Source organism: Agrobacterium sp. O3.4, assembly GCF_041414895.1.
In the GTDB taxonomy this organism is placed as follows: domain Bacteria; phylum Pseudomonadota; class Alphaproteobacteria; order Rhizobiales; family Rhizobiaceae; genus Agrobacterium; species Agrobacterium cucumeris.
Map to the genome: position 1 here is coordinate 173,015 of NZ_JALPZP010000005.1, position 57,671 is coordinate 230,685.

The window sequence follows — 57,671 nt, forward strand, 5'->3', positions numbered from 1 at the left end:
TTCTCGCTGACCCAGTCGGGTTCGCTATAGCTCGGCAGCGCCTTGAATTCGAGGATCGAGTCGCGCGCGACATAATTGATCTTGCCTTCGGCCGGAAATTGCGGCGGCTCGGGCGGCGTGGTGGTTTCGAAGGCATTCGCATTGAGTGCGATCATCGAAACACCAAGTCCCAGTGCCGAGATGATACCGATCCTGCGTTGAAGTAACATCGTCATTCCTCCCAAATGGCAGCTCTTCGAGCGCCCACCCTCTGTGATCGTTACGACCGGACGGCGAACTCCCTTTCGCCGCCGGCCTGTTCCCATGCTTTTCCTCAAACAGCCTTTTTCAGCGCCGATTTTTCGGCCCGCAATTCCTCGATGGAACGCACGTTGCGGCGCGCAGCCCCCGCCCAGTCGCGGGTCTTGACGCTGGATTTGGCAAGCCGCTCCTTCGCCGCCGGCACGGCATCGGCATATTGCGGCAGCCAGCGCGCCTGCGCGACGACCATCTCGTCCACCATCTGCCAGACCTCTTCCGGCGTGGCGACGGCACCGACCAGTGGGTCATGCAGCACGGCAAGCTTCAGCAGATCGATATCGCCGCTCACCGCCGCATGCACAGACATGCGCTGGACATTTATGGAGGCCATGCAGGTGGCAGCGCAGGCTTCCGGCAGCGTGATGCCGGACACCATGTTGATGCCGAAACGGTCGACGAAGCCGGGCGACTCTATAATGGCATCGGCGGGCAGATTGCTGATGACGCCGTTATTCTTGACGTTGAAATGGCCGCGATAGACACGTCCCGTCTCCAGCGCCTCGAGAATATGGCTCGCATGTTCGTTGGAGCGCTTTGCCGGATCGATCGGCTTGGCGGCCGAGGCGAGAAACTGCGGGAATTCGGTTTCGAACCAGTTGCGCGTTTCGGTGGAGTGGCGGAGATAGCCGCCGGTTTCACCGTGGATCCAGTCGGACATGTCGATCCAGCGGGCGATTTCCTCCGGCCGCTTGCGATACCACGGCAGATATTCCGAGAGATGACCGTTGCTTTCGGTCGAATAAACACCGAAGCGCTTCAGCACGTCGATGCGCAGCTTCTCCTGCTGTGAGAAGACCGGATGCCCCTCGAAGGCGGCGACCAGCTCGTCCTTGCCGATCTTGCGGCCGTTGAGCCGCAGATCGATGAACCATGTCTGGTGGTTGATGCCGGAGCAGATGTAATCCAGCTCGGACACGCTTTTGGCACCAAGAATTTCGGCGATCTGCTCCGCACCGTGCTGCACGCCGTGGCAGAGACCGACCGTATCCACCTTGCCATATTCAATGGCCGCCCAGGTGTTCATGGCCATCGGGTTGGCATAGTTCAGGAATTTTGCACCCGGTGCCGCGACTTCGCGAATATCCTTGCAGAAATCCAGAATGACGGGAATGTTGCGCTGGCCATAGAGGATGCCGCCGGCGCAGATCGTATCGCCCACGCATTGGTCGATGCCGTATTTCAGCGGAATACGGATATCATCGGCATAGGCCTCAAGACCGCCGACCCGCACGCAGCTGATGATGTATTTCGCACCCTCGAGCGCACGGCGGCGATTGGTATCAGCTGTCACCTTCACCGGGAAACCATTGGCCTCGACGATCTTTTCAAGGATCGCCTTGATCATATCGAGATTGTGCTGGCTGATATCCGTCAGCGCGACCTCGATGTCGCGAAACTCCGGCACACACAGAAGATCGGTGAACAGTTTTTTCGTGAAACCGACGCTGCCTGCGCCAATAATAGCGATTTTGAAACTCATAACGCCACCTCTGTTGCAAATCGAACGGGTGAAACGGGCCGAAGGATCATGAAATGGCGCTGCAGAAAAATACCCTTGAGAATCCCGGAAATCCGGCCTTCCTCCCAATTTTTCAGCAGCAATATCCCGCTGGCTGTCTCCTCGGATCGGGATTATGCGTATAAAGACGGATAGGACCAGAGAAGGATTATGCTTTCATGGGTAATTTTGTGCTGCGCGATCTGATCGATCAGGGACCCGGCATGCGCACCGTCTCGCTGCCGCGCGGCCGCCAGACGCTGCACACCATGCCAACCAGCAGCGGTTATGAAATCCGCCGCGGCGGCAATTATGACTGGGACGGACGCAAGCGCGGCCAGACGCCCTTCACGGTGCTGCAATATTGCATAGGCGGACAGGGCAACCTGCGTTACGAGAACCGCCATTATGTGGTGAAACCGGGTGAAACCCTGCTGCTGCTGATCCCGCATAATCACCGCTACTGGCTGGAAGACGGCAAGGAATGGGAGTTCTTCTGGATTTCCATGAATGGCGAGGAGGCCTTGCGCATTCACCGGAATATCCTCGCCGTCACCGGCCCGATCCTCAAGCTCCAGCCCGAAACCGTCGATCACCTTGCCGAATGCTGCTCGCGCCTGGTCAATGGCGCGGAAACACCGGGCGCCGCCTCCGCTGTTGCCTATGAGGCGGCGATGACGCTTTATGACGATGTCTTCGGTTCGCACCCGTCTTTCGGCGGTGAATATCGCACCCTGCAGCAGGTGCTGAGCTATATAGACAGCCATCTCGGTGAGCGGCTTTCAGTCAGCGACCTTGCGGCGGTGGCCGGCCTCAGCCGCGCGCATTTTTCCCGCATCTTCACGGCGAGCGAAGGCCTGCCGCCGGCTGAATTCGTGCTGCAGCGGCGATTGCGACGGGCGGCAAAACTGCTGACCACGGCCGGGAATATTCCCGTCAAGGAAGTGTCCGTACTGTGCGGTTTCGAGGACCCGAACTATTTTTCCAAGGTCTTTCGCAGGCTCTATGGCACCAACCCCAGCGAATTTCGCACCACCGGCATGTATGCGAGTGTTCGGCAGGACGGAAGCTGAAAAACCAACTTCCTTTTGCCACGTTTCAGGCGATTAAGAATGAGGGGAACAACCTCTTTGGAGATACGGCTGAGGTGAACAGCAAAATCCGCACGATCCTCGTCTTTCCAATCAGGGCAATCATCGTATTTGCCCTGATCCTCGACGGCATTTTCCGGCCGCTTTACCGGCCCATTATCAGGACCATATCCGGCCTGACATTCATCAGGCGACTGGAAAACCGGATTGCCGGATTGCCGCGTCTCGCCATCCTGCTCTGTCTCGCCGTGCCCTTCGCCATTGCCGAACCCATGAAGATCGTCGGCCTTCTCCTGATTGCCCACGGCGCAATCAAGACCGGGATCGGTCTGACGATCCTTGCCCATCTGGCAACCTTCCTGATCGTCGAACGCATCTATCACGCGGGCAGGGAAAAGCTTCTCACCTATTCCTGGCTCGCCTGGATCATGCGTTATGTGCGCTTCGCCCGTTCCTTTTACGATCGCGCCAAACTCGCGACCTTGAACTGGATCCGGCTGAGGGTCATGGAGTTCCAGAGGTAGGGGCGTTTCCGTTATTTCCGGCGGCGTAGCGTCTTCAGGGCATATTCCACAAGTGCGGTGGACTGCAACGAAACGAGGATGATGGCAATGCCGAGCACGACGCGGGTTTCCGGCACTTCATCAAACAGGAAATATCCAACAGCCGTGACGAACAGGATCGAGAGATAGCTGACGGGTGCGAGAACGCTGGCATCGGCGATACGGTAGGCCCGCAGGAAGCAATATTGCCCCATCTGCGCCAGAAGCCCGATGGCCAGCAGCGGACCCCAGTCGAGCGGCGCAACCGGCTTCCACGTCCAGATCGCCGGAACGGCAGTGATGACGGCAAGGCCGACGGTATAAAACACCATCATGACCGTGGTGTTTTCCTGCCGCAGCGCCCGGGTCTGGATCACCGCGAGTGCGCCGAACACCACCGACACAAGGACCACGAGCACGCCTGCGTTAAACTCCGCCCCACCCGGCCCGATGACGACGAGCACGCCGGCAAAGGCAAGACAGGCTCCGGCCCAGCGATATCGGCTCACCCTTTCACCGAGAAAGGCAACGGCCATCGCCATCGTCACCAGCGGTCGGGAGAAGCCGATGGCGTTAACGGTGGCAAGCGGCAGTAGGGTGATGGCGATGAAATTGCTGGTGAGAGCGATGGCGTTGCAGCAGATGCGGAAGAGGTTGCGCCAGGGATATTTGACACGCAGCATCTCCATCCTGTGCCGCCAGATCAAAGGCAGGATGAAGATGAGGCCGATCATGGCCCTGATGAAGACAAGCTGGAAAGCGGGATAGGTAACGCCCTGCGCCTTGACGAGCGCCGTCATTCCTCCCGCAACAAGCGTCATGTCCAGCAACAGCCAGCCGATACCCGCGCGCGTATCGGTTTCGCGCGGGTTTTCGTGTTTCTCACTTTGTCCGTCGCCATTCACGCCGGTTGCACAAGGTTTGCCATGAGGCGGAACGCCCCCGGTACAAGCTTGTCCATCTGGTGATGCAGCACGAGGCTGGTATGGGTATGACGACCCTTGCCAATGATGCCCGAGACCAGCGCCCCCTTCAGCGGCTGCTCGTCAACATCATGCATGGCGAGCAATGGCTCATAGACATCATCCCAGCGCGAGGCGAAATAAAGCCCGCGCTCCTTGTCCCAGCCCGCCCAATCGGCGGCATCGATGACATTGGGCCCGGCAAGCAACGGATGGTCGGGCAACAGCACCGTCACCTCCGCCTTCGGGTCCGTTACCCGCCAGCGCAGCGACGGTTTGCCGATTTCAAGACGCCGGACCGGCGTTGTCTCCGGGTTCCATCCGTCGGTCGGCCGGTGATAGAGCGTGACGAGATGGCCGCCGTTTTCGACAAAGCGATGGAGCTTCTCCGTCGCAGCAGTGAGATCCCTGCGGATGCCGAAGGCGAATATGCCGACGACAATTGTCGTGAAAGACGAGAGATCGCCGCCGAGCGCCTGCGCGTCGAGTTCGGTGACATCGAGCCCCATGCGCGACAGCCATGAACCGACCCGATCCGCACCGCCGCCGAGATAACCGATCCGCGCGCCCCTGGGCAGCTTGAGGTCCAGCGACAGGATTTTCATGACGGAGGGCGCAAGAAACCGCGCCCGGCCAATATGCGGATAGGCGATGGGGGTGATCTGAAAGGCCGGCTGCGAACCGGAAATCGCCTCAAGCTGTGCAAGCCCCGCCGCGCCCTCGCCCGTGCGTTCGGCAATCCAGTCATCTCCCGATTTTTGCACATTCCAGCCGCCGGCGCTCCTGAATGACAGCGGTGTATCCGCGCCTTTCACGAGGGCCTGAAACACATGTGTGTCCCGGCCTTGTCCCAGCGGAACGAGAAAAGCATCCGGCGAAAGCGTGAGCGACTGCGCCGGCGTAACGAAAAACGGTTCTTCGAGATCGAAGAGGGCGGAAACCTCCCGCCCTTCGAGCTTTGCAGCCACACGTACGAAACCATGGCCGTTGCCGCCTGCCGCTTTCCAGTCCGGCTGATAGAGACCTGAAACAGCCGCGCTTTGATCGGCCGTGAGAGAAAAGACAACCGTCTGTCCCAGCGAGCTGATGGACGACGACACTCCGTTCGGAAGGACCGGTGTGACCTTGACATCGAATTCGGCTGCCCGGTCGGAAAGCTCCACATAAAGCGACGTTTCCCCACCCGGAACGATCTCCGCCGGTTCGGCATAGGCCCGTTCGAAAAGATCAAGCGCCGTCAGAATGGCAGTATCGACCTCGGCCCGCTTGCGCGTGATCCTGTGGCCGTGCAAGTCCGCGAATTCGCTTGCCGCGGCTTCATCCACCTTTTGCAGAAGGGCTGCGGCATCCAGCAGCGATCTGGTGATTTCCCGCGTGTCGGGAAAGGCCGCAATCGCCCTGATGATGGCCTGTTCGGCCTCGACCAGCGCTTTCTGGGATTCGGCATCCAGCCCCGCAACGCCGGCAAGGGCGGCAAGCGTCGATGGCAGGTTGTCGAGGATCGACCCTTCTTCTCGATTGGCTGTGGCAGAGAGTTCGAGATGAAGCGGCCAGAGTTCCTGCGCCCGCTTCGGCCAGTTCCCCATTCCCTGCGAGGCATGGTAATAACGTGACCATTCGCCGATACGGTCATATTCGGCACCGGTCGCCTGCTCCCTGCCAGCCGCATTGATCGTCAGCGTCGTTTCCGGCGGCGGCACTTCGTCATCATAGGTATCGCCACCGCCCGACCATGCCGGGAGGTAGAACTTCGCCACCTTCCAGGGCTTCAGCCCCTCGGAGAAATGCTCAGGGTAAGCGGAAGGATCGGCCGCCAGCGCAATCGCGCTTCTTGCAGCCCGCGTCATGGCGCGGTGATGCCCGTGCTGCCCCGGCACATCGAGAAATGTCGGGATGACGATATCGGGCCGTTCCTTGCGATAGGCCCGCACCAGCCGTTCGACGATGCGCTCGTGCCCCCAGCGGCCGAAGGTCTGGTCGCCATCCTTGGAGAAGCCGAAATCGTGGATCATATCCGCCGGTCCGTGGCCGAGCCAGCTTATGTCGGCATCAATGACACGGGCGGCCTCTTCGAGTTCCCGCGAGCGAATGACGCCGAGCGCCCCCAGCCTTTCCGGCCCCAGCGCATTCTGCCCGCCCTCGCCGCGTGTCGAACAGGCGATGATGATCCGCATGCCCAGTTCCATGCGGAAATAGGCAAGGAGGCCGTTCTGCTCATCATCCGGATGCGCGCCGGTATGCATGACGGTTGCGGTGGATTTCAGCGCGCTCAGCTTGCGGTGCAGGCGAACGAGCCATGGATCGGCCATCTGCCGTTCGATGCGTTCGCGGGGGGTAAGCATGGGCGGTCTCCTCCAATATTCAGCCCGGCGCCTGTGTTGCGGCTCCCGGGGATGTCTCCAGTTTTGGTGTGACGATATCGAACAGCGGCAGTGCCGCGGCGCCAAGGGCGGCGGTCAACTGCCCGGATTTGCCATGCATGACGCGCGGCAGTTCCCGCTGCCGCCGGCTTGCGACCGAAGTCGGCAAATCCCCCATGCGCTGAATGATGTCGCTGATGATGACCTCCGGCAGCGCGCCGCCGAGGATGACAGTCTGCGGATCGAGAATGTTCTCCAGCATGGCGATCATCGGCGCGAGATGGGCCGCAGCATCGTCGATCCACTCTGTCACGACCGGATCGCCGGCTTTGAACAGGGCTTCAAGATCGCCAAGTTCCGTATCGGCGATACCGGCATGGCCAAGCTTTTCCTTCAGCACGTAAACGGAAGCATAGGCTTCCAGGCAGCCTTTCTGCCCGCAGGAAGGGCAGGCCCTGCCCCGCGGCGATACGGTGACGTGACCGATTTCGCCGGCGTTTCCGAAAGCGCCGCGATAGGGCGAGCCATCCTGAATGATGCCAAGACCGATACCGACGCCGAAATAGATCATGCAGAAATTGGGGATCGCCAGCCCCGCACCGAACAGGCGTTCCCCGACGGCCGCGGCCGTCGCGTCATTTTCCACCACCACCGGCTGGCCGCAGGCATCGCTCAGCATCTGGCGGGCATCGATGCCGCCCCAGCCGGAAAGGGTCGTTGGCCCTACCGAGGTCATGCCATCAATCTCGAAGGGACCTGGCATGACGACACCGGTGCCAAGCAGTCTGCAACCAAGATTTTTCGCAACAGCCGCATGCTCGGCGGCGAAGGTCTTGAATATGGCCTCCGGCGTGGTGTCCGTGAGCGGCGTGACGCGATGGGTGCGCAGCATGCCGGCCAGATCAAGACCAACGGTGACCATATGGTCGGCGGCGATTTCCACGCCGATCGTCGCGCCGCCATCCGGATTGACGGCGAACTGGATCGGCGGCTGGCCCCTGCCGGTGCGGCGGCGGCCGAGTTCCTTCAGCAACTCCTCGCCCACCAGCTCATCGACGATATTGGCGACTGCCTGGGCTGTCAGGTGGGTGATCTTGGCGATCTGGGCGCGGCCGAGCGAGCCGTGTCGCCGGACGAGGTCGAGGACGACTCGCCTGTTATGCTCGCGGCTCCGCTCAGGATTTTTTCCGATTGCTACGGGATAGGCATCCACCGTGTGCACCGTCATCTCTTCAATTTCCCCGTCCCTTAGAAAATTCATAACGTCCAAATGACGATAAGCGCAATATAATAATTCAAGTAAATTATCTTATTGACAAATGCCCGTGTTCGGAGAACCGTAGAGAACGACCGGGGGTCAGGCTCGCATGGGGGATGGGACACGAAAAATCCCGTTGCCGGCCGAGTCGATGAGCACGCGCGAAAGCGCGGATAAAGGGAACGATCACTCCGCATCCGGAAGACCGGACGGAGGAAATGGAGGGTTACATGCGCAGGGCAACTCTGTTCGCCGGCTTGGTCGCCGGTTTCAGCACATTTGCATTCAACGCCGCCCAGGCGGTTGAAATCGAATATTGGCAATATGTCTTCGACACACGCGTAAAAGCCATGGACGAGCTGATCGCGGAATTCCAGAAGGCCAATCCTGACATCACCGTCAAGCAGGTGACCTTCCCTTACGCCGATTACCAGACGCGCGTCATCGCCGCCAATCTTTCCGGCAAGGGCCCTGATGTGATGCAGCTGTTCTATGGCTGGCTGGACAAGTTCGCGGCCGGCGGCATCCTGCAGCCACTGCCGACTGACGCCTTCCCGCATGACAAGATCGAAAGCGAATTCTTCCCGATCGTCAGCGCCATGAAGCGCGGCGACGACTATTACGGCCTGCCGACGGCGGTTCGTTCGCTGGCGCTCTTCTACAACAAGAAGCTCTTCACCGAAGCAGGCCTCGACGCCGCCAACCCGCCGAAGACACTCGACGAATTCGTGGCAGCCGCGGAAAAGATCGCCAAGCACGACGCCGCCGGAAACCTGACGGTCGCCGGCTCCACGCTCGACATGGGCGGCCAGGATCACCAGTGGTGGCGTGAGATTCTCATTCGCCAATATGGTGGCGAACCCTATACCGACAACGACCAGAAGGTCGCTTATAACAGCGAGGCGGGCGTTCAGGCGCTGAAATTCTACACCAGCCTGCAGCTTGAAAAGAAGATCGGTCAGGCTGGCTTCATGGATGAAGGCCAGGCTGCCTTCCGCGCTGGCAAGGCCGGCATGACCATCGACGGCACCTTCCGGCTGGGCTCGTTCCGCACCATCAAGGATTTCGAGTGGGGTGTGACCGAACTTCCCACCAATGACAAGAACATCCGCTCCAACTATGCGAGCTATTTCGCCAACGGCATCAGCGCCAAGACGACGGGTGAAGAGCTTGAGGCGTCGAAGAAGTTCCTCGCCTATATCTCTTCCCCGGAAGCCATGGCGATCTGGCTGAAGACGGTGGGTGAACTGCCGGCACGCCGCTCTGCGGCCCTGACCGAAGAAAACCTTAAGGACCCGGTCTACGCACCGTTCCTGAAGGGTCTGGAATATGCCCATACGACGCTGTTCATGGATGAAGCCGCCCAGCGGCAAAACGCCATCGACATGACCAACCGGGTGCTTCTCGAAGGTCAGTCGGTCGAAGATTCCATCAAGCAGGCCGCCGAGGCCGAGCAGGAAATCATCAACGCGGCGAAACCCTGAAAACCGCAGGTCCAACAATGACAGCGATAGATCAACAGGGGGCGGCATCCGGCCGCCCCGGCGGCTCCTTCGGAGATCGCCTTTCCATGCGCACCAAACGGCTTTTGTGGATCTGGAGCTTTCTGGCGATCCCAATCCTGTTTTACAGCGTCATCCGCTTTTACCCAACGCTGCAGGCCTTCTACCTGTCCTTCACCAACTGGGACCTGCTCAGGCCGGCAAAGTTCATCGGCATCGCCAATTACGTCAAGCTGTTCAAGGACCCGCAATTCTGGAAGGTGTTCAAGAACACCTTTGCCTATCTTATCGTCGGTACGCCGATCAGCCTCGTTCTGGCTTTCGTCATCGCGTTTTATCTGGACCGGGTGCGCATTCTGCACGGTTTCATCCGCGCGCTTTATTTCCTGCCCTACCTGACCACGGCTGCCGCCATGGCCTGGGTGTGGCGCTGGTTCTATCAGCCGCCGCCCATCGGCATCATCAACGACGTGCTCGGCATGATCGGCATTCCCCAGCAGCCCTTTATCCGCTCCACGGATCAGGCGCTTTATTCGGTCATGGTAACGGCCATCTGGGCTGGCCTCGGTTTCCAGATCATCATCTTCATGGCCGGCCTGCGCGCCATTCCAACGACATTTTACGAAGCCGCCCGCATCGACGGGTTGGGTGAATGGGCGATCCTGCGCAAGATAACCTTGCCGCTTCTGAAACCCACTACCGTTTTCCTCGTGGTGTTTTCCTCGATCGGCTTCCTGCGCATTTTCGACCAGGTCTATAACATGACCACCAATGATCCGGGCGGCCCGCTCGGTTCCACCAAACCGCTGGTGCTGATGATCTACCAGACCGCGTTCAACTCCTATGCGATGGGCTATGCCGCCGCGCAGACGGTTGTCCTGTTCACCATTCTTCTCGTCGTATCGCTGATCCAGCTCTGGGTCCTGAGGGAAAAGAAATGAGCGAAGCGTCGCCACTCTCCCACGCCCGTATCCGCCCCGGCCGCATTCTCGCCTGGACGCTGCTGTTCATCGGCGGCCTGATCATGGTTTCGCCGCTGCTCTTCATGTTCGCGACCTCGTTCAAGACGGCGGATCAGGTTTACGATCTACGTCTCATTCCGGCTGCGCCGACGCTTGCGAACTACATCACCGTCATGGCCGATGGCCGTTTCCTGCGCTGGTTCTTCAACTCGATGCTGGTTGCGGTCATCGTCACCGTGTCCAACTGCTTCTTCGACAGCCTCGTCGGGTACACGCTGGCGAAATTCGAGTTCCGCGGCCGTTACTTCATCTTCCTCGCCATCCTCTCGACGCTGATGATACCGACCGAAATGCTCGTCATTCCCTGGTATCTGATGTCCAGTCAGTTGGGCTGGCTCGACAGCTACTGGGGCATCATGTTCCCAGGCATGATGACGGCCTTCGGCACCTTCCTGATGAAGCAGTTCTTCGAGACGGTTCCCAACGACTTCATCGAGGCTGCGCGCGTTGACGGGCTCAACGAATTCCAGATCTGGTGGAAGGTCGCCCTGCCACTGGTGACGCCGGCGCTCTCCGCGCTCGCGATCTTCACCTTCCTCGGCAACTGGACAGCCTTTTTCTGGCCGCTGATCGTCACGACAAGCAAGGAACTCTACACCCTGCCCGTCGGTCTTTCGAGCTTTGCCGTGGAACAGCAGATCCAGTGGGAAATGATCATGACGGGCGCAGCCATTGCGACCATCCCTACCCTCATCGTCTTCATCGTCCTGCAACGCTACATCGTGCGCGGTGTGATGCTGGCGGGCCTGAAAGGATAATATCATGGCCGATATCAACCCGCGCCAGTCGGATACCAGCAAGTTTCCCGACCCTGTCTATAAGGAAACCGTGCTGCGCCCGCTTTTCGACGGCGCCAAGAACCACCATGTCGACGGCTTCCGCCGCATAGACCGTGCTCATCTGGTCATGTTGCGCGAAACCGGCATTCTCGATGCCGAAACAGCGACCAAGATCGCCGGCGCGCTTGCGGATATCGACAGGACCATCGAGCCCTCCGAGCTTGTCTATACCGGCGAAGTCGAGGATTTCTTCTTCCTGATCGAGAAGGAGCTGAAAGCCCGCATCGGCGTCGATGTGGCAGGTCGCCTGCACACGGCCCGTTCGCGCAACGATATCGATCACACGCTGTTCAAGATCGGCCTGAAGGACAAGATCGACACGCTCACCGCCAAGGCGCGTGTTCTGCTGAAAGCGCTGATCGATGCCGCCGAGCGTAATCAATCAAGGCTCATCGTGGCCTATACGCATGGGCAGCCGGCCCAGCCCACCACCTTCGGCCATTACCTCTCTGCCGCCATCGAAGTGTTGATCCGGGATATTGACCGTTTCGCGGAGGCACGCCGCATCGTTGATCTTTCACCGATGGGCGCTGCCGCCATCACCACCTCGGGCTTTCCCATCGACCGGGCGCGGGTTGCCGAATTGCTGGGCTTTGCCGCACCCTTACGCAATTCCTATTCCTGCATCGCCGCCGTGGATTATACGACGGCAACCTATGGCGCGATCGAACTGATGTTCCTGCATCTCGGCCGGCTCATTCAGGATTTCCAGTTCTGGACGAGTTTTGAGGTCGGCCAGATCTACGTGCCGAATTCGCTGGTGCAGATTTCCTCGATCATGCCGCAGAAACGCAACCCGGTGCCGATCGAGCATCTGCGCCACCTCGCCAGCCAGACATTCGGCCGGGCGCGGACCGTGCTGGATGTGATGCACAACACCCCCTTCACCGACATGAATGACAGTGAGGGCGAGACGCAGGGCATGGGTTACGAGGCCTTCACTTCTGCCGGGCGGGTTCTCGATCTGCTCGCCAGCCTCGTTGGCCAGATCAGCATCGATCCTGAAAGGGTCGACCAGAATATCCGTCGATCCTGCATCACCATCACGGAACTGGCGGATTCGCTTGTCCGCATCGAAGACCTGTCGTTCCGCCAGGCGCATGAGATTGCCGCGACCGTCGCCAAAAGCGTCGTCGCCTTGAAGGGGGATCTGCCGAATGACGGATACCAGCCGTTCCTCACGGCATTCAGTGAACTGACGGGACGCGAAACCGGCATCAACGAGGACAAATTCAGGCAGATCGTCTCGCCGGAACACTTTGTCGCCGTGCGCGCCCGTTTTGGCGGCCCGGCGCCTGAACCCATGCGGGAAGCGATTGCGGCATACCGCGACAGGCTCGGCGCTTTTGATGCGGAAGCACAGCGATTCGCCGATCACGAAGCAGCAAAAGCCGCCGAACTGGCAGAGAAATTCACCGCCCTGACGGGAGCGCGATAATGGCGACAATCGAACTCAATAAACTCGTGAAGCGCTACGGCAAGGTCGAAGCGGTCAAAGGCATAGACCTGGCCATCGAAGACGGCGAGTTCGTCGTTTTTGTCGGCCCTTCCGGCTGCGGCAAATCCACCACGCTGCGCATGATCGCCGGGCTGGAGGAGATTTCCGATGGTACGCTGAAGATCGCCGGTAACGTCGTCAACGAGAAAGAACCGAAACAGCGCAACATCGCCATGGTCTTCCAGAACTATGCGATCTATCCGCATATGACGGTTCGCCAGAACATCGGTTTCGGACTTTACACATCGAAGCTCGACAAGACGGAAAAGAACCGGCGCATCGAAGAGGCCGGCCGGGTGCTGGGGCTTGAAGCCCTGCTCGACCGCCGTCCCGCGGCCCTGTCGGGCGGCCAGCGGCAGCGCGTCGCCATTGGCCGCGCCATGGTGCGCGATCCCGCAGCCTTCCTGTTCGATGAGCCTCTATCCAATCTCGATGCGCAGTTGAGATCGCAGATGCGCATTGAAATCAAGCGTTTGCACCAACGTCTTAAGACGACCACCGTCTACGTCACCCATGATCAGGTAGAAGCCATGACCATGGCGGACCGTATCGTGGTGATGAAGGACGGCCATATCCTGCAGGTCGGCACGCCGACGGAACTTTACGAAACACCCGTCGATATCTTCACCGCCCGCTTCATCGGCAGCCCCTCGATGAACCTGCTGCGAGGAACCAAAACAACCAGCAGCGTTGCGCCCTCCGCCACGGGTGAGCTTCTGATCGGCGTCCGGCCACATGATCTGCTGGTCGGCGAGAACGGTGCCGCACAGGGAACGTTTACGCTTGAGGGAACGGTAACGGCGGTCGAGCCGCTGGGGCCAGAGACGCTCGTTCATCTGGATACCGACACCACCTCGGTGATCGCCACGGCCCGGGGCAAATCCATTCCCGTTGTCGGTAGCCGGTTGCAATGCCGGGCGGAAGCAGGTTCGCTTTATCTTTTCGATGCGAAAACGGAAAAGCTTCTGGGCCGCGCATGATGACAACAGAAAAAACAGCCGTCATCAGCATCGGCCGGATCTATTGCGACCTCATTTTCACCGGGCTCGATGAATTGCCTGTGCTCGGCCGGGAACTGTTTGCCCGCGATATGGAAATTGCTGCCGGCGGCGGCGCCTTCATTGCCGCCGCACATTTTGCCCATATAGGCCGCCCGGTTGCGCTGCTGGCAAGGCTCGGCACCGATACGTTTTCGCGCGATATCGGTGAGAAAATGGCGCAGAGCGGCATCGACCTGCAGTTTCTGGAACATGCGGCAGATGCCGGACCGCAAGTCACGGTCGCGACAGTGGTTGGTCAGGACCGGGCATTTTTGACGCGCCGCGCCGGTGCCGCCCGGCCGTCAACGCTGGATGCTGCCTTTGCATGGGACAGGGCGCAGCATCTGCACATCGCCGAATTTGCTACTCTGCACGAGATTCCCGATCTGGTCTCACGCGCCAAGGCGAGCGGATTGTCAGTATCGCTCGATCCAAGCTGGGATGCTTCGCTGATCTACGACAAAGGCTTGCTCAGGGCCTGCGCCGGCATCGACGTGTTTTTGCCCAATCTCGAAGAGGCCGAAGCAATTACTGGTCATTCTGACCCGGAAACCGCGATCCGCGCTCTGGCAGAGACGTTTCCCGTCGTGGCCTTGAAAGGCGGCGCGCAGGGCGCGTGGGTTTCCTCTCAGATGGGGCTGCAGCATTTGGCGGCCCAGAAAGTCCCGGTTATCGATACGACCGGCGCCGGCGATGCCTTTAATGCCGGTTTTCTTGATGCGTGGCTTCAGGAGCAGGACGAACAGCGCTGCCTCAAAGCCGGGGTCGCGGCGGGCAGCCTTGCCGTGCAGGCGGCAGGCGGTGCACCAAGGGTGACCGCCGCCGCTTGAGGCATCCAGCCTGTTTCACTCTCCGCGCGGAAAACGCTGATTTTCCTCCAGCACGTTGAGGTCCATGTGGTTGCGCATGTAGCGCTCCGAGGCTTTCTGCAGGGGCTGGTAATCCCACGGATAATAGGCGCCGTTGCGCAGCGCCTTGTAGACCACCCAGCGCCGTGCCTGGCTTTCGCGAACGGCGGCGTCGAACACCGGCAATTGCCAACGCCGGCCAATCTCGGCGGAAAGCAATGAGAGTACATCGCTGAAAGCGGGATCGCCGGCAAGGTTGGTGCGCTCTTCCGGATCAGCCTCGAGATCATAGAGCAACGGCGGATCAGCCTCGCAGACCGACAGCTTGTAGCGGCCGTCCCTGATGGCGACGAGCGGTGCGATGGAGCCTTCTGCGGCATATTCCATCGGCACCGGGCCACGCCCGCCGGTTCCCTTGGCCAACGCCGCCAGATCCTCGCCATCCGTCCAGCGTTTGAGTGACGTAATATCAAGCCCGGCAAGTCCACACAGCGTCGGCGTGACATCGAGTGTCGAGACAGGGGCATCGATCAAAGCCGGCTGCCAGCCGGGTGCGGCCACCATCAGCGGCACACGGGCGGACCCCTCGAAAAAACACATCTTGAACCACAGGCCACGCTCACCCAGCATATCGCCATGATCTGACAGGAAGAGGATGATCGTGTCCTCCTCCATCCGCGTCGCCTTCAGAACCTCGAGGATTTCGCCGACCTTTTCGTCGATATAGGAGATATTGGCGAAATAACCGCGCCGTGCCCGGCGTATCTGCTCACCTGTGATCTCGAACGCCCCGTGATCGCAGGCTTCCAGCAACCGCTTCGAATGCGGGTCGTGTTCATCGAAGGAAAGCGCTTCCGTCTCTGGGTCGAGCGCCGGGCAGTCTTCATAGAGGTCCCAGAATTTGCGCCGCGCCACATAGGGGTCGTGCGGGTGGGTGAAGCTGACTGTCAGGCACCACGGCCGGTCGTCAAGGCGGCGCGACAGGTCGTAAAGCTTGCGGGTGGCGTTATAGGCCACCTCGTCGTCATACTCCATCTGGTTGGTGATTTCGGCGACACCTGCGCCAGTCACCGAGCCGAGATTGTGATACCACCAGTCGATCCGCTCACCCGGCTTGGTATAATCGGGTGTCCAGCCGAAATCGGCGGGATAGATATCCGTCGTCAGGCGCTCCTCGAAGCCATGCAACTGGTCCGGGCCGACGAAATGCATCTTTCCCGAGAGGCCGGTGTAGTAACCCGCAGCCCGAAGGTGGTGCGCATAGGTCGGGATATCCGAAGCAAATTCGGCGGCATTGTCGTAAACCCGCGTGCGGCTCGGCAATTGCCCGGACATGAAGGAGGCGCGGGCCGGCGCGCAGAGCGGGCTTGCCGTATAGGTGTTGGCGAAGCGGACGGACCGCTTCGCCAGTGTTTTGAGATGGGGTGCGTGGAGGAAATCGGCCGGGCCGTCGGGAAAAAACGTCCCGTTGAACTGGTCGGCCATCAGGATCAGGATATTGGGACGCGGCATTTCCACTTTCCGGCTTAGAGACCAAGCTTGCCTTTGACGGCGTCCACACCCGGCTTGCCATCCAGCGTGGTAACGCCCTGCAGCCAGCCATCCAGCGCCTGCGGATTGGCCTTCAGCCAGGCCGCTGCCGCCGCCTTCGAATCCTCGCCACCGAGAATTGAGCCCATCAGGGTATTTTCCATGCCGATATCGAATTTCAGGTTCTTGAACAGCGTCGCCGCATTCGGGCATTGCTGCGGCCAGCCGGTGCGGGCGAGCGTATAAACTTCCGCGCCGCCGAAATTCGGACCGAAATAGGCGTCGCCGCCGGAGAGATAGGCGATATCGATCTTCTCATTCATCGGATGCGGCGCCCAGGCGAGGAAGACCACCGCCTTCTTGTCCCTGCCCGCCCGTTCCACCTGCGCCAGCATGGCCTGTTCGCCGGATTCGACGAGCTGCCAGCCCTTCAGGCCGAAATCATCGGCGTCTATGATCTTCTGAATATTCTGGTTGGCCGGTGCGCCCGGCTCGATGCCGTAAATCTTGCTTTCGAATTCGTCAGCATGTTTGGCGAGATCGGCAAAATCCTTGACGCCCTTTTCCGCCATATAGGCCGGTACTGCCAACGTGAACTTTGCACCCTCGAGGTTCTTCATCATCACCTCGGCCGCCTTGGCGGCATTCAGATCGTCCACGAAGGATTTCTGCGCCGGCATCCAGTTGCCAAGGAAAACGTCGATTTCGCCGTTCTTCATCGCCTGATAACCGATCGGCACCGACAACGTCTTGACGTCAGCCTCATAACCCAAGGCATCCAGCAGCACGGAGGCGACGCCATTGGTGGCGGTGATGTCGGTCCAGCCTGGATCGCTGAGGCGGATCGTCTTGCAGGCCGCATCATCGGCTGCCTGAAGCGGGGTGGAGAAGGCCGCCACGGACAGAAAAAGACCGGCGGCGATGCGATGCAGATGAGAAATGGTTTTCATTGCGGCTCCCCTTTTATCAATCCAGTTTATTGAACACCACGTTGCTTTTGCCTGTGAAGCGGGTATTTTTCGATAGTTGATATAAGGAATTTTAATGTCAGACCGGCCGCTTGATCTGGGATGGATGCGCATTTTCACCGAGGTTGCCCGCCGCGGCAGCCTGACGGCGGCGGCTGCATCCCTGCGGCTGACGCAGCCGGCCGTAAGCTATCAAATACGCCGGCTGGAGGAGGAACTGGGTGTAGCGCTCGTGCAGCGCAGACATCGCGGCATAGAACTGACGACGGAGGGCCAGAGGCTGTTCGAGATCGTCTCGCGCAATGTCGACGCCATCGATCTTCTGGCGCAGCAGCTTCGCCGGACCGAGGAACGCCAGACCATCCGCCTGCACACGGATTATGCCTTCTCGTCCCTGTGGCTCATCCCGCGCATGCATGGTTTTCGCGCGCTCAACCCGGACATCAACATCCAGATCGTCGCCACGCAGGATCCGCTCGGCCAGGGCAAACACGACAGTGATGTGATGGTGATTTTCGGCACGCAGCAGGAGGCGGGCGAAGGAGCGGTATTGCTGCTTTCGGAAAAGGTCACACCGGTCTGCTCGCCGGCGCTCCTGGCGGAAACGCCGGCACCGGCAGGTGTCGCTGATTTTTCACGCCATAAACTCATCCACCTCGAAAACACCTCGCAAGCGCACTGGTTCGACTGGGCTGCCTATTTCAAGCATTTCGGCGTGCATCGCGGTGCCGAGCATGATGGCGGCGATATCAGCTTCAACAATTACACCATGGTGGTGCAGGCAACCATTGGCGAACAGGGTTTCGCGCTCGGCTGGGCCGGACTGGTCGATCCGTTGCTGGAGGCCGGCGTGCTGGTGACGGCAGGCCCGAGCCTCGATGCGCCGGGACGCGGCTACTGGCTGATGCGGCCGAAAAGCAGCGACAGTGCGGTAAGAAAACTCACCGGCTGGCTGATCGACGAGCGACGATGATGCCGCCCGCCAGCCCATACTGTTTGCGGTTCAGATGGGATAATGCAGCGGCCCATCCTGCAACGTGACCCAGCGTAGCTCGGTGAATTCCGCAATGCCCGCCGTACCGCCGAAGCGGCCGTATCCGGAGGCCTTGACGCCGCCGAAAGGCATCTGCGCCTCATCGTGAACAGTCGGGCCGTTGATGTGGCAAATGCCGCTTTCGATGCGGGCGGCAATGGAAAGCGCCCGTGCCTGATCCCTGCCGAAAATCGCCGCGGAAAGACCGAACTCGGTTTCGTTGGCGATGCTCACCGCCTCGTCAATGCTGCCGGCCCGGATGATGGAGACGACGGGACCGAAGCTTTCCTCGGCATAAAGCCGCATGGCGGGCGTGACGCCATCGACGGCGATCGCATCCACCATCGTGCCATTGCCGCCGCCGCCCGCGACCAGCCGCGCCCCCTTGGAAACGGCATCATCCACCAGCGCCCGGATGCGCGATGTCGCTTCGGCGCTGACCAGCGAGCCGAGCGGGGTTTTGCCCTCACGCGGATCGCCGGCCGTGAGGCTCGAAGCTTTTTTGGCAAAGGCCTCGACAAATGTATCGGCAACGCTGTCGAGCACGATGATGCGCTCCGTCGACATGCAGATCTGCCCCTGGTTCATATAAGCGCCGAAGGCAGCAGCCGCGACAGCCGCATCGATATCGGCGTCATCAAGCACGATGAACGGCGCCTTGCCGCCAAGCTCCAGCAAAGCGGGTTTCAGATAACGGCCGGCGGTTTCGGCGATCACCCGGCCGACGCGGGTCGAGCCGGTGAAATTCACGCGTCTAACGGCGGGGTGCGCGATCAGCGTATCGACGATCTTCGCCGCATCTTCCGGCGCATTGGAGACGGCGTTGAGCACGCCCTTGGGCAGACCGGCCGAAGCGACGGCTTCGATGATCAGCGCATGGGTGCGCGGGCACAGTTCCGAAGTCTTCATGACAACCGTATTGCCGCAGGCAAGCGGCGTGGCGATGGAGCGCACACCGAGAATAACCGGCGCATTCCACGGCGCCATGGACAGGACAACACCTGCCGGCTGGCGCAATGCCATCGCCATGGTTCCCGGACGGTTGGAGGGAATGATCTCGCCCTTGATCTGGGTGGTCAGGCTTGCCGCCTCCACCAGCATATCGCTCGCCAGTTTGACGTTGAACCCGGCCCAGGCATCGGTTGCGCCAATTTCGTCCTTCATCGCCTGGGTAATGTCAGGCCCGGCGGCGAGAAGCGCCTGCGCGGCGGCCAGAAGCAGGCGGCGGCGTTCACCGGGCGGCGTTGCCGACCAGACGGGAAAGGCAGCGGCCGCGGCATCGGCCGCACTGGTGGCGTCCTCCACCGTTGCCGCCGCCGCACTGGTCGCCACATCGCCGGTAATGGGGTTGCTGCGTTCGAAACGCTTGCCGCTCGCGGCCGGGCAATGATCGCCGCCGATGAAAAGATTGACAGTCTGCATGGTCTTTCTCCTGAGTTCAGACAATGGCGGCGGTGGTGCCGCCGAGAAACGCCCGTTGCACGGCTGGATCGGCGGACAGGGCTTGCGCCGTGCCTGCCCCGACGATCCGTCCTGCTTCCAGCAAATAACCGCGATCGGCAAGCGCAAGGCTTTCGCGCACATTCTGCTCCACAAGCAGAATGGAAAGGCCGCTCTTTTTGATCTCCGCCAGGGCGGCAAAAAGTTCCTGCGTAACGATGGGCGCAAGGCCAAGGCTCGGCTCATCCAGCAGCAGATAATCCGGCGCCGACATCAAAGCCCGCCCGATGGCGACCATCTGCTGTTCGCCGCCGGACATGGTGCCGGCAAGCTGCTGCCGCCGCTCCGCAAGACGCGGAAACAGTGCGAAAATATGCTCTCGTGTCGCCTTTTCCGCTGAACGGGCATGGCGAGGATTGGCCCCGAGACGGAGATTGTCCTCCACCGTCAGCGCCGCGAAAATTCCGCGCCCCTCCGGCACCAGCGCCACGCCCCGCTCCACGATCTGATGGGCGGGAACAGCGGCAAGCGACGAACCGTTGACGCGCACTTCGCCGGAGGCCGGAGCCACCAGGCCGCCGACCGCTTTCAGCAGTGATGACTTGCCAGCGCCATTGGCACCGAGCAGCACCACCGTTTCGCCCTTGGCGACATTGAGCGATATGCCGTCAACCGCGAGATGTTTGCCGTAACGGATTGTCAGTGCGTCTATTTCAAGCATGTGCCGCTCCCAGATAGGCGGAAATGACCTGCGGATCATCAAGCACCAAGGCCGTCGGCCCATCGGCGATCTTGCGACCGGCCGCCATGACCACGGATCGCGGGCAGAGTGCGCGCACGGCGGCCATGATATGTTCCACCAGCAGGATCGTCGTACCCTGCGATGCCAGCCGCCGGATCAGCGCTATTCCTTCCTGCAGCTCCGTGGGGTTGAGGCCCGCAAGCCATTCGTCGAGAAGCAGAAGCTTCGGTTCACCCGCCAGCGCACGCGCCAGTTCCAGCCGTTTCTGGTCGATATAGGTGAGATCGCCGGCCGGCATGGTTTCCCGCCCGGTAAGACCTATTCTTTCGAGGCAGGCGCGCGCGACCGTCTCCGCCTCGGGACGCGAAAGCCGCTTCGGCCCGAACATGGCCGATACGGCAACGTTTTCAAGCAGGGAAAGCGACGGCAAAAGCCGCACCAGCTGGAAGGTGCGCGCCACGCCGGCGCGCGCAATCACATCCGGCCGCTTGCCGGCAATCTCCTGCCCTTTGAGCCGGATCGACCCTTCGGTGGGCTTCAGCGCCCCGGAGATCAGGTTCATCAGCGTCGTCTTGCCGGAGCCGTTCGGCCCGAGCAGCCCGACGACCTCGCCGGCCTCGATTGTGAGGCCAAGGCCATCCACTGCCTTCAGCCCGCCGAAGGTCTTGCGGATATCGGTGATTTCGAGAACGGCGCTCATGCGGCTTTCTCCTTTTTGCGCAGCTTCTCCAGCGCCGCCAGCACGCCATCCGGCAGAACAAAGACGATGAGGATGAAGAGAGCGCCGAGAATGATGGAAAAATGATTGGGGAAGTTGGCGCCCAGCCACTCGAACAGCAGGAACAGCGGCACCGCACCGAGAATGGGTCCCCAGCGGCGCGTGGCTCCGCCAAGCAGTGCCATGATAACGGTGAGGAACGATACCTGCGGATTAAAGACGATGGCCGGCTCGATATAGACCCAGCGCGGGGCTTGAATGGCGCCGACAAGCGTGATGATCGTGGCAGACAGCACGAAGAGCGTCAGCTTGGTGCGGGCGAGATTGATGCCCGCATGGGCGGCCACGACCTCGTCGTCACCGATTGCCTTCAATGCCAGTCCGAGCTTGCTGCGGTCAACCAGGATCACCAGCAGAAGGGTGATGACAGCCAGCGCCAGCAATTGCCAGAGCACATGCTGCGGCTCCAGCGGCAGGAAGATGTAACGCCCGAGCGTGCCGGTGACAGTCACCTCGTACCAGGTGATGAGCTGGCGGATGAGTTCGGCAAGACCGAAGGAAAAGATCACGAAATAAATGCCGGCGACGCGCAGTGTGGAAAGCCCGACGACAAGCGCCAGCGCCGCGCCGACAAGGGCCGCGCACAGGAGCACCAGCGGCCATGGCAAAACCTCGCTCAGCACCGCCACCGTATAGGCCCCGACACCGAAGAAGGCGACGGTGGCGAGCGAAATATAACGGGTCGGACCGGAAAACATCGCCCAGGCGGAGGCGAGCGTCGCATAGCCCAGCAGGCCGATGATGACGCCGACGCCATAGGCATCGAAAAAGAAGGGCGAAAGCGCCAGCAGTGCAGCTGCGGCAAGGCTGATGAGAAGCGGGATCATTTGCCCCTCCTTGCGAAAATGCCTTCCGGACGCCAGAGCAGCACCACGAGGAAAAGCAGATAGGTGGCGGCAAGCGTGAGGCCGGGATCGACATAAACGAGCACGAAAGTTTCCACGAGGCCGAGCAGCAGACCGGCCACCAGCGCGCCAAGCAGATTGCCGACACCGCCCATGATGACGACGACAAGCGCCTTCATGGTGAAGACCACGCCATAGGAGGCGGAAAAGGTCTGGTACATCGAAATCATCACGCCACCCGCCACGGCGAGGGCTCCGCCAAGGGCAAAGCCGATCGAGGCCACACGGTTCACATCAATGCCGACCAGCGGCGCTGATTTGGGCGCCAGCGCCACCGCCCGCAGGTTGAGACCCCAGCGGCTGTGGGTGAGCGCCAGATAAAGCCCGCCGCCGATCACAACCGACAGGCCGAAGGATAGGAGCCGGTTCAGCGCCACCGTCGTGCCGAAGATGTCGACGCCATTGGCAAGATAGGAATAGGAATGGTAGTTGCCGCCGAACACCACGAGCATGATGCCCTGGATAACGAAGAGCAGCCCGAAGGTCGCCAGAATGGAATCGACTTCCAGACGGCCGGAGCCGCCCGAACGGCGCACGAGCGGCCGCATCATGACCCGGTAGATCGCGAAAGACAGGGCGTAACCGAGCGGCACGATGATGAACAGCGACCAGAGCGGCGACAGGCCATAGCTGGAAAACAGCACGAAGGCGATGAAGGCAGCCGCAATCAGCACTTCGCCATAAGCAAGGTTCATGATGCGGGCAATGCCATATTGCAGCGAAAGTCCAAGCGCGATCAGCGCATAGGTCCCTCCCAGCATCAAGCCGAAGATGAGGGTGGATAAAAACAAGGGAATGTCTCCAGTCTGGAACATGGCCGAAGCCTGCCGGCCGGGGTTCACGGCCCCGGCCGGCAAAGGCTCACCATTGCGGCTTCGGAATGATCGGCTTTGCCGCGCCTGAACGGTCTGCCGGTGCAATCGCCACAAAGCGGTCACCTTGCCATTGCCCCGCCCACCAAAGCTGCCGAAGCTGGTTGTCCTCAAGCTTGACCGGGCCGATGACGGTGTCGAAGCTTCCCGTCGAAAGTTCATTTGCCACCGCCGCCTTGTCGAGGCCGACGCGTTGAACGGACTGGGCCAGCATTTCGAGGCTCGCATAGGTGATGGCGCTTGCCCAACTGTCCGGCTTGGCGCCGATGAAGGCCTCGTGGCGCTTGAAATAATCCTCGATCCTGTCGCTGCTGCCATCAACGCCGCCGATGCTGATCACGCCTTCCTGCTTGCCATCGGAGACCTTCGGGAAGATCGGGAAAGCACCGCCGACGCCGACATAAAGAACCTTCGGGTTAAACCGGGCCGTCTGCGCCTGTTTCGTCACCGCAAAACTGTCGGGCGGATAGGAAAAGGCGATGAAGCTGTCGGCACCGCTCGCCGCCGCCTCGTTCACAAGTGCTGCGAAATCCGAGGTGCCAACCGGATAAGTCTTGTCATAGGCGAGTGTGAAACCCGCTTCCTTCAGCGCCGGTCGCGCAGCCTTGATGAGATCGATGCCGAAACCGTCAGCCACGGAAATCACCGCGACCTTGTCGTTGATCTGGCCGGCCTCGCGTGCGGCTTTCAAAACGTCGGCCAGCGCATTGGCATAATCATGGCCGCCGCCCAGCATCCAGAAGCTCTTCTTCCAGCGCGCGGCAAATTCGGGCGCCTTGTCGGTCACACCGGTAACCGCAAGCTGCGGATAACCGAAGCGCTCATAAAGCGGTGCGACGGCCAGATTGAAGCCCGTGCCCCATGGCGGCAGAATGAAATCGACCTTGTCCTGGCTGGCCAGACGCTCGGTGAACCGCACCGCATCCTCGGCCGAGGAACGGTCGTCATATTCGACCACTTCCACCGGCAGGCGCTTGCCATCCGGCAAAGTGAGGCCGCCGGCATCGTTGACCTCCTTCACCCATAATTTGTAGTTTGGAATGGTGGTGATGCCAGCACCCGTGGCATTGGCGCCGCTTTTTGAAACGGCATAACCGATCTTCACCGATGTGCGGTCCTGCGCATTGGCAGCACCGAAAGATACCGCCGACAGGGCAGCACCGGAGAGCAGGCAGAACAGCGTTCTGCGCTTCAGATTATTCATGATGTTCCTCCCAAAGCGCCTTATCGGGGTTGCCGTTCTCCTCAAGGTTTTCCCCTGCGCTGAGCAAAGTTTAGCAATGACAGCCGCATATAAAATGCACTAGTGTAGCGCATTATTGTACTTTTGGAGGTTGAATGCCGCTGCAAAGCCAGATTGCCGGCAATCGCGTGGAGATTACGGCGCGCCCCCTCGCCTCGACGCTGCGCATATCCGAATTCCGATTGGAATCGGATAGCGCCCATCTGCTTCTCCTTTCCGCCGGTGAAGCGGAAATTCTCCAAGGTGAAAAAACGCTGCCGGTCGTAGCACCGGGGCTCGTCTGGCTGCCCATCGGCCCCGCCGGCCGCCTGCGCCTGAATGCCGGAAGCCGTGGATCGCTGCTGAGGACGAGCGAAATCGGGCTTGCCCATGCGATGCCCACCGGCACGAGCGCCAGCGCCGTGCGCACCATATTGCAGCGTGTTCTGACACAGGTGTCAGCGGAAAAGGACCGGCAGGAGCTGGCGGGTTATCTCGAGACCATCGCCAGCGAAAATGTCCGCGCAACAACCGGTTCCGACACGATCATCGCCAGCCTGCTTTCTGTCACCCTCATCCGCATCTGCCAGCACGCCATCGCCGATATTGCCGCCGCCATCTCCACCCCCGGCAGCCTTACCGAACGGTTCGTCCTGCTGGTGAGCCAGCACAAACGCGACCAATGGGGCGTGGACGATTATGCCAGATATCTGAGCGTGAACCGTGAACGCCTGGGATTTGCGGTGCGCAAGGCCACAGGGCTTTCGCCGCAGGCCTATATTCACCGGGAGTTGCTGTCCGAAGCACGCGACCTTCTTCTTAACTCATCGCTGCAAGTTGCTGAAATCGCGTTTCGATTGGGCTTTCAGGACCCCGGCTATTTCAATCGCTTCTTCACCCGCAACGAGGGCACGTCTCCCGGACGTTTCCGCCGGGCCGCGATGCGAGTGCAGAACGTGCCACCGCCATCCTATGCGGCCTGGCCTTGATCTAGCAATCGCTGATGCTATTTCACGCCGCCACCACCCGGTGCCGCCCGATCGGCAACATCATCGGCTTGCCGGAGGTCGGATCTTCGATGACCCGGCTTTCGATGCCGAAGACGTGGCGCACATTCTCTTCCGTCAGCACCTCTTCCGGCGTGCCGCAGACATGCAGCTTTCCGTCCCTCATGGCCACGAGATGATCGGCATAACGGGCTGCGAGATTAAGATCGTGCAGCACCATGACGATGGTGGTCTCCCGGGCGTGGTTGAGGTCAGTCAGAAGATCCAGCACTTCGACCTGGTGGCTGATATCGAGGAAGGTGGTCGGCTCATCCAGCAGCAATATGTCGGTCTGCTGGGCAAGCGCCATGGCGATCCAGACGCGTTGCCGCTGGCCGCCAGAAAGCTCGTCCACCGGCCGCTCGGCAAGGTCCACCGTATCAGTGGCGACGAGGGCTGCGGCGACCGCCTCGTCATCCTGCCGCGACCAGCGGGCGAAAAGGCCGTGATGCGGATGTCGGCCACGGCTGACCAGATCAGCAACAACAATGCCCTCCGGCGCGATCGGCGACTGCGGCAAAAGGCCCATGCGCTGCGCCAGGTCCTTCGAAGGAAGCCGGTGGATCGACTTGCCATCGAGCAGGACTTGCCCGGCGCGCGGCGTGATCAGCCGCGACATGCTGCGGAGAAGTGTGGACTTGCCGCAGGCATTGGCGCCGACGATGACCGTGATCCTGCCGCGCGGAACAACGAGATCGAGCCCTTCGATGATAAGGGTTTCGCCGTAGCCAGCCGATAGGCCGTTCACGGAAAGGGAGTGGCCGGTCATAACGAGCCTCCGCTGCGGTTGACCCGCACGATAAGGTAAATCAGATAGGGCGCGCCCAGCGCGCCGGTAACGACGCCGACCGGGTATCGACCCGGCAGCAGGAACTGGCCGCAATAATCTCCCACCAGCACCAGCACCGCGCCTACAAGTGCGGCGGGAACGAGCAGTGAGCCGTTGCTGCCGACGATACGCGCGGCAATCGGCCCCGACAGGAAAGCGACAAAGGCGATAGGTCCCGAGACAGCCGTTGCAAAAGCGATCATGCCCACGGCGGCGATGATGACGATGATGCGCGTTTTCCCAACTCGCACGCCGAGTGCGGCCGCGGCATCATCGCCGAGCCGCAACGCCTCGAGATCACGCGCACGACTGATAAGCAGCCCGCCGAACAGGATGAGCGCGATGAGGAGCGGCGACGTCTGGGCAAGTTTGGCGCCGTTGACACTGCCCGTCAGCCAGCGCATCGCCTCCTGCAGCGTCCAGGCGGGCGCGACGGAGAGAATATAGGCGATGAAACTTTCGAGCATGGCAGAAACGCCGATGCCGACAAGGATAAGCCGTGTTCCCGCCACGCCGTTGCGGAAGGACAGGAGATAGACCAGCAGCGCGATACCAAGGCCAGCGATGACTGCGAAGACCGAGACGAGCGGCCCGTTCAGCTGCAGAACGACGATGGCGAAGACGGCGGCAGCGCTCGCGCCGGAACTGATGCCGATAATGTCGGGACTGGCAAGCGGGTTGCGCAGCATGATCTGAAAGGCAACACCGCCCAGCCCGAAGCTCAGCCCGGCCAGCACCGAAAGCAGCGCACGCGGCAGGCGCAATTGCCCGACAGTGAAGCTGACACCGGCAATATCCTCGCCAGCCAAGACGCGGATCACCTCACCCGGCGGCGTAAAGGATTGCCCCAGCATCAGCGTCAGTGCGAATGCGGCAATCAGCAGGAGCGACAGGACGGCAATGACAAGGCGACGCCGGCGCTGTCGGGCGTGGCGGTTGAAAACCAGTGCGTCGATGACGGCAGCGTGCATGGTCATAGTTCGCGCACCCGCTGGCGTCTGACGATCCAGATGAAGAACGGCGCGCCGACCAGCGCGGTAACGATGCCGACATCAAGTTCCGAAGGTCGTGCGACGATGCGGCCGACAATATCGGCGGCAAGCAGCAGGCAGGCGCCGCCGAGCGCTGAAAACGGCAGCAGCCAGCGATTGTCGACACCGACAAGCAGGCGGCACAGATGCGGCACCACCAGCCCGACAAAGCCGATTGGCCCGCAGATGGCTGTGGCCGCACCGCAGAGCAGAATGGCGCCGAAAGAGGCCACGGCCCTGGCGACAGCGACATTTTCACCAAGGCCGGCGGCGAGCTCGTCACCCAGCGCCAGCGAATTCAGCCTGCGCGCCGAAAGCAGACTGATGGCGAAACCCGCGGCCAGAAACGGCAGAACGGTCTCGATGCGCTCGAAGGTCGCGCCGCCGACACCGCCGATCTGCCAGGCGCGAATGCCACCGGCAATATCGCTGCGCGGCAGCACCACGGCGATGACCAGTGAGGAGAAGGCGACGGATGTGGCGGCACCGGCAAGCGCCAGTTTCAGTGGCGTGGCCCCGCCCCGCCCCAGCGAACCGACGACATAAACAAAGACGGCCGAGAGACCAGCACCGATGATGGCGGCAATGATGAAGGCCTGCGAAGACGCAATGCCGAACCAGACGATGGCAATGACGACGGCGAGCGACGCACCCATATTAACGCCGAGAATGCCGGGATCGGCCAGCGGATTACGGGTAACGCCCTGCATGATGGCTCCCGCCAGACCGAGTGCAGCACCGGCCAGAAGCGCAAGCACCGTGCGCGGCAGGCGGACCGATACCGCCGCTTCCGCAACGGTCTCAACGCGGCCAGCAAGCGCTGCGGTAATATCCGCCAGCGATACATCACGCGTGCCGATGGCGACCGAAAGCGCGCAAAGCGCGGCCAGAAGCGCCAGCGCGGCGCTGAGCCACACCGTTCGTTTGCAGTTGGAGCGGCCGGCAAGCAGCACGACCGGACCTTTACCGGATCCCGGCATTGTCATTGGGACTTCCCGGAGGCTTTGTCCGCCGCTTTCGCCAGAAGATCGGCATAGTCCTTCAGCACCCAGGAAATCGACAGCGGCGTGGGATTGGACGCTGTTCCGAGCGGATCGCGCCCCAGCATGACGATGGCATCATGGGAAACGGCCGGCATGCGGGCCAAAAGCGGATCGGCACGCATGGCATCGAACAGCGGCTTGCTGCCATAGGTCACGACAATATCGACATCATCGAAGGCATCGACACGCTCGGCGCTGACGCCCGCGGCGAATTGTCCCGGCTTCGTTGCTTCCACGACGCTTTTCGGCGAGGCAAGCCCGAGATCGGCGAAGAACTTCACCCGGCTGTCATTGGCGGTGTAAAAATTGACGACGCTGAGATTGGTAGCGTCGAGATGGGTAACGAACATCGCCGACTTGCCCTTCAGCTGCGGATGGCCGGCGACCACCTCGGCAATCTCCGTCTCGATGCGTTTGATCAGCGCTTCACCTTCCGCAGCCATGCCAAGGCCCGCGCTATTCAGCCGGATCATCTCGCGCCAGTCCGTCGCCCACGGGGAAACGGGATAGGCGACCACAGGCGCGATCTGGCTCAGCGTATCATAGTCAGACTGGCTGAGACCGGAATAGGCCGCGAGAATGACATCCGGCTGCGTTGCCGCCACGGCCTCGAAATCGATGCCATCACCCTCGTCAAACAGAACCGGTTTGTCCGCCTTGAGTTCCGCGAGCCGCTTTGCCACCCAGGGCAGCAGGCCATCGCCGTCATCATCACCGAAATTGGCGGCGGCGAAACCGACAGGCACGACGCCGAGCGCCAGCGGCACCTCATGGTTTGCCCAGGCGACAGTGGCGACGCGCTGCGGCTTCTTTGCAATCGTCGTCGTACCGAAGGCGTGCTTGATGACGATGGGATAGGTCGTCGCATCATCCGCCAAGGCCATATTTGGCGCGATTATCGACAGAAACAGCACAAAGGCCGGCACGAGGCAGCGGAACGGACGAAGCATGACGAAGCTCTCAAAGGTTCAAAAGTGGACTTGAACTCTCAGCTTCACATGCCCCCGTCAAGCCTAAGGAAGAGATGCCGCCCGAACAGCGGTGAAATTTCCGGGGTTTTGTACAAAACCGCAAAAAGTTACAATACCGGACTAACTTTCTCAAGTTATTGGGCGCTTCGAGAGTGGGCCGTGCAAGCGGCGATCGGGGCATCAACTTCTGGAATATGGCAATGAAAATCGAAATCGACGGCAAAAACCGTAAAACCGCGCCACATTTGCATGGGAGAGCGGCCCTGCTTGCCTGCACGGCGCTTGTCGCCACCCTGCCCGGCCCCTTGCTGGCGCAGGAGGCTGCCAATACAAGCGGCAGCACGGTTCTGGAACGGATCACCATCGACAGCGGCGACAATGACCAGAAGTCCATCGTCGCCACCCGCACCACGAGCGGTAGCAAGATGGCGACCGATATTCTCGATACGCCCGCCTCGGTTTCCGTCATCACCGCCAAGGAAATGCAGCAGCGCGGCGTGCAGACCGTGGAAGAGGCGCTGCAATATACCGCCGGCGTGACAACGGATTTCTACGGCTCCGACGATCGTTTCGACTATTTCAAGATTCGCGGTTTCGACGCCTATACCTATCGCGACGGCCTGACGCTCGGCCGGCCCTTCGGTGCGCTGCGCGAAGAAACCTATGCCTATGAGCGCGTGGAAGTGCTGAAGGGCGGCAACTCCACCACCTTTGGCGTCTCGGATCCCGGCGGCTCGGTGAACTATTCCACCAAGGTGCCGAAACGCGCCCGTTTCGGCGAAGCCTATGTCACCGGCGGCTCCTACAGCCGCGCCGAGACCGGTTTTGATTTCGGCGACAACATCACCAGCGACGATACGCTGTCCTATCGCCTGACCGGCAAGCTCAGAAATGCCGACGCGGAATATGACTATTCCCGCGATGACGAGAAATTCTTCATGGGCGGCCTGACCTGGCGTCCGACCGATGTCACCAGCCTGACCGTGGTTTACGACCACCTCAACAAGGATGGCGTTCCCGGCGGCGGCGGCCATCCGGTCGGTTCGCATTTCGACAGGAGCCGTTTCTTCGGCGAACCGGACTACAATTATCGCGGCACCAACCGCAATTCGGTCAGCGTGATGTTTGACCACGATTTCGGCTCGGGCCTCACGCTGAGTTCCAATGCGCGCTACAGCAAGACCAATACCGATTTCGGTTACGCCTATATCGCATCCACGCCGACCAACGGTTCGACCATCGCCAACCGCGCCTTTTTCGGCAACGACACCGAAACCGAAAACTTCCTGATCGACACACGGCTGCAATATGACACGACCTTCGAAAATGTCGAAAGCCGCAGCCTCGTTGGCGTCTTCTATAATGACTACACATCCGGCAGCAAAAACTACTTCGGATCGGCCCCAAGCATCAACTGGATGAACCCGGTCTATACCGGCGCACCCGCCTCGGTGCCGCTCTATGCCAGCTCGCTGACGGACCAGAAAACCAAGGCGATCTACCTGCAGCAGGACCTGACCTTCTTCGACAGGCTGATCGTCAGCGCCGGCCTGCGCAACGACTGGATCGACACCGACCAGACCAACCGCCTGAACGGCACGACGGCGAGCGGCGACATCAGCGAACTGACCAAGCGCATCGGCGTGTCCTACAAGGTCACCAACGAGATCGCGCCCTATATCAGCTATGCCGAATCGGTGGTGCCAGCATCGGGCCTTACCGTTGAACCGGAGCGTGGCGAGCAGATCGAGCTTGGCATCAAATACCGGCCGGAGGCTTTCCCCGCCCTGTTCACCGCCTCGATTTACGACCTGAAGAAAAACAACATCACCGTCACCAGCCCGATCACCAGCCTGCCGACCACGATCGGCGAAGTGCGCGTGCGCGGTCTCGATCTGGAAGCCAAGGCGGAAGTCACCGACAATCTCAGCCTCACGGCGGCCTATTCCTATCTCAATGCGGAAATTACCGAAAATGGCACGGCTGGCAATGTCGGCAACCGGCCGCAATTCGTGCCGGAACATCAGGCCTCGCTGTGGGTCAACTACACGCTCGCCGGCAACGACCATTTCGGCGATATGACCTTTGGTCTGGGCGGTCGCTACACAGGCGCTTATTATTTCGACAATGCCAACAAGGTCTCGACCGGCAGCAGTGTCACCGTGGATGCGGCATTCAGCTACAAGATCCAGGAGACCGCATCAATGGATGTCAACGTTTCCAACCTCTTCAACGAAAAACACGTTGCTTATGGTGGTTTCGGCGCTGACTTCTACAATCCCGGCCGGGCGTTTTCCGTCACCCTGCGCAAGACGTGGTGAACAGCAGGATTCGCAATATGTTTCAGAGTATTATGGATATTTTCTAACTCTAAACGTCATCCTCGGGCTTGTCCCGAGGATCTAACCACATCGCATCAAGTCAGAAGGCAGCAGATCCTCGGGACAGGCCCGAGGATGACGTAGAGCAACGTTTGTGGAATTGCGCCACCGGTGAACGTGGACGGGACCAGACCGACCCGTTATCAAAGCAGCCTGTGCATGCGCCGCCAGGCGGCCGGCGTGTCACCCACCGAGTGACGGAAGGCCTTGGTCAGATGGGCCTGATCGGAGAAACCGAGCTGCGCGGCGATATCGGCGACGGTCAGATCACCTTCCAGCAGAAGTTTCTGGGCGGCATTGATACGCCGCTCCAGCTGCCATTGCAGCGGTGTCTTGCCCGTGGTCTGGCGAAACACGGTGGCGAACCAGCTTTCGGAAAGCCCGACAATATCGGCCATTTCGGCAACCGTCATGCGGTCGTCCCCGCGTTTTTCGACGCGGGCGAGCAACCTGTTCATCTGTGCCTGCGTCAGCCTGCCATTGACCTGCTCGGGCGTCGCTCCGGGAATATCCAGCAAGCCCGCAACAATGCTGCCGACAAGGCTTTCGGCATAAAGCGGATGTTTCGAAGGTTCCGCTAGTTCATCGACGAGCAGACCTGCCAGCGTTTCGACCGCGCCGATATCCTGTATCTCGACTGGACGGCGTAGCGCCGTCATGGCTGCCGACCCGCCGACCGATGGCGACAGGAAGCGCAAAAGCCGGTCTTTGTGGATATGCAGGTTGAGATGGGAAAAACGATGTGTGGCATTGCTGCTCGTCCACATCGGCACGCCGGCCGGCACATAGACCGCCCGGGTCATTGGCCGCGAATGCTGCGAAAGCTCGCCATCGCGGTTGGAAATCCGGATCCGTGACGAGACATCGTTGAAGAAAATCATGATGCGGGGATCGGCGGCCAGATAATAACCCTTCGCCCCCATCTGGCTTTCGGCCTCCCAGAACGCGCTGACCAGCCCGTCAAACTGGCGCCATTTGACCGGTGCAGTGACGCTGATCCCTTCCGTGTGCCAGGTCATGGAATGCCAGAAACTCAATGCGGTTACCGTCCGGTTGTCGAGCCGAGGTTGGGAACGCGGGAAGCGGCAAACGCCGCAACAGACATCGCGCCCCTACGCCAATAACATGACTTATCAATTCATGTTAATAGCAAAGATCGTTATAAAATGAAACATTCGCTCACGCGGAACCTTCGACCCGGGGGACCCGTTAAGTCCATGAGATGAATTTAACACGGGAGACTGTCATGGATAGCAAGAAGGAACCGGGCGACTTCGCAGACAAGAAGCGCGAGGAACAGGGCCGTGGCGTCATTGTCGCCGGGCCTGATGCGCATGAAAATGAAAAGAGTGGCAAGACGCCTGCGGACAGAAGCGAAAAATCCTCCCCTGACCGGCAGGTTCCATCTTCCGACCGCCGCTGACGTGATTTTTGGATGCTTTGACAAGGTCAAAAAAAACCTCCCCGATCGCTCGGGGAAGCGTTCATTTATTGGGTGGTCGCGTTTCGGTTCAGACGAGGTCGAAACGGTCGGCGTTCATCACCTTCGTCCAGGCGGCAATGAAGTCGCGGACGAATTTTTCCCTGTTATCGTCCTGCGCATAAACTTCAGCATAAGCGCGCAGTATGGAGTTCGAGCCGATTACGAGGTCGACACGGGTCGCCGTATATCTGGCCGCCCCGGTCCTGCGGTCACGAATCTCGTAGAGATTGTTGCCGGTCGGAACCCAGGAATAGGCCATATCCGTCAGCGTCGCGAAGAAGTCCGTCGTCAGCGCACCGGGCTTGTCCGTGAAAACGCCATGTGCCGCGCCGCCATAATTGGCGCCGATGACGCGCAGGCCACCGATGAGGACGGTCAGTTCCGGCGCTGTGAGACCGAGAAGCTGCGCCCGGTCGAGCAGCAGTTCTTCGGGGCTGACAACATAGTCCTTCTTGATCCAGTTGCGGAAACCATCCGCCAGCGGCTCAAGCGGTGCAAAGCTGTCGGCATCCGTCTGCTCGGCGGAAGCGTCACCCCGGCCGGCCGCGAAAGGCACGGCGATGTCGAAGCCGGCCGCTTTCGCCGCCTGTTCCACACCGTAATTGCCGGCCAGAACGATCACATCGGCGATGCTCGCGCCGGTCTCACGGGCGATCGGCTCGAGAACCGAAAGCACACGGGAAAGACGGGCGGGCTCGTTGCCTTCCCAGTCCTTCTGTGGTGCGAGGCGGATGCGGGCGCCATTGGCGCCGCCGCGCTTGTCCGAACCGCGGAAGGTGCGGGCGCTGTCCCATGCGGTCGCAACCAGATCGGCGACCGGCAGGCCGGAAGCGGCGATCTTCGCCTTGACGGCAGCGACATCGTAGCCCGTGGAACCGGCAGGGATCGGATCCTGCCAGATCAGGTCTTCCGCCGGAACGTCCGGGCCGATGTAACGGGACTTCGGCCCCATGTCGCGATGCGTCAGCTTGAACCAGGCGCGGGCGAAGACGTCAGAGAAATGGTCCTGATCGTCCTTGAACCGCAGCGAAATCTCGCGATAGATCGGATCGACCTTGAGGGCCATATCGGCATCGGTCATCATCGGGATGGTGCGGATCGAAGCATCCTCGACGTCGACAGGCTTGTCTTCCTCGGCGATGGTGATCGGCGCCCATTGGGAAGCACCGGCGGGGCTGTGCGTCAAAGTCCATTCATGCTTGAACAGCATGTCGAAGAAGCCGTTGTCCCACTTGGTCGGCTCGCTCGTCCAGGCGCCTTCGATGCCCGATACCACGGTATCACGGCCAATGCCGCGGCCCTTGGTGTTGATCCAGCCAAGACCCTGATATTCCGGGCCTGCGGCTTCCGGATCGGGGCTGAGGTTGGCCGCGCTGCCATTGCCGTGCGACTTGCCGATGGTGTGGCCGCCGGCGGTGAGAGCCACGGTTTCCTCGTCGTCCATGCCCATGCGGGCAAAGGTTTCGCGCATCTGCGCCGCCGTCGCCAGCGGATCGGACTTGCCGTTCACACCTTCCGGATTGACGTAGATGAGGCCCATCTGCACGGCGGCAAGCGGGTTTTCCAGCGTCTCGGGCTTGCTCACGTCGCCGTAACGGCCATCGCTCGGCGCCAGCCATTCCTTTTCGTCACCCCAATAGGTGTCCTTTTCCGGCGCCCAGATATCTTCACGGCCGAAAGCAAAGCCATAGGTCTTCAGACCGGCAACGTCATAGGCGATGGTGCCGGCGAGCGCGATGAGGTCGGCCCAGGAAAGCTTGTTGCCGTATTTCTTCTTGATCGGCCACAGCAGGCGGCGGCCCTTGTCGGTGTTGACGTTATCCGGCCAGGAGTTGAGCGGTGCAAAACGCTGGTTGCCGGTGTTGGCGCCACCACGCCCGTCCGTCACGCGGTAGGAACCGGCCGCATGCCAGGTGACGCGGGCCATCATGCCGACATAGCTGCCCCAGTCGGCCGGCCACCATTCCTGGCTGTCGGTCATCAGGGCGCGCAGATCGGCCTTCAGGGCCTCAACGTCGAGCGTCTTCAGCGCTTCACGATAGTTGAAGGAGGTGCCGAGCGGGTTGGTCTTGGTATCGTGCTGGTGCAGAATGTCGAGGTTCAGCGCATTCGGCCACCATTCGGTTACCGATTTACCGGAGGCCGTATTGCCTCCGTGCATGACGGGACACTTGCCGGCCGGTTTTGAAGTTGCGTCCATTTCGCCCTCCGATGGGTTTTACAATTAAACGAATCAATTCGACATGTGCAGCATTCCGAGCCAGAGCCCGCGGCAGGTCATGGGAAAACCGTGCGGTGGCGCTGGTGATCTCTCACAGCTACAGCTTCTTTCTGTCATGAAGATGACTAACAGCCGGGTTCCATAATTTCCAATTGTATATTCTAAAGGCTGCGATATGCTGAGCTTATGATTGCGCTCTCCATGAAACATCTTCGTTATTTCGACGCGCTCGCCAAGATCGGCCATTTCGGCCGGGCGGCGGAGGCATGCGCGATTTCCCAGCCGGCGCTTTCGCTGCAGATCCGCGAGCTGGAAGAACTGATCGGCGCGCCGCTTGTCGAACGCGGCAGCCGCCAGATCCGGCTGACGACGCTTGGCGAGGAGTTTGCCGAGCGCACCCGCTCGATCCTGCGGTCGGTGGATGAGCTGCAGGATCTGGCGCGCGCCGGAAAGGGCCCGCTCAGCGGCCGCCTGCGCATCGGCGTCATCCCCACCGTCGCGCCTTATCTTTTACCACAGGTCATCAAGACGCTCACGCGGCATTATCCGGAACTGGAGGCGCGACCACGCGAGGCGGTGACGCAGAAACTCATCGAGGATCTTCTGGAGGCAAAGCTGGACATGGCGATCGTCGCCCTGCCCGTCTCGGAACCGGCGCTGGAAGAAGTTCCGCTGTTTTCGGAGGAATTCATTCTGGTGCGGCCGATGGAGGATGCGGGCATGCCGGTGCCAAGTGCCGACAAGCTGGGTGAAATGCGCCTGCTCTTGCTTGAAGAAGGCCATTGTTTCCGCAATCAGGCGCTTTCCTTCTGCAGCACGACGAATGCGCCGCCACGCGTCCTGATGGAGGGCAGCTCGCTCTCCACCCTTGTGCAGATGGTCGGCGCCGGCATCGGCGTCACGCTTATTCCGCAGATGGCGGTCGATATGGAAACACGCCAGTCCACGGTCTCGGTCTTCCGGCTGGCGGAACCGCGCCCGTCGCGCACCATCGGCATGGTGTGGCGCAAGAGCAATCCGCTGTCTGCGCAGTTCAGCCATATTGCCGAGATTGTCCGCGAATGCGGGCTGCAGAAACTTGGCATCGCCTGATCCATCTGCGGTAGAATCCGACAGCCGCGCCACCAGCAGGGAACCCGAATTTGAGCAGGCCGAATTATCGCGATATCGCCCGTCTTGCAGGTGTCGGGACAGCAACGGTCGAGCGGGTGCTGAACGGACGCGGCGGTGTTCGCGCCGAACTCGTGGAAAAGGTCGTCATCGCCGCACGGGAACTGGACTATCCCCGCACCCTGCCGGAAACCCATCGCGGGCTGCTGCGCATAGAAGTGCTGATGGTACGCCCCGAAACCACCTTTTACCGGCGGCTTTCCAGGGCCTTCGAAAGAATTGCCGCGACACTCGATCCTCTTGTCGTCGTTCACCGCAGCTTTGCCGAGGAAATGAAGCCGGAGGAGCTGGCAAGCCGCATCATCGCCGCCGGAGAAGCCCGGGCCGGCCTGATCCTCGCCATCCCGAGCAGCCCCGCGGTCAGCGCTGCGGTCGAGGCGGTGGTGGCGCGTGGCGTACCTGTCGTGCACGTCGTAACGCGCGCCTCGGCAAAAAGGGGTGAATTCATCGGCATCGACAATGGCGCCGCAGGGCGCACGGCGGCGCATTTCATCACCCGCATGGCGCGCCAGACCGGCCCGGTCATCGCACTCTGCCATCCGATCTATCAGGTTCACCGTGACCGTATCAGCGGCTTTTCCGACTATTTCCGCGATCATGCCGGCGAACATGGCTTCGAGTGGCTGGGTTTTACCCGCGATGACGAATATTACAGCGCCGAAACCCTGCGCATGGCGCTGGATCTCTATCCCGACATGGCCGGCCTTTATAATGTCGGCGGCGCCAATTCCGCACTGATCGACGTTCTTCGCAGGCACCCACGCGGCGGCGAGATATTCTTCGTCGGCCATGAATTGACCGATTATACACGCAAGGCGCTCAACGACGGCATCATGGATATCGTTCTGGATCAGGCCCCCGAGGCGCAGGCCCGCCGGGCGCTGGACCTCGTGCTTCGCCGGATCGGTCTTACCGATATCGAGCCCGACAGCGCCCCCATTCGCTTCGTTACCATCACCGCAGAGAGCCTTTGATCTGATTTGATCAAGGAAGGCTTCGGCATTCACAAACCTCCCTGCTAATTTTGCGTCAGGGAGGAAAACCGCAGATCGCAGGGAGCGACGGGCGGCCAAGGCGTGCGAACGCCCTCCTTCATCGTGAAAACTTGCACGGGCGTGTCGAAAGCGGGCGCCCGAAGGAGAGCGCTATGGACGATCTGAAATATGGAACGCGCAACAAGCGCGGCGACTGGGCGCCCAACCAGCCGGTGGAAACGGCCCCGCTCTTCGCTTTCCCGCCGCGCCTGATGGCGGTACTGAAGTGGCTGCCGCATTATTTTTTCCCATGGAATGCGATCTTCGCGCTTTCGGCTGTTGCCTATTGGGCCTTTGTCATTCCGCCGGTGGAAACCATGGCCACGCTTGGCATCGGCTGGATCGCCTGGCTTTATGCCGTCAATGCGGTCTGCGTTTTCCTCTTCTACGGTGGTTTCGAACTCCATCTCTATATTCTCAAGCGGCAGGAAAACCGCTTTAAATATAACGGCAAGTTTCCCGCCGAACAGAAGAGCAAGGCTTTCTGGTTCGAGAGCCAGAACCTCGACAACATCCTGCGCACCTTCCTTTCCGGCGTGACGATCTGGACCGCCATCGAAGTGGCAATGCTGTGGGCCTATGCCAATGGTTATGCGCCCTGGCTCAGCTTTGCCGAAAATCCGTGGACGCTTGCGATCGTGGCGCTTGTGGTGCCGATCATCCACGAATTTCACTTCTTCTGCATTCACCGGCTCATCCATGTGCCGCTGCTTTATAAATGGGTGCATTCCGTCCACCACAATTCGGTGAACCCGTCGCCCTGGTCGTCGCTCTCCATGCATCCGGTCGAGCATCTGCTCTATTTCGGCACGGCCTTTTATCACCTGATCCTGCCGTCCAATCCGGTCCTCATGCTCTACCAGCTGCATTATGCGGGTTTCGGCGCGATCCCCGGCCATGTCGGCTTCGACAAGGTCGAGGTCGGCGAGGACAAGCTGGTCGATAGCCATGCCTATGCGCATTACCTCCACCACAAATATTTCGAGGTGAATTACGGCGATGCCCTCATTCCGCTCGATCGGTGGTTTGGCACCTGGCACGACGGTTCGGCGGAAGGAGAGGCCCGCATGCAGGAACGCTATCGCAAACGCAAAGAAAAACTCGCGGCACGCAAGGCGCGCAACACCATCGGGGAGGCAGCAGAATGAGCTGGGTTTCAGCCTGCAAACTGGACGACATCGAACAGGAAGGCGCGATCCGCTTCGACCACGCCGGACGCACCTACGCGATCTATCGCGGGCCGGATGACAGCGTTTATTGCACCGCCGGCCTGTGCACCCATGAGGCGATCCATCTTGCCGAAGGGCTGGTGATGGATTTCGAGGTGGAATGTCCCAAGCATTCCGGCGCCTTCGATTACCGCACCGGCGAAGCCCTGCGGCTTCCCGCCTGCGAGAATCTGAAGACCTATCCGGCGCAGGTGGTGGACGGCGAAGTACGCGTCACCATCGGCTAGGCCGAGCTTTCGAGCAGGCCCGAAAGGGCCTCCGGAATGCACCCGGGCGGCCCGGCGCCCCAAGGGAGGACAAACATGAAATCCATCTGTACCATGGCCGCTCTGGCGGTCCTTTTCGCAAGCACTGCGTCGGCCGAGACCATCGGCGTTTCGATGCAGAGCTTCGACAATAATTTCCAGACTTTGCTGCGCGAAGGGCTCGGCGCCCGGGCATCGGAGGTCGACGGCGTCAAGATCCAGGTCGAGGACGCGCAGGCCGATATTTCCAAGCAGCTCAACCAGGTCAATAATTTCATAGCGGCCGGCGTCGATGCGATCATCGTCACGCTGGCGGACACCTCGGCCGCACCCGGCATCAGCGATGCCGCCGCCAAGGCAGGCATTCCGCTTGTCTATCTCAATCTCGAGCCGGACAATGTCGCCAGGCTTCCGGAAAAACAGGCCTATGTCGGTTCAAGGGAAACCGATGCCGGGCGGCTGGCCGGTGAAGCGGCCTGTTCGTTGCTCAAGGAAAAAGGAAAGGCGGCGGATGCGCAGGCTTATATATTGATGGGCGACCTTGCCCATCAGGCATCGCGTGACCGTACCTCGTCCTTTAAACAGGCGCTCGCATCCGGCGACTGCAAGGCCGTCACCATCGCCGACGAACAGTCGGCGGCCTGGACACGGACAAACGCCATGGACATGACGACGAACTGGATCACCGCCGGACGTCCCATCGACGTCGTCTTCGCCAATAATGACGAAATGGCCATCGGCGCGGTGCAGGCGCTGAAGGCGGCAAGCGTTTCGATGGATGATGTCATCGTCATCGGCATCGACGCCACCCCGGACGGGCTTGCCTCCATGGCCGCTGGCGATCTGGATGCCACGGTGTTCCAGAACGCCAGGGGGCAATCGACAAGTGCGCTCGATGCCGCCGTCGCCCTGATGCGCGGCACGCCGGTCGACAAGCAGGTCATGGTGCCTTTCGAACTGGTGACGCGGAAAAACATGACCGATTACGCCAGCCGCAACTGACCCTCCCCCCAGCCGGTGCGCCCTGAAAAGCGCGCCGGCCCCTTCTCACGGAGATATCATGGACGCAATCGTCATCATCGGCGCCGGCGAGGCGGGAACCCGTGCCGCCTTTACCTTGCGTGAAACGGGCTTCGACGGCGATATCACGCTGGTCGGCGCCGAGCCGCATCCGCCCTATGAACGGCCACCGCTTTCCAAGCCGCTGGAAGCTGCGGTGCGGATGAAACCCATCTGCGCGGACGGAGCGCTGGAGGCCGCCCGTATAGCCTATCTGCAAGGCGTGTCGGCGACCCGTATCAATGCGAAAGACCGCCTGGTGACGCTCGATGGCGGGCGTATGATCGGTTATGACAGGCTGCTCCTCGCAACCGGGGCGCAGCCGCGGACACTCGCCTGCCCCGGTGCCGGACAGGCGCTCAATTTCCGCACCCATGCGGATGCGGAGGCGATTTTCTCCCGCGCCGATAGCGGCGCACGGATTGCGATCATCGGCGGCGGACTGATCGGAATGGAGCTTGCGGCGGTGCTGCGCGGCAAGGGGCTTACGGTCAGCGTTATCGAAGCGGCGGCGCGGCCGCTCGGCCGGGCGGTTCCGCCGCGTTTTGCCGAAAAGATACATGCGCGCCATCGCGATGAAGGGGTGCATTTCCATCTGGGTCAGGGCGTTTCGGAGATTACGCCGGAAGCTGTCCTGCTAACCGATGGCGGGCGCGTGCCCGCCGATATCGTCGTCTCCGCCATCGGTGTCGTGCCCAACATCGCCCTGGCCGAAGCGGCGGGGCTTGCGACCGGCAACGGCATTCTGACCGATGCCTTCCTGCGCACCAGCGATCCCCAGATCTTCGCGGCGGGCGATTGCGCGGCCGTCTCGCAAGCCGCCGGCGGGCATATCCGGTTCGAAAGCTGGCGCAATGCCCGCAGCCAGGCGGAAATCGCCGCGCGCAACAGTCTCGGCGCAAACGAGGCCTTTGCCGCCCTCCCGTGGTTCTGGTCGGATCAATATGATCTCGGCCTTCAGGTCGCGGGCCTGCCGCAGCCGGGACATCAAAGCGTCATCCGTCCGCTCGGCAATGGCGAGCTGGAATTCTTCCTTGAGGACGGCCAGCTTGTCGCAGCAGCCGGACTGGGTATCGGCAACAGCGTCGCCAAAGACATAAAACTGGCCGAGATGCTGATTGCCGCCGGTATCAGCCCCGATCCGGCGGCGCTTGCCGATCCCGGCCTCAACCTCAAGACGTTGCTGAAAAGCGCGCGGGCGGCCTGATGCAGAAGCTGCTCATCTTTCAATCGGTCTGGGCCATGGAACGGCTAAACGGCAATGGCCCTGAACCCCGCCTTGAGGAAAACATTGCCCGGATCGCCGAAGCCGGGTTTGACGGGATCAGCGCGCATTATACCGACCGTGCGGATGTGCGGCGTCTGAATGAAGCGATCAGCGGCACTGGTCTCAGGATCGAAGGCGTGTGCTTTCCACGCAATGTCGACGACCTGCACCACACGCTGGAACTGGCGCAGGAATTTCCGGTCAGCCATATCGATCTGCAGGCGGATATCCGCCCGCGCCGGGTGGAGGACTGCCTGCCGCTGCTGGATGGCTGGATGCGGCTTGCCGAAGAGGCTGGCGTTCCCGTCTACATCGAGACCCACCGCAACCGCATCACCAGCGATCTCCTATTCACGCTGGACCTGCTCGAACAGCGACCCGATCTGCCGCTTCTCGCCGATCTCTCCCATTATCTCGTTGCCCGCGAATTCGCCTTTCCGGTGGAAGACGAGAGCCACAGGCAAATCCACCGCATCCTTCATAATGCGCAGGCCTTTCACGGACGCATCGGCTCGTGCGAGCAGATCCAGATCGAGATTTCCTTTGCCCATCACCGGCCATGGGTCGATCTGTTTCTGGAGTGGTGGGACTATGGGTTCCGGCACTGGCGATCCCGTGCGCCCGATACTGCCGAGCTGGTCTTCACCTGCGAACTCGGCCCTCGACCCTATGCGATTACCGACCGGGACGGCAACGATTCCACCGACAGATGGGCGGAATCGCTGTGGCTGAAGACGATGGCGCAGTCATTATGGGCGCAGGCCGCCCGTTCCGCCAACACGGCAACGGCGGGTGCGGATGAGACCTGCTGATCCTATCGCGCAGCGGCCTTTGCCTGCTTGTCCGTCCAGTCAGGCGGTGCGCCGAATTGATCGGCGACCATGCCCTGCAATCCACGCGACCGGCCATAGGCATCGCACTCGGCATATTTCGGCTTGCCGCCGAGGGCCGAGCGCATGCGGTGGCCGGACGGGATCGAGATATCCAGACCTTCGGAGGTCTTGCCGGTGACGAGGATGCGCGCAAAATAATTGGCGAAGTCCGATGCCAGCCCGTAGGCATCACCGATTTCCGAAACACGGGCATTGTCGGTGAAGGAATTGGCACCCTTCGACCAGACGGCGGCTGCGCGCTGGACGCCGGTACTGTCCACCGCCTCCGACTCGACCGCCAGGCCGCCGAGGCCAACCGGCAGACGCGGCACGCCGACTGGCAGGACAAAGTTGCTGCCGAGCGACACCGCCGTCGAAACACCGGCCATGGTCTTGTCGGTCGGCACCAGATCGGTGATGACGGTGCGCACCGTCATGTCCGCCGGCTGGCCAAGAGCGGCGATCCGGTATCTGTCACTGAGCGCCACGCAGATGGCGCGATCGAGCGCGTTCGAGACAAGCGTACGGTCCTTTTCCGAGGTGACCCGCGACGAGGCGGTGAAGGAAAAGGTGGTGGGCACGATGGCGACGGTTTTAACCGCGGCCAATCCCTTGGCATCCACGAAGGTTCTGGTCTTGGTGAACTTGCCCTTGGCGGGACTGAGCTGCGCATAGGATGTCAGCGTGCCGCCCTCCTGCAGCGGAACGGAGGCACAGCCGGACATGATGAGGGCAAAAGGCAAGGTGGCGAAGGTGGCGCTGCGGCTGCGCGCGACTTTGCTGCCGCTGGCCGTGACGAACGGATTCCGCTGGTGTTTCATTGCATGTGCTCCGGTTGGAAAGATTTCCTGTGCCCCGCACGCTACGACAGCTAAAATTGCGGCAGCATTACAATCGCGGTCCGCAGGCGCTGCAAAAATGGCGATCAGAAGCAGAGCCGGAATGTGCTTCCGAAGGCGGAACTCTCCAGACGGACACGTCCATTGTGGTCAGCGACGATCTGCTTGACAAGGCTGAGACCCAGGCCTGCTCCCGTGCTTCGCGGTGTCACACGATAAAATGGCTCGAATATCCGCTCCTGATGGTCTTCGGCTATGCCCTGCCCTTCATCGGAAACCGCAATTTCCCCGTTTGCGAGAACCGAGACCTGGATCATTCCTCTGTTTCCGCCATGGTCGATGGCGTTGCGCACGATATTATTGACGGCGCGCGGCAGGGCGAAGGGATTGCCCTGCATCTCGTAGCACGCTATCTGCGTGTCGAAGGAAATATCGTAACCCGCAGACAGCGCCAGCGGCGCAAGATCGGCGACGACTGTACGGGCGATCTCGACGAGATCGACCGTCTCCCATCGGTCGTGCACCTGATCGTTCCGCTCCACGGCCAGAAGCTGCTCCGCGGTCTCGCCAAGCCGCGCGACATCCTCCATCAGGCGCTGCCGTTCCGACCCTTCCGGCAGACCCTCTATCCGGGTCTGCATGATGGCGATCGGTGTTCTGAGTTCATGCGCCGCATCGATGAGAAACCGTTGCCGCGCCCGAAACTGCTGCTCAAGCCGTTCAAGGATGCTGTTGAAAGACACAATCAACGGCACGACTTCCCGCGGCACATCCTCGACTGGAAGCTTCGAGCCCGCCCGGCGCGGGTCGATCTCCGGGGCTTTCCGGACGACGGAACTGAGACCGGCGAGCGCCTGGCGCACGATGCGCGGCACGGAAAAGAACACCGCAGGCAGGATAACCGCCAGCAGCGGAACATAGATCGGATAAGTGCCGAGAAGAAGCGTCAGAAACGACGCGCTGATATGGGAGGTTCCGCCGAACATGACCCTCAGCGGCCCAGATGCCGTATCGAGACTTTCAGACAGCGCAACCTCGGATATGCCGGCACCGCCGCGAATATCGGCATCCATCATCAGATGGGCGTAACGCGACAGCTCGGCATAGACCGCTGGCACAGCGCCATAGGTCACGGACTGACCATCCAGCGTCGAGGCAACGAACCAGAGTTCTTTATTCTCCGCCTTGAGGGCCTTCAGCGCCGGCCCCTCGGTGAGGACGAGCCCCTTCTGCGGATCGAGCGAAAGCGACTCGCCGAGTGTCGAAGACAGATCCTCCCAAAGCCCGATATTGGGAGAGACCCGCATCACCCCGTAAACACAAAGCCCGATGATGACGACGGCGATCATGGCGGAGACGACGATGCTGAGTTGCCAGCTCAGTTGCCACCACAGGGACGGGTTGGATTTGCCCTGCGCTTTCATGCCTCTTCCTTCAACAGATAACCGATGCCACGAATATTGTGCACGCTCACACCGGCCGAGGCGTCGAGCAGGCGTTTGCGCAGCCGCGATATATGCGCGTCGAGCGCATTGGACTGGATTTCTTCCTCGTAATTATAAACGGCCGCCTCGAGGGTGGAACGCAGCATAGATTTACCCTTGCGCTTGGCGAGCGCGACGAGAACCAGAAGTTCGCGTCTGGGAAGATCGAAGGGAAGGGAATTGATGGTGACGCTGAGATGCAGTGGATCGATCACGATACGGCCTACGGTGATCTGGGCTGGCGCAAGGTTTACCGGTCGCCTCAGAACCGCGCGCACCCGCGCCAGAAGCTCGCCGACGAGAAACGGCTTGCCCAGATAATCATCCGCGCCGCCATCCAGTCCCGCAATGCGGTCCTCCGGCTCATTCATCGCGGTGAGCAGGATGATCGGCGTATCGACACCGGCACGGCGCAGTTTCGGGATGAGCGCAAGCCCCTCCCCGTCCGGTAGCCGGCGGTCGAGCAGGATGGCGTCGTAAACATGCTGGCGCGTCAGTTCCATCGCGTCACCAAGCCGCATCGTGTGGTCGATGACGATGCCCTGCTTGCCGAGCGTCGCCGACAGCGCATCGGCCATTTCCCTTTCGTCTTCGATCAACAGAAGTCTCATGCATCACCGTCCCTTCGCCAGCCTTTGTCTGCCAGAAAGGTTGCGGCAGTATTGCGGCGAAGACGATGCGGCAGGGTAATGCTGCTGCAATTATGGTCACTTATCCAGATACCATCCGCCTGAATAACCGGCGACGTGACGGCTCGGTGAGCCGTTACCCAAGGAACTTTGCCTGGAAGGATTGTATTATGTGGGTGAAGAGAAGCATCAAGGCCGGGATCGCGCTTGCGGGCTGCGTTCTCGTCGTTACTGCCCTCGACCCGGCGCGCGGCAGCGTCGATGCGAATGAACGTGCCAGGGGAATTGTCGAGGCCACCTCCCTGAGCCCGGCCGGCATTCCCTTCGAATTGACGGCTGCGGAAACGGCGAAGATCGGCACGCGCCAGATGGTGGAAAAGCTCAGCATCAGCGGCGAACTCCAGCCGGTCAGCCGCGTCGTGATCCGCGCCCGTGAGGCCGGGAAAATTCTGGAGATGAACGTTCGGGACGGACAGGCTGTGCAGGCCGGTGATGTGCTGGTGCGATTTGAAACCGACGACCTGCAAGCGGCGTTGCTGCAACGGCAAAGCGACCGGGACGCGGCCGAGGCCGAACTGACGCTGGCGATGCTGGCACTGACGAGAACCGAACAGCTAGCCACCAAAAACATCACATCGGCGGAACAGCTGGACAAGGCGAAAAGCGATGTCGTGGTGAAAACCGCAAGGGTTCAAAGCCTTTCGGCGCAGACGGATATTGCCCGCCTTGCATTGAGCAATGCTGAAATCCGCGCGCCTTTCAGTGGCACGGTCACCCGCCGGCTGGCAGAGGCAGGCGCGCGCGTCAGTGCCGATGGCGAACTTCTCACACTGGTCGATACCAGCGTGCTGGAAGCGAAGGTTCTCGTCGCCACCCGCGATATTCCCCGTGTAACCCTTGGCCAGACAGCCGAACTGGAGATTGACGGCCTCGTTGGCCAGACCGTCAAGAGCACTGTCGAGCGCATCAGCCCGGTTGCCGATGATGGCACACGTTTCGTCGCCGTCTATCTGCGGCTTGCCAATCGCGACGGGCGGTTGTGGGGCGGAATGTTTGCTAGCGGATCAATCCTTGTCCGCGAAAAAAACGACGCGCTTGTCGTTCCCGCCATCGCGCTTCGCAAGGATGAGGTCGGCTACCATGTGCTCAAGGTGACGGACGGTCATCTGCGCCGCCAGACGGTAGCGCTCGGATCGCGCTGGAACGGCGGCAGCCTGATCGAGATCGCCACGGGCCTGAAGGATGGCGAAACGATCCTGACTGCACCGCTTCCGGAATTGCAGCCGGACATGGCCGTGACCATCGATAAGGCAGGCTGAAATGTTTTTGACGCGTATATCAGTCTCCCATCCCGTCTTCGCCACCATGATGATGGTGACATTGCTGGTCATGGGCCTCTTTTCGCTGCAGCGGCTGGGGCTGGATCAATATCCCAATGTCGACGTGCCCGTCGTCGTCGTGGTCACCACCTATCCCGGTGCGACACCGGAGACCGTGGAAACCGAAATAACGCGCCCGGTCGAGGATGCGCTGAACGCCATTGGCGGTCTGGATGAGATCACCTCGACCTCATATGAGGGGCGCTCCGTGGTCGTCGTGAAATTCAAGCTCGAGGTAAAGGGGGCCGCCGCTGCACAGGATGTGCGCGACAAGGTCGCCGCCATCGAAGCGAATTTGCCCGAAGATGCCAAGAAGCCGGTCGTATCCCGTTTCGATCCCGCCGCCGAACCTATCCTCTCGCTGGCAATCAGTTCCACATCGCTCGATGTGCCAGCACTCACCACCCTTGCCGACCAGAAGGTGGTGCGTCAGCTGACGACCGTTGAAGGTGTCGGACAGGCGACGCTGGTGGGTGGCCGCAAACGGCAGATCGATGTTGCTATGGACGAAACACGCATGCGGGCGCTCGGGGTCGGCGTCAACGAGGTGGTGAACGCGCTGCGCACCGGCAACGGCAACAGCCCGGCCGGCAGCATCGTCGATCCCGTCTCCGAACGCACGATCCAGGTTCAGGGTCGCGTCGAGGAGCCGCAGGCGCTGCTGGACATGGTGGTAGCGAGGCGTGGTGGCGCGGCGATCCTGCTGCGCGATGTCGCCACGGTTTCCGAAGGGGCGGTCGATGCCGAAAGCCGCGCCATCTACAATGGCCAGACGGCGCTGGCGATCGATATCGTCAAGGTTCAGGACGCCAACACGGTTCAGGTCGTGACGGATGTGAAGAAACGCATCCAGCAGCTCAATACCGAGCTGGCCACGCAGAATGTGCAATTGCGCATCGTCACCGACACCTCCACGCCCATCAGGGAATCGGTCGATCAGGTGCAGACGACGCTGATCGAAGGGGCAGCGCTCGCCATCGCCATCGTTTTCCTGTTTTTGAATTCCTGGCGAAGCACGATCATCACCGGCCTGACACTGCCAATCGCCATCATCGGTACGCTTGCCGTCATCGATTTTCTTGGTTTCACCCTCAATACACTCAGCCTTCTGGCGCTCACACTCTCCATCGGCATTCTGGTGGATGACGCGATCGTCGTGCGCGAGAACATCACCCGGCATCTGCACATGGGCAAATCCCATATCCGCGCGGCGCTCGACGGCACCAACGAAATCGGCCTTGCGGTGATCGCGACGACCGCGACCATCGTGGCGGTCTTCCTGCCGGTCGCCTTCATGGACGGCATTATCGGCCGGTTCTTCTATGAATTCGGCGTCACCGTGTCAGCTGCGGTGCTGATCTCGCTCTTCGTCGCCTTCACGCTTGATCCGATGCTTTCGAGCGTCTGGTACGACCCGGATGCGCAACCGGATGCCCGGCGCGGGCCAATTGGCCGGCTGATTACGCGTTTCGACCGTGGTTTCGAATGGCTGGCCGAACAATATCGGCATGTGATCGGCTGGACATTGCGCCACCGGCTCATCACGCTGCTCACCACATCGGGCATCTTCATCGGCAGCCTGTTCATGGTGCCGCTGGTCGGCATGGAATTCGTGTCTGCTACCGATGAGGGGCGCTTCCAGATTAGCGTGACGGCCCCGGCCGGTTCGTCACTGGATTACACGACGGCTAAAGTGCGGCAAGTCGAAAAGGCGCTGAGGGCGTTTCCCGAGGTTGAAATACTCTATTCCACCATCAATACCGGCGGCGCGGCGGGCAAGCAGCGCGCCATGGTGCTGGTGGGTCTGGTGCCGCTGACAGCGCGCACACAAACACCCGCGACGCTGGCCGAACCGATCCGCAAGCGCCTGTCAGCCATACCCGGCATAGAGGTCGCAATCCTTCAGGATGGTCTTGGCGGCGGCGAAAGCCCGGTAAAGCTCAGCATCCTCGGCGACGACCGTGCCGTCCTTGAAAAAATAGCCGCTGGTCTGGTCGAGGATATGAGAAAAATCCCCGGCCTCGTGGATGTGAATTCCAGCGCCCGCAACGTGACCTCGGTTCTTTCCGTGCGTCTGAAACGCGAGGCGGCGAGCGATCTCGGCATTTCCCGCTCCGATCTGGCCACGGCCCTCTCCTCGCTCATCGGTGGTGAGGACGTTTCGAAATGGACGGATAGTGGCGGCAACAGTTATGACATCGTCGTGCGCCTGCCCGGCGATCGGCGCTCCGATGCCGCAACCCTCGGCGAATTGATGATCGCGACCGGTCGCACGGCATCGAACGGCACACCGGTGATGGTGCGTCTCGATCAGGTCGCCGAGATCGGCACCTCGCCGGCACCGGCCGAAATCCGTCGCATAGACAATCGCCGTGAGGTGCTGGTTTCAGCCAACATCTCCGGCCGCACGCTTGGCGACGTGATGGAGACCGTGCAAAACCTGACCGCCGCCCGCGATCTGCCGGATGGTTACCGCATCCGCTTCGGCGGCGAGGCCGAGACCATGCAGGAAACGATTGGCCACATGGTCAAGGCCCTCACGATGGCGGTTATTTTCATTTACATCGTGCTTGCCTCGCAATTCGGCAGCTTCCTGCAACCGCTCGCCATCATGGCTTCACTGCCGCTCTCGCTGGCCGGCGTCCTTCTGGGTTTGATGGTGGCCGGCAGCACGATCAACATGTTCTCGCTGATCGGCTTCATCATGCTGATGGGCCTCGTCACCAAGAACGGTATCCTGCTGGTGGATTTCGCCAACAGGGAGCGGAAACGCGGACTTTCGCTCAACGAAGCGCTGGCGAATGCCGGTGTAATCCGCTTCCGGCCGATCATCATGACGACGCTTGCGATGATCTTCGGAATGATCCCACTTGGGCTCGCCATCGGCGGTGGCGGTGCACAGCGCGCGCCGATGGCGCATGCGGTGGTCGGCGGCCTCATCAGCTCCACCCTTCTCACCCTAATCGTCGTGCCAACCATCCTGTCCTATATCGACAGCATCACCAGGCGTTTCGCCAACCTTTTGCCGAGAGCACCGGATGAGGCAGGGAAAGCGGACGCGACGGATAACCCGGTCCAGCCGCGCGAGGCGCAGCCCGGCTGAAAGCCCCTTGTTGGCATGCAGGACGGCCATTGGCGGGAGAGGCAGCAATGCTTTTTCCGTCAATGGGGCAACGGTTCTTATCGGAGCAGAAGCATGGTGGCCGGCCCCTGCCACAAGTACGGAAAGAACGATGATGGCATGGAGGTAGCGGCCGGGAAGCCGCATGGCGGCACGACGTAAACGCATAATGCGCCTGATGAAATTCATCCGGCAAAATTGGGCGCGTCATATTGCAATGGCATTACGGCAAAAGCTCCGGACAGCGTAATATCTGGGCTCTGCGCACACAGAACATGGCGGCCCCTCAGGGTCTCTCACCCGCCCTGTCTTTCCTTTTGCCCTTGGGCCTGAAATCAACCAGCAGTGATTTCAGTTCGATTTCCCGAACGCGCCTCGCGGCCTCATCCGGACGGACCCATTCAACCAGGCGTTCGCCCCGTTCCTTGAAACTTGTTTCCGTACCCGTCACCTCGATCTGGAATACATCGACCATGCACGGGACGACGTCGCCATTGTCGAGCATCTTCAGATAGGTGTAACGGCCAATGGCGGCCTTTCTCACCCGGCCCCGCACGCCCGCCTCTTCCCACGCCTCGATCGCCGCCGCCTCATGCGGCTTCTTGCGCTTCATCGGCCAGCCGCGCGGAATAATCCAGCGCTGGGTGGTGCGCGACGTGACGAGGAGGATTTCAACATCGTCTCCATTGCCGCAGTAGCGAAAACACAAGGCGGCATATTGCTGCCGGAAAGCGCCGGTGAAGAGCTTTTCGGGAACGGCAGCGAGCTGCTGGAGCAGTGTCAGGGGGCGCGCCGGACGGGTTTTCCGGCTTTTCTTGGAAGATTTCATTTGCGTTGATAGTGCCGATTTTCCGGGTTGCATCAATGCCCTGCCTGCATTTATGACAGTTTTATGACAATTACCCCCTACAACATAAATAGCGCCATTGAGGGCCAATTCGCATGATGAGCATTTTCCGCAAGCTGATGCCGCGCGAAGATCGTTTCTTCGACCTGTTCAGCAAACATTCCGAAACCGTCGTCAAGGCGGCCGGTGCTCTCGATCAACTGTTAAGCGGCATCGATGTCGAGAAGAATTGCGACCTTATCGTCGCCCTCGAAGATCAGGCCGACGACATTACCCGCGATGTGCTGCTTGCGGTGCGGCGCAGCTTCATCACTCCCTTTGATCGCGGCGACATCAAGGACCTCATCCAGTCCATGGATGACGCCATCGACATGATGCACAAGACGGTGAAGACCATCCGCCTGTTCGAACAGGGCGAATTCGATCCGCTGATGAAAGAGATGGGCCATGAGATCGTGCGTGCGGCAAGCCTGATCGCCGAAGCCATTCCGCTTCTGGAAAAGGTCGGCACCAATGCGCAGCGCCTCTCGGCGATTGCCGAAGAAGTCACCCGCGTCGAAGGCCGCTCCGACGAGCTTCATGATCAGGGCCTGAAAGACCTTTTCCGCCGCCACGGTGCGGCCGGTAACGCCATGGCCTATATGATCGGCAGCGAGATCTACGGCGAACTCGAAAAGGTCGTCGACCGCTTCGAGGATGTGGCCAACGAGATCAGCGGCATCGTTATCGAGAACGTCTGATGGATGTCGCACTTGCCCTGCCGCTGCTTGTCGGCCTTATCGCCATCGCGCTGTTCTTCGATTTCCTGAATGGTCTCCATGACGCTGCAAATTCCATCGCCACCATCGTTTCCACCCGCGTATTGCGCCCGCAATATGCGGTTGCGTGGGCGGCATTCTTCAATTTCATCGCCTTCCTGTTTTTCGGCCTGCATGTAGCGGAAACACTCGGCACCGGCATCATCGATCCGGCCATCGTTTCGCCGCAGGTAATCTTTGCCGCCCTCATCGGCGCAATTGTCTGGAACATCGTCACCTGGGTTTTTGGCATTCCTTCCAGTTCGTCACATGCGCTGATCGGCGGCCTCGTCGGCGCCGGATTTGCGAAAGTCGGTTTTAACTCGATCGTCTGGTCGGGCCTCTTGAAAACCGTCGGGGCGATCTTCATGTCGCCGGCCATCGGCTTCTTCCTGGCGCTGCTTCTGGTGCTCGCCGTTTCCTGGCTGTTCGTGCGGCAGACGCCTTTTGCTGTCGACCGCACCTTCCGCGTCATGCAGTTCATCTCCGCCTCGCTTTATTCGCTCGGCCATGGCGGCAACGACGCGCAGAAGACCATGGGCATCATCGCCGTGCTGCTGTTCAGCCAGGGGCATCTGGGCGAAAGCTTCTACGTGCCGTTCTGGGTGGTCATTTCCTGCCAGTCGGCCATGGCGCTCGGCACGCTGTTCGGCGGCTGGCGCATCGTGCACACCATGGGCTCGAAGATCACCCGACTGAATCCGATGCAGGGTTTCTGCGCCGAAACCGGCGGCGCGCTGACATTGTTCGGCGCAACATGGCTCGGCATTCCGGTCTCCACCACCCACACGATTACCGGCGCCATCGTCGGCGTGGGGGCTGCACGCCGGGTTTCCGCGGTGCGCTGGGGACTTGCAGGCAACATCGTCATCGCATGGATCGTGACCATGCCGGCCGCCGCACTGATTTCCGCCGCCGTTTACGGGCTGACCTCGCTGCTCGGCTGACGCCCCACTGCCCGATTGCCACTCTCCCGGAACAAATACCGCCCCGCGGAAGTTTGATCCGGGAGATCAACGGCGAAACGGACCGCGGACAATGGCACGGCAGGTTTTCTGGAAGGGTTATCTGAAGCTGTCGCTGGTGACAGCCTCCGTCTCGCTGACGCCCGCCACCACCGAAGGCAACAAATACCGTTTCCATATTCTCAATCGCAACACCGGCAATCGCGTCGAAAGCCGGTATGTCGACAGCATCACTCACCGGCCCGTGGCAGCAAAAAATCAGGTAAAGGGGTTTCCCCGCGCCGAGGACGATTATGTGCTGCTGGAGGACGACGAGATCGATGCCGTGGCGCTGGAAAGTACCCGGACGATCGATATCAAGACTTTTGTACCGAAGGGGTCCATCGACTGGATCTGGTATGACCGACCGCACTTTCTGCGTCCGGAAGACAAGATCGGCACCGAGGCCTTTAGCGTCATTCGCGAAGCCATGACGGCCAACGGCGTGTTCGGCATTGCGCGGCTGGTGCTCTACCGCCGCGAACGGGCAGTTCTGCTGGAACCTTCAGGCAAGGGCATCATCCTGTGGACGCTGCATTACGGCGAAGAGGTGCGCGAGAGCATCGACGCGCTCGACCCGAAAATGAAAATTGAAAAACCACTGCTGCAGGCCATGGAAAAGCGCATCGGCAAACAGATGACCGGCTGGAAGCCAACTCTGGTGCAGGATCCGATCCAGAAAAAGATCAAGGCGCTTTTAAAGACCAAGGGCGACGAGGTGCCGTCCGCCAACAAGAAAACCGGCACGAAAGCCCGCACCGGCGGCAAGGTCATCAACATCATGGACGCATTGAAAAAAAGCCTCGCCGCCGAAAAACGAAGCTGAAGATCAGCTGCCGTCAGCGGGCTTTTTCGGCAGCGGTTTCGCTGCCGCGAAAAAACCGTCCCATGGGTCTTTTTTCAGGGCTGAGAGGCGCGCGCCGATATTATTGACGGTAAAATGCGCCGGGCCGATCTCAGCCGTGAGTTCCGACCATTCCAGCGGCGCGGAAATCGCCGCCCCCGGCCGGGCACGGGTCGAATAGGGCGCTACCGCCGTATTGCCCCTGCCATTGCGCAGATAATCGATGAAAAGGCGGCCTTTGCGTTTTGCTTTCGTTGCCACGGAAAGATATTTATCGGGTTCCGCCTTCGACATATCGGCGGCCATCGCTTTTGAGAAAGCCTTGACGGCAGCCCAGCCCGCCTGCGGTTTGAGCGGTGCAACGACATGCAGGCCCTTACCGCCGGAGGTCTTGACGAAGGCCGCAAGCCCGGCGTCTTCGAAACGCCGTTTCAGTTCCAACGCCGCCTCGATCACCTCTTCCCAGGCTACGTCTTCGCCGGGGTCGATATCCATGGTGATCATGTCCGGCTTCTCCCAGTTGGCAGTCGTTGCGCCCCATGGGTGAATTTCAAGCGTGGCGGACTGGACCAGAGCCATAAGGCCGTCGAAATCGGTGATGCGGATCAGCGGTTCGCCGCCCTTGTCCTTGGGATCCTTGATCTGTTCCACGGCCTTGTTGATGCCGCGCCAGGCGTGTTTCTGGAAGAAACGCTGCCCCTCTATACCCTCGGGACAGCGCAGCAACGCCAGCGGTCGGTCGACGACGAAGGGCGCCATATGCCGCCACACCTGCGCGTAATAATCGGCGAGCCCCTCCTTGGTCACTCCATCATCAGGCCAATAAAGCCGGTCCGGATGGGTGAATTTGATGGTGGATTGCGGCGCGCCTGTATCGCTCACGGCCTTCTCCTCGCGTTCGATTTCTTCCACCGGCTTGTCTTCGCGCAGGCCGCGGAAGGAAGCGTGACGCAGATTGCCATCGCCAGACCAGGCCCGAAACTCGACTTCCGCCACCAGTTGCGGCGTGACGAAGTGAAGGTCGCGGCGTGCAAGCGCGGTGAGCTTATCGCCGAACGGGCTCTCCTTGCGGTCCAGCGGTTTCAGGCGGCCAAGCAGCATTTCGGCCACCTCACCCGTGTAGCCGGTGCCGACACGGCCGACATGGCGCAGCTTGCCCTTTTCATAAACGCCAAGCGCCAGCGAGCCGATGGCGTGGTCCGATGTCGAAGAGAGCGTGTAGCCGCCGATGACGAATTCCTGCCGCATGGAGCATTTGGATTTGACCCATTCGCCTTTGCGGCCGGAAACATATTGGCTGTTCTTGACCTTGGAAATAACGCCCTCAAGGCTGAGACGGCAGGCATGGTCCAGCACGAGCTCGCCACTCTCCTCGAAATGTTCACTGTATCGCAGCTTGGGATCACCCGCCGGCAACAGCTTTTCCAGCAGAGCCTTGCGGTTGGTCAATGCCGCCCCGCGTAGATCGGTGCCATCAAGATAAAGCAGATCGAAGGCGTAAAAAACGAAACGGTCGCTTCGCCCCTCGCTCAGATCCTGCTGCAATGCCGAAAAATCGGAGGCGCCGCTGTCGCGTTCCACGACGATTTCCCCGTCCATGAGCAATGTTTCGGCCGGCAGGGCCTTTAGCGCGCGTGCCACCGCATCGCCAAACTTCTCCGTCCAGTCCAGCCCGCTGCGGGTCAGAAGCTGGAGTTTGCCGTGATCGAGCCGCACCTGCAGCCGGTAACCATCGAATTTGATCTCATGCAGCCAGCGGGAACCGCTCGGCGGTTTCGGCTTCAGCGTTGCCAGCGCCGGCGGCACGAAGGACGGAAGCGCCTGTTTGCGTGCTCCCTTCGGCAAGGCATGCGCCTGCTTTTGGCCGGAAGAAGAGGCAGCAGCCTTTTTCGATACCGGCTTGGAATTCCACGTGTCTTTCGGTTTGGCCGCGACATGCTCGACGCTGCGTCCGGTCTTTACCGATTCCGGCCGCTCCTCCAGAATATCCGCACCACCCTGATGCCGGGCCTCCTCATCGTCACCCTTGATCAGCAGCCAGTTTTCCCTGCTCTCACCGGGTTTTCCGTGCATACGCACCAGGTGCCAGCGCCCTTTCAGCTTTTCGCCATCAAGTTCAAATTCGAGATGGCCCTTGCGATATCCTTTCCTCGCATCACCAATCGGCCTCCAGACACCACGATCCCAGACGATGACCGTTCCACCCCCATATTGGCCCTTGGGAATGACGCCTTCGAAATCACCATAGCTCAGCGGGTGGTCTTCCACATGCACCGCAAGGCGCTTGTCCTCGGGGTCTAGGCTGGGGCCACGCGTCACCGCCCAGCTTTTCAGCACCCCGTCCATTTCCAGCCGGAAATCATAATGCAGCCGGCGGGCATCGTGTTTCTGTATCACGAAACTCGACCCCTGAGCTTCGGCCCGGCTACCCTTCGGCTCAGGCGTCTTGTCGAAACTGCGCTTGGCGTTATAGGTCTGCAATCCCATGCATCAGCTCGCTTTCCGGGAAGTCCTGCGGCCCGTCGCGGTTTTCTTCCCGCCTTCGGCCTTCGCGCTGCGGCGCAAGGCCTCTTTCAGATCGATGACATTGTCTTCTTTCGGCGCGGCCCGCCTGGGGATTTCCCGGCCCTCGATCTTGGCCTTCACCAGTTCCGCGAGGGCATCATTGTAACGGTCGCTATATTCGGAGGGATCAAAGGTGCCGGCGCGTGTTTCGATGATATGACCGGCAAGCTCCAGCATCTCGTCATCGAACTGGATATCTGGAATAGACTTGAAGACGCTGCTCTCGGCGCGCACCTCGTAACCGAAATTCAGCGTGGTTGCGACGAGCGCCTTGCCGCTCGGGCGGATCAGCAGCATGCGGTTGCGGCGGAAAAGCACCGCCTCGCCAAGCGCAACGACGTTTTCGTCCTGCATGGCCTTTGCCAGCAGTGTCAGCGCCTCCTCCCCGCCTTCCTGTGTTGGGGCGAGGTAATAGGATTTGTCGAAAAACAGCTTGTCGATGTCGTCGCATTCAAGAAAATGCCGGATGCGAATGACCTTGTCACTCTCCGGCATCAGTTTCGCGATTTCATCGCCTTCGATGACGATGTAGTCACCATTGTCGCGCTCGTAACCCTTGACCTGATCGTCACGGCCGACAGCCTCGCCGGTATCGCTATCGACATATTGCCGCTCAACCCGGTGGCCGGTCTTGCGGTTGACGATGTTGAACGAGATTTTCTCCGTGGAGGTCAGCGCGGAATAGAGGCCGATTTCGCAGTTGAAATCGGCAAAGGCAAGATGGCCCTTCCAGCTGGCTCTCCGGTTCATGATGGCCGTCCGCTATTAGTGTCATGTGGAGATCGATCAGCGCCGAGAATACGCTCGATGGCGGGAATATCCGCCTCAGCCAGCACCGGCACGGGGTCGGACGCCATTGCCTCCAGCACCTCGGGCGTGAGGCCACCGTTACGGATGACCCATTCCATCGCCTCACGTGTCTGCCGCTCCGCCTTCAGCTGGGCATAAAGCGCCAGTATCAGCCGGTCGCGGACGTCGAGGGCATTTACCTGCGTATCTGAACGTTCTGCCTGCCGTTTCATGTCATATCCTCAAGACTGACACACCGCCCTCAGGCAATGCCCCTGCCACCGGTCACGCCATAGACCTCGCCATTGATGAAGCTCCCATCCTGAGAGGCCAGCAGCACATAGACGGGCGCGAGTTCCACAGGTTGTCCCGGCCGGCCAAAATCGCTGTCCTTGCCGAAATTGCGCACCTTTTCGTCGGGCTGGCCGCCGCTCGGCTGCAGCACAGTCCAGAAAGGTCCGGGCGCCACCGCATTCGCACGAACGCCTTTTTCGATCAGCTGTTTGGCAAGCGCTTTGGTGTAGGCGACAATGCCGGCCTTGGTGGTCGCGTAGTCGAGCAGGATCGGCGACGGCTCATAGGCCTGTATCGATGCTGTCGTGATCACCGACGAGCCCGGCTTCAGGTGTGGAACGGCAGCCTGGGCAATCCAGTGCAGCGCGTAGAGATTGGTCTTCATGGTGCGGTCGAAATCGTCGGTCGACAGCTCGTCTATGCCTTGGCGATACTGCTGTCTTGCGGCATTGATGACAAGAATGTCCAGGCCGTCGAGATCACCGGCCGCCTTTTCAACCAGTTCCCGGCACCAGCCCTCATCTGTGATATCGCCGGGCAACGCCACGGCCACGCGACCTTCCGCCTCGATGAGAGCCACGACCTCTTCGGCATCGGATTCCTCTTCGGGCAGATAGGAGATCGCCACATCAGCACCCTCCCGCGCAAAGGCGATGGCAACAGCACGGCCAATGCCGGAATCGCCGCCGGTTATCAGCGCCTTGCGCCCGGCAAGCTTGCCCGAGCCCTTGTAGCTCTTTTCGCCGTGGTCCGGAAAAGGCGTCATATTCGTCACCAGACCCGGCATTTCCTGTTCGGGTGTCAAAAATGGCGGACGCGGATACTGGCTGCGTGGGTCCTGCGGCTCGAGGCGGTCTGTCATCGCGGTCTCTCCATAGATAGATATCCATCCGTGGTGCGTCCCGTGACAAGCGCATTTGTATCGCTCGATAACGCCGGCCGTCCGGT

General features: G+C 60.8%; 51 protein-coding genes (1 of these 51 cut by a window edge). 24 read left to right on the forward strand and 27 right to left on the reverse strand.

All coding sequences use genetic code 11. The features are described from left to right. Together M0412_RS21015 and M0412_RS21020 are read right to left on the reverse strand one after the other, a co-directional pair. Positions 1-209, reverse strand: partial view of an ABC transporter substrate-binding protein gene (locus M0412_RS21015; protein WP_142857903.1) — the 5' end (the start) only. It extends 1,879 nt beyond the left edge of the window; only the first 209 of its 2,088 coding nucleotides appear in the window; its start codon is at positions 207-209; the stop codon falls past the left edge of the window. A gap of 104 nt (positions 210-313) precedes the next feature. Beyond that, a complete protein-coding gene (locus M0412_RS21020; RefSeq protein WP_269699947.1) occupies positions 314-1,780 on the reverse strand; it encodes an alpha-glucosidase/alpha-galactosidase in 1,467 nt (488 codons plus the stop codon). Between the two features lie 197 nt (positions 1,781-1,977). Between M0412_RS21020 and M0412_RS21025 the strand changes: the two genes are divergently transcribed. Both M0412_RS21025 and M0412_RS21030 read left to right on the forward strand, forming a co-directional pair. Further along, positions 1,978-2,871 carry an AraC family transcriptional regulator gene (locus tag M0412_RS21025; protein ID WP_065116866.1) on the forward strand — a complete coding sequence of 298 codons (894 nt, stop codon included), beginning with the start codon at positions 1,978-1,980 and terminating at the stop codon, positions 2,869-2,871. A gap of 74 nt (positions 2,872-2,945) precedes the next feature. Continuing rightward, complete coding sequence (locus tag M0412_RS21030; protein ID WP_269699946.1) at positions 2,946-3,413, forward strand: hypothetical protein; 468 nt, start codon at positions 2,946-2,948, stop codon at positions 3,411-3,413. An 11-nt stretch (positions 3,414-3,424) separates the two neighbouring features. On the opposite strand, the gene M0412_RS21035 is transcribed toward M0412_RS21030, so the two are convergent. Genes M0412_RS21035 through M0412_RS21045 form a run of 3 tightly spaced genes read right to left on the reverse strand, consistent with a single transcriptional unit; the run spans position 3,425 to position 7,981 of the window. Beyond that, entirely contained in the window at positions 3,425-4,336 is a 912-nt protein-coding gene (locus M0412_RS21035) for a DMT family transporter (RefSeq protein WP_269699945.1), read from the reverse strand. Next, positions 4,333-6,735: a PIG-L family deacetylase gene (locus tag M0412_RS21040; RefSeq protein WP_269699944.1), complete on the reverse strand. Its 2,403-nt coding sequence runs from the start codon at positions 6,733-6,735 to the stop codon at positions 4,333-4,335. The genes M0412_RS21035 and M0412_RS21040 overlap by 4 nt, the downstream gene beginning before the upstream one ends. 19 nt (positions 6,736-6,754) lie before the next feature. Then, the gene (locus M0412_RS21045) at positions 6,755-7,981 is read right to left on the reverse strand and encodes an ROK family transcriptional regulator (protein WP_269699943.1); all 1,227 of its coding nucleotides are present in this window, start codon (positions 7,979-7,981) and stop codon (positions 6,755-6,757) included. A gap of 248 nt (positions 7,982-8,229) precedes the next feature. On the opposite strand from M0412_RS21045, the gene M0412_RS21050 reads away from it, so the two are divergent. Genes M0412_RS21050 through M0412_RS21075 form a run of 6 tightly spaced genes read left to right on the forward strand, consistent with a single transcriptional unit; the run spans position 8,230 to position 14,742 of the window. After that, positions 8,230-9,495 (forward strand): extracellular solute-binding protein, encoded by a 1,266-nt coding sequence (locus tag M0412_RS21050; protein ID WP_269699942.1) that lies wholly within the window; start codon positions 8,230-8,232, stop codon positions 9,493-9,495. Between the two features lie 17 nt (positions 9,496-9,512). After that, on the forward strand, positions 9,513-10,454 hold the full coding sequence (locus M0412_RS21055) for a carbohydrate ABC transporter permease (RefSeq protein ID WP_065116872.1): 942 nt from the start codon (positions 9,513-9,515) through the stop codon (positions 10,452-10,454). Next, positions 10,451-11,293 (forward strand): carbohydrate ABC transporter permease, encoded by an 843-nt coding sequence (locus tag M0412_RS21060; protein ID WP_142857892.1) that lies wholly within the window; start codon positions 10,451-10,453, stop codon positions 11,291-11,293. Before M0412_RS21055 ends, M0412_RS21060 begins: the two co-directional genes overlap by 4 nt. A 4-nt stretch (positions 11,294-11,297) precedes the next feature. Then, complete coding sequence (gene argH / locus M0412_RS21065; RefSeq protein WP_269699941.1) at positions 11,298-12,812, forward strand: argininosuccinate lyase; 1,515 nt, start codon at positions 11,298-11,300, stop codon at positions 12,810-12,812. Beyond that, complete coding sequence (locus M0412_RS21070; RefSeq protein ID WP_269699940.1) at positions 12,812-13,852, forward strand: ABC transporter ATP-binding protein; 1,041 nt, start codon at positions 12,812-12,814, stop codon at positions 13,850-13,852. The genes argH and M0412_RS21070 overlap by 1 nt, the downstream gene beginning before the upstream one ends. Next, a complete protein-coding gene (locus tag M0412_RS21075) occupies positions 13,849-14,742 on the forward strand; it encodes a carbohydrate kinase family protein (RefSeq protein WP_269699939.1) in 894 nt (297 codons plus the stop codon). The genes M0412_RS21070 and M0412_RS21075 overlap by 4 nt, the downstream gene beginning before the upstream one ends. Before the next feature lie 15 nt (positions 14,743-14,757). Here M0412_RS21075 and betC read toward each other — a convergent pair whose 3' ends face one another. Continuing rightward, a complete protein-coding gene (betC, locus tag M0412_RS21080) occupies positions 14,758-16,272 on the reverse strand; it encodes a choline-sulfatase (protein ID WP_269699938.1) in 1,515 nt (504 codons plus the stop codon). Between the two features lie 14 nt (positions 16,273-16,286). Then, the gene (gene choX, locus M0412_RS21085; protein ID WP_269699937.1) at positions 16,287-17,240 is read right to left on the reverse strand and encodes a choline ABC transporter substrate-binding protein; all 954 of its coding nucleotides are present in this window, start codon (positions 17,238-17,240) and stop codon (positions 16,287-16,289) included. 94 nt (positions 17,241-17,334) lie between these two features. On the opposite strand from choX, the gene M0412_RS21090 reads away from it, so the two are divergent. Beyond that, on the forward strand, positions 17,335-18,231 hold the full coding sequence (locus tag M0412_RS21090; RefSeq protein WP_269699936.1) for a LysR family transcriptional regulator: 897 nt from the start codon (positions 17,335-17,337) through the stop codon (positions 18,229-18,231). Between the two features lie 30 nt (positions 18,232-18,261). Here the strand turns inward: M0412_RS21090 and M0412_RS21095 are convergent, their stop codons facing one another. The 6 genes from M0412_RS21095 to M0412_RS21120 form a co-directional block, all read right to left on the reverse strand. Further along, entirely contained in the window at positions 18,262-19,713 is a 1,452-nt protein-coding gene (locus M0412_RS21095) for an aldehyde dehydrogenase (protein WP_269699935.1), read from the reverse strand. A 16-nt stretch (positions 19,714-19,729) separates the two neighbouring features. Beyond that, entirely contained in the window at positions 19,730-20,452 is a 723-nt protein-coding gene (locus M0412_RS21100; protein ID WP_269699934.1) for an ABC transporter ATP-binding protein, read from the reverse strand. Then, positions 20,445-21,173 (reverse strand): ABC transporter ATP-binding protein, encoded by a 729-nt coding sequence (locus M0412_RS21105; protein WP_269699933.1) that lies wholly within the window; start codon positions 21,171-21,173, stop codon positions 20,445-20,447. Before M0412_RS21105 ends, M0412_RS21100 begins: the two co-directional genes overlap by 8 nt. Further along, positions 21,170-22,078, reverse strand: a complete 909-nt coding sequence (locus tag M0412_RS21110) for a branched-chain amino acid ABC transporter permease (protein ID WP_269699932.1) — start codon at positions 22,076-22,078, stop codon at positions 21,170-21,172. Before M0412_RS21110 ends, M0412_RS21105 begins: the two co-directional genes overlap by 4 nt. Beyond that, positions 22,075-22,947: a branched-chain amino acid ABC transporter permease gene (locus tag M0412_RS21115; protein ID WP_269699931.1), complete on the reverse strand. Its 873-nt coding sequence runs from the start codon at positions 22,945-22,947 to the stop codon at positions 22,075-22,077. Before M0412_RS21115 ends, M0412_RS21110 begins: the two co-directional genes overlap by 4 nt. Before the next feature lie 70 nt (positions 22,948-23,017). Further along, entirely contained in the window at positions 23,018-24,232 is a 1,215-nt protein-coding gene (locus M0412_RS21120) for an amino acid ABC transporter substrate-binding protein (RefSeq protein ID WP_269699930.1), read from the reverse strand. A gap of 134 nt (positions 24,233-24,366) precedes the next feature. Here M0412_RS21120 and M0412_RS21125 point away from each other — a divergent pair, with 134 nt between their 5' ends. Next, positions 24,367-25,239, forward strand: a complete 873-nt coding sequence (locus M0412_RS21125) for a helix-turn-helix transcriptional regulator (RefSeq protein WP_269699929.1) — start codon at positions 24,367-24,369, stop codon at positions 25,237-25,239. A gap of 22 nt (positions 25,240-25,261) precedes the next feature. Here M0412_RS21125 and M0412_RS21130 read toward each other — a convergent pair whose 3' ends face one another. Genes M0412_RS21130 through M0412_RS21145 form a run of 4 tightly spaced genes read right to left on the reverse strand, consistent with a single transcriptional unit; the run spans position 25,262 to position 29,149 of the window. After that, positions 25,262-26,065 (reverse strand): ABC transporter ATP-binding protein, encoded by an 804-nt coding sequence (locus M0412_RS21130; protein ID WP_269699928.1) that lies wholly within the window; start codon positions 26,063-26,065, stop codon positions 25,262-25,264. Then, positions 26,062-27,102: an iron chelate uptake ABC transporter family permease subunit gene (locus tag M0412_RS21135; RefSeq protein ID WP_269699927.1), complete on the reverse strand. Its 1,041-nt coding sequence runs from the start codon at positions 27,100-27,102 to the stop codon at positions 26,062-26,064. Before M0412_RS21135 ends, M0412_RS21130 begins: the two co-directional genes overlap by 4 nt. Next, positions 27,099-28,142, reverse strand: coding sequence for an iron ABC transporter permease (locus M0412_RS21140; protein WP_142841923.1), 1,044 nt, complete (start codon positions 28,140-28,142; stop codon positions 27,099-27,101). The genes M0412_RS21135 and M0412_RS21140 overlap by 4 nt, the downstream gene beginning before the upstream one ends. Then, positions 28,139-29,149 carry an iron-siderophore ABC transporter substrate-binding protein gene (locus M0412_RS21145; RefSeq protein WP_142841922.1) on the reverse strand — a complete coding sequence of 337 codons (1,011 nt, stop codon included), beginning with the start codon at positions 29,147-29,149 and terminating at the stop codon, positions 28,139-28,141. The genes M0412_RS21140 and M0412_RS21145 overlap by 4 nt, the downstream gene beginning before the upstream one ends. Positions 29,150-29,370: 221 nt before the next feature. On the opposite strand from M0412_RS21145, the gene M0412_RS21150 reads away from it, so the two are divergent. Continuing rightward, on the forward strand, positions 29,371-31,491 hold the full coding sequence (locus M0412_RS21150) for a TonB-dependent siderophore receptor (protein ID WP_269699926.1): 2,121 nt from the start codon (positions 29,371-29,373) through the stop codon (positions 31,489-31,491). A 203-nt stretch (positions 31,492-31,694) separates the two neighbouring features. Here the strand turns inward: M0412_RS21150 and M0412_RS21155 are convergent, their stop codons facing one another. Next, complete coding sequence (locus M0412_RS21155) at positions 31,695-32,588, reverse strand: AraC family transcriptional regulator (RefSeq protein ID WP_269699925.1); 894 nt, start codon at positions 32,586-32,588, stop codon at positions 31,695-31,697. A gap of 209 nt (positions 32,589-32,797) precedes the next feature. On the opposite strand from M0412_RS21155, the gene M0412_RS21160 reads away from it, so the two are divergent. Then, a complete protein-coding gene (locus M0412_RS21160; protein WP_269699924.1) occupies positions 32,798-32,974 on the forward strand; it encodes a hypothetical protein in 177 nt (58 codons plus the stop codon). 88 nt (positions 32,975-33,062) lie between these two features. Here M0412_RS21160 and katG read toward each other — a convergent pair whose 3' ends face one another. Next, entirely contained in the window at positions 33,063-35,234 is a 2,172-nt protein-coding gene (gene katG / locus M0412_RS21165; protein WP_269699923.1) for a catalase/peroxidase HPI, read from the reverse strand. A gap of 207 nt (positions 35,235-35,441) precedes the next feature. On the opposite strand from katG, the gene M0412_RS21170 reads away from it, so the two are divergent. From M0412_RS21170 to M0412_RS21200, 7 genes are all read left to right on the forward strand, one after another. Beyond that, complete coding sequence (locus M0412_RS21170) at positions 35,442-36,347, forward strand: hydrogen peroxide-inducible genes activator (RefSeq protein ID WP_142857849.1); 906 nt, start codon at positions 35,442-35,444, stop codon at positions 36,345-36,347. A 50-nt stretch (positions 36,348-36,397) separates the two neighbouring features. Further along, the gene (locus M0412_RS21175; RefSeq protein WP_269699922.1) at positions 36,398-37,399 is read left to right on the forward strand and encodes a LacI family DNA-binding transcriptional regulator; all 1,002 of its coding nucleotides are present in this window, start codon (positions 36,398-36,400) and stop codon (positions 37,397-37,399) included. A gap of 173 nt (positions 37,400-37,572) precedes the next feature. Next, the gene (locus M0412_RS21180; RefSeq protein ID WP_142841915.1) at positions 37,573-38,607 is read left to right on the forward strand and encodes a sterol desaturase family protein; all 1,035 of its coding nucleotides are present in this window, start codon (positions 37,573-37,575) and stop codon (positions 38,605-38,607) included. Continuing rightward, a complete protein-coding gene (locus M0412_RS21185; protein ID WP_065116896.1) occupies positions 38,604-38,915 on the forward strand; it encodes a MocE family 2Fe-2S type ferredoxin in 312 nt (103 codons plus the stop codon). The genes M0412_RS21180 and M0412_RS21185 overlap by 4 nt, the downstream gene beginning before the upstream one ends. Before the next feature lie 75 nt (positions 38,916-38,990). Next, the gene (locus tag M0412_RS21190; protein ID WP_269699921.1) at positions 38,991-39,935 is read left to right on the forward strand and encodes a substrate-binding domain-containing protein; all 945 of its coding nucleotides are present in this window, start codon (positions 38,991-38,993) and stop codon (positions 39,933-39,935) included. 58 nt (positions 39,936-39,993) lie between these two features. Continuing rightward, positions 39,994-41,199 (forward strand): NAD(P)/FAD-dependent oxidoreductase, encoded by a 1,206-nt coding sequence (locus M0412_RS21195; protein ID WP_269699920.1) that lies wholly within the window; start codon positions 39,994-39,996, stop codon positions 41,197-41,199. Continuing rightward, entirely contained in the window at positions 41,196-42,071 is an 876-nt protein-coding gene (locus tag M0412_RS21200) for a sugar phosphate isomerase/epimerase (protein ID WP_269700065.1), read from the forward strand. Before M0412_RS21195 ends, M0412_RS21200 begins: the two co-directional genes overlap by 4 nt. 2 nt (positions 42,072-42,073) lie before the next feature. Here the strand turns inward: M0412_RS21200 and M0412_RS21205 are convergent, their stop codons facing one another. The 3 genes from M0412_RS21205 to M0412_RS21215 form a co-directional block, all read right to left on the reverse strand. Further along, positions 42,074-42,952: a DUF3313 domain-containing protein gene (locus tag M0412_RS21205; RefSeq protein ID WP_269699919.1), complete on the reverse strand. Its 879-nt coding sequence runs from the start codon at positions 42,950-42,952 to the stop codon at positions 42,074-42,076. 104 nt (positions 42,953-43,056) lie between these two features. Beyond that, complete coding sequence (locus tag M0412_RS21210) at positions 43,057-44,394, reverse strand: HAMP domain-containing sensor histidine kinase (RefSeq protein ID WP_142841910.1); 1,338 nt, start codon at positions 44,392-44,394, stop codon at positions 43,057-43,059. After that, positions 44,391-45,065: a response regulator transcription factor gene (locus M0412_RS21215; protein ID WP_142841909.1), complete on the reverse strand. Its 675-nt coding sequence runs from the start codon at positions 45,063-45,065 to the stop codon at positions 44,391-44,393. The genes M0412_RS21210 and M0412_RS21215 overlap by 4 nt, the downstream gene beginning before the upstream one ends. Positions 45,066-45,253: 188 nt before the next feature. On the opposite strand from M0412_RS21215, the gene M0412_RS21220 reads away from it, so the two are divergent. Beyond that, positions 45,254-46,402 (forward strand): efflux RND transporter periplasmic adaptor subunit, encoded by a 1,149-nt coding sequence (locus M0412_RS21220; RefSeq protein ID WP_269699918.1) that lies wholly within the window; start codon positions 45,254-45,256, stop codon positions 46,400-46,402. A 1-nt stretch (position 46,403) separates the two neighbouring features. Next, positions 46,404-49,565 carry an efflux RND transporter permease subunit gene (locus M0412_RS21225; RefSeq protein WP_269699917.1) on the forward strand — a complete coding sequence of 1,054 codons (3,162 nt, stop codon included), beginning with the start codon at positions 46,404-46,406 and terminating at the stop codon, positions 49,563-49,565. A 304-nt stretch (positions 49,566-49,869) separates the two neighbouring features. Here M0412_RS21225 and M0412_RS21230 read toward each other — a convergent pair whose 3' ends face one another. Then, positions 49,870-50,412 (reverse strand): NUDIX hydrolase, encoded by a 543-nt coding sequence (locus M0412_RS21230; RefSeq protein WP_269699916.1) that lies wholly within the window; start codon positions 50,410-50,412, stop codon positions 49,870-49,872. 113 nt (positions 50,413-50,525) lie between these two features. Between M0412_RS21230 and M0412_RS21235 the strand changes: the two genes are divergently transcribed. From M0412_RS21235 to M0412_RS21245, 3 genes are all read left to right on the forward strand, one after another. Beyond that, a complete protein-coding gene (locus M0412_RS21235; RefSeq protein WP_052820406.1) occupies positions 50,526-51,170 on the forward strand; it encodes a DUF47 domain-containing protein in 645 nt (214 codons plus the stop codon). Continuing rightward, positions 51,170-52,174, forward strand: coding sequence for an inorganic phosphate transporter (locus tag M0412_RS21240; RefSeq protein ID WP_052820405.1), 1,005 nt, complete (start codon positions 51,170-51,172; stop codon positions 52,172-52,174). The genes M0412_RS21235 and M0412_RS21240 overlap by 1 nt, the downstream gene beginning before the upstream one ends. A 91-nt stretch (positions 52,175-52,265) precedes the next feature. Beyond that, positions 52,266-53,057, forward strand: coding sequence for a Ku protein (locus M0412_RS21245; RefSeq protein ID WP_269699915.1), 792 nt, complete (start codon positions 52,266-52,268; stop codon positions 53,055-53,057). A 3-nt stretch (positions 53,058-53,060) separates the two neighbouring features. On the opposite strand, the gene ligD is transcribed toward M0412_RS21245, so the two are convergent. The 4 genes from ligD to M0412_RS21265 are packed head-to-tail and all read right to left on the reverse strand — an operon-like array spanning position 53,061 to position 57,585. After that, entirely contained in the window at positions 53,061-55,562 is a 2,502-nt protein-coding gene (gene ligD / locus M0412_RS21250; RefSeq protein WP_269699914.1) for a DNA ligase D, read from the reverse strand. A 3-nt stretch (positions 55,563-55,565) separates the two neighbouring features. Next, positions 55,566-56,390, reverse strand: coding sequence for a Ku protein (locus tag M0412_RS21255; RefSeq protein ID WP_269699913.1), 825 nt, complete (start codon positions 56,388-56,390; stop codon positions 55,566-55,568). Further along, complete coding sequence (locus M0412_RS21260) at positions 56,387-56,662, reverse strand: hypothetical protein (protein WP_269699912.1); 276 nt, start codon at positions 56,660-56,662, stop codon at positions 56,387-56,389. Before M0412_RS21260 ends, M0412_RS21255 begins: the two co-directional genes overlap by 4 nt. A gap of 29 nt (positions 56,663-56,691) precedes the next feature. After that, positions 56,692-57,585: an SDR family oxidoreductase gene (locus tag M0412_RS21265; RefSeq protein ID WP_269699911.1), complete on the reverse strand. Its 894-nt coding sequence runs from the start codon at positions 57,583-57,585 to the stop codon at positions 56,692-56,694. Positions 57,586-57,671: the final 86 nt, after the last annotated feature.

Coding starts and splice junctions, on each gene's coding strand:
- M0412_RS21070 (WP_269699940.1), top strand. CDS start 12,812: ATGGCGACAATCGAACTCAATAAACTCGTGAAGCGCTACGGCAAGGTC.
- betC (WP_269699938.1), bottom strand. CDS start 16,272: ATGCCGCGTCCCAATATCCTGATCCTGATGGCCGACCAGTTCAACGGG.
- M0412_RS21145 (WP_142841922.1), bottom strand. CDS start 29,149: ATGCTTCGTCCGTTCCGCTGCCTCGTGCCGGCCTTTGTGCTGTTTCTG.
- M0412_RS21090 (WP_269699936.1), top strand. CDS start 17,335: ATGTCAGACCGGCCGCTTGATCTGGGATGGATGCGCATTTTCACCGAG.
- M0412_RS21060 (WP_142857892.1), top strand. CDS start 10,451: ATGAGCGAAGCGTCGCCACTCTCCCACGCCCGTATCCGCCCCGGCCGC.
- M0412_RS21025 (WP_065116866.1), top strand. CDS start 1,978: ATGGGTAATTTTGTGCTGCGCGATCTGATCGATCAGGGACCCGGCATG.
- M0412_RS21135 (WP_269699927.1), bottom strand. CDS start 27,102: ATGACCATGCACGCTGCCGTCATCGACGCACTGGTTTTCAACCGCCAC.
- M0412_RS21140 (WP_142841923.1), bottom strand. CDS start 28,142: ATGACAATGCCGGGATCCGGTAAAGGTCCGGTCGTGCTGCTTGCCGGC.
- M0412_RS21110 (WP_269699932.1), bottom strand. CDS start 22,078: ATGATCCCGCTTCTCATCAGCCTTGCCGCAGCTGCACTGCTGGCGCTT.
- choX (WP_269699937.1), bottom strand. CDS start 17,240: ATGAAAACCATTTCTCATCTGCATCGCATCGCCGCCGGTCTTTTTCTG.
- M0412_RS21040 (WP_269699944.1), bottom strand. CDS start 6,735: ATGCTTACCCCCCGCGAACGCATCGAACGGCAGATGGCCGATCCATGG.
- M0412_RS21185 (WP_065116896.1), top strand. CDS start 38,604: ATGAGCTGGGTTTCAGCCTGCAAACTGGACGACATCGAACAGGAAGGC.
- M0412_RS21180 (WP_142841915.1), top strand. CDS start 37,573: ATGGACGATCTGAAATATGGAACGCGCAACAAGCGCGGCGACTGGGCG.
- M0412_RS21160 (WP_269699924.1), top strand. CDS start 32,798: ATGGATAGCAAGAAGGAACCGGGCGACTTCGCAGACAAGAAGCGCGAG.
- M0412_RS21255 (WP_269699913.1), bottom strand. CDS start 56,390: ATGAACCGGAGAGCCAGCTGGAAGGGCCATCTTGCCTTTGCCGATTTC.
- M0412_RS21170 (WP_142857849.1), top strand. CDS start 35,442: ATGATTGCGCTCTCCATGAAACATCTTCGTTATTTCGACGCGCTCGCC.
- M0412_RS21260 (WP_269699912.1), bottom strand. CDS start 56,662: ATGAAACGGCAGGCAGAACGTTCAGATACGCAGGTAAATGCCCTCGAC.
- argH (WP_269699941.1), top strand. CDS start 11,298: ATGGCCGATATCAACCCGCGCCAGTCGGATACCAGCAAGTTTCCCGAC.
- M0412_RS21055 (WP_065116872.1), top strand. CDS start 9,513: ATGACAGCGATAGATCAACAGGGGGCGGCATCCGGCCGCCCCGGCGGC.
- M0412_RS21075 (WP_269699939.1), top strand. CDS start 13,849: ATGATGACAACAGAAAAAACAGCCGTCATCAGCATCGGCCGGATCTAT.
- M0412_RS21095 (WP_269699935.1), bottom strand. CDS start 19,713: ATGCAGACTGTCAATCTTTTCATCGGCGGCGATCATTGCCCGGCCGCG.
- M0412_RS21235 (WP_052820406.1), top strand. CDS start 50,526: ATGATGAGCATTTTCCGCAAGCTGATGCCGCGCGAAGATCGTTTCTTC.
- M0412_RS21105 (WP_269699933.1), bottom strand. CDS start 21,173: ATGAGCGCCGTTCTCGAAATCACCGATATCCGCAAGACCTTCGGCGGG.
- katG (WP_269699923.1), bottom strand. CDS start 35,234: ATGGACGCAACTTCAAAACCGGCCGGCAAGTGTCCCGTCATGCACGGA.
- M0412_RS21195 (WP_269699920.1), top strand. CDS start 39,994: ATGGACGCAATCGTCATCATCGGCGCCGGCGAGGCGGGAACCCGTGCC.
- M0412_RS21100 (WP_269699934.1), bottom strand. CDS start 20,452: ATGCTTGAAATAGACGCACTGACAATCCGTTACGGCAAACATCTCGCG.
- M0412_RS21120 (WP_269699930.1), bottom strand. CDS start 24,232: ATGAATAATCTGAAGCGCAGAACGCTGTTCTGCCTGCTCTCCGGTGCT.
- M0412_RS21220 (WP_269699918.1), top strand. CDS start 45,254: ATGTGGGTGAAGAGAAGCATCAAGGCCGGGATCGCGCTTGCGGGCTGC.
- M0412_RS21150 (WP_269699926.1), top strand. CDS start 29,371: ATGAAAATCGAAATCGACGGCAAAAACCGTAAAACCGCGCCACATTTG.
- M0412_RS21020 (WP_269699947.1), bottom strand. CDS start 1,780: ATGAGTTTCAAAATCGCTATTATTGGCGCAGGCAGCGTCGGTTTCACG.
- M0412_RS21045 (WP_269699943.1), bottom strand. CDS start 7,981: ATGACGGTGCACACGGTGGATGCCTATCCCGTAGCAATCGGAAAAAAT.
- M0412_RS21190 (WP_269699921.1), top strand. CDS start 38,991: ATGAAATCCATCTGTACCATGGCCGCTCTGGCGGTCCTTTTCGCAAGC.
- M0412_RS21225 (WP_269699917.1), top strand. CDS start 46,404: ATGTTTTTGACGCGTATATCAGTCTCCCATCCCGTCTTCGCCACCATG.
- M0412_RS21205 (WP_269699919.1), bottom strand. CDS start 42,952: ATGAAACACCAGCGGAATCCGTTCGTCACGGCCAGCGGCAGCAAAGTC.
- M0412_RS21265 (WP_269699911.1), bottom strand. CDS start 57,585: ATGACAGACCGCCTCGAGCCGCAGGACCCACGCAGCCAGTATCCGCGT.
- M0412_RS21215 (WP_142841909.1), bottom strand. CDS start 45,065: ATGAGACTTCTGTTGATCGAAGACGAAAGGGAAATGGCCGATGCGCTG.
- M0412_RS21050 (WP_269699942.1), top strand. CDS start 8,230: ATGGAGGGTTACATGCGCAGGGCAACTCTGTTCGCCGGCTTGGTCGCC.
- ligD (WP_269699914.1), bottom strand. CDS start 55,562: ATGGGATTGCAGACCTATAACGCCAAGCGCAGTTTCGACAAGACGCCT.
- M0412_RS21230 (WP_269699916.1), bottom strand. CDS start 50,412: ATGAAATCTTCCAAGAAAAGCCGGAAAACCCGTCCGGCGCGCCCCCTG.
- M0412_RS21125 (WP_269699929.1), top strand. CDS start 24,367: ATGCCGCTGCAAAGCCAGATTGCCGGCAATCGCGTGGAGATTACGGCG.
- M0412_RS21210 (WP_142841910.1), bottom strand. CDS start 44,394: ATGAAAGCGCAGGGCAAATCCAACCCGTCCCTGTGGTGGCAACTGAGC.
- M0412_RS21130 (WP_269699928.1), bottom strand. CDS start 26,065: ATGACCGGCCACTCCCTTTCCGTGAACGGCCTATCGGCTGGCTACGGC.
- M0412_RS21240 (WP_052820405.1), top strand. CDS start 51,170: ATGGATGTCGCACTTGCCCTGCCGCTGCTTGTCGGCCTTATCGCCATC.
- M0412_RS21245 (WP_269699915.1), top strand. CDS start 52,266: ATGGCACGGCAGGTTTTCTGGAAGGGTTATCTGAAGCTGTCGCTGGTG.